This is a genomic window from Campylobacter canadensis (genome assembly GCF_013177655.1).
Classification (GTDB): domain Bacteria; phylum Campylobacterota; class Campylobacteria; order Campylobacterales; family Campylobacteraceae; genus Campylobacter_E; species Campylobacter_E canadensis.
Genome location: NZ_CP035946.1, coordinates 1,384,117 through 1,441,787 on the forward strand (window position 1 = coordinate 1,384,117; position 57,671 = coordinate 1,441,787).

The following is a 57,671-nucleotide window of genomic DNA, read 5'->3' on the forward strand; positions in this document are numbered from 1 at the left end:
CATATTAAAACTTTCGCAAAGCTCACAAACACAAAGTTTTTTATGCAAGTGCAAAAATGCTAATAACTGTAATCTTACTTCATCATTAATCGCTGCTGTGTAATTTAATAATTCTTTCATAACATTCCTTAAAATGATTTTTATTAATATTAACAATTTTGCCAAAATTAATATTAACAATACAAACTAAGCTAGCAAAAGAGCCAAGCCAAAACAAAGTAATGCTAACTCCAAAGTAAATTTAAAGAAATTTAAAAGAGATATTAAAATGCTTGTTAAAGCTGCATTAAAATGTAGTTTTTATTTTAGCGATAAATAAAATCCTACTAAAAATAATAAAGGTTTAAATAATTAAAACTATTAAAATATAATTATTTATGATATTTTTTCCTTAAAAATAGTTATCATAATTAGTAAAAATACAAGCATTGTAAATCTATCAAAACTAATAAAAATGCTTATAAAAAGCAATAAAAATACGCATAAAATTGTTAGCATTAGCACAGCTTAGCTTAACCATAGCAACGCAAAGTGTAAGCTCAAGCAACACTACTGCAGCTAAAAATTCATAATAATTTTTAAAATTATAAATATACTTAAAAACAAAATTGCTACTAAGTGTATCAAAAATGCCTTAAAAAGCTAATTCGCAAAGCAAGTTAATATAAATTTTTGGATTTTAAAACTATGTATAAGATTTATAAAATCAATTTTAAAAAATAACCATTATCAAAAGTAAAATTAATATTACACAAGTTATTTTTGCCTATGAAAATAATTTTAAATAATTATCAAAATTAGGCAAATATAGCCAATAAAACGCCAATTATCATACATATAATCAATCAAAGTTTAAGTTTTTTTTAAAAATTAATATTATTTTTTCATCTATATTTTTAAAATTTATTAATTTTTATTTATAAATTGTTTTAATAAATTCTTTTTCAATATAAGCACTTGGCTTAGGATTTAAAACATATCTTACAATATTATGCTTTAAATTAAAATATTTTATACTACACCCAATAGTTATCAAATAATCAATATCAGCAAGATTATCAATTAGCTTTGATTTTTCTTTATATATTTAAATTTACTTTTTAAATATTTAATAGCCTTTAAAAAGTTCTATATGTAAATAAAAAGTAAAATTACTTAATAAAAAAAATAAAGTAAAATTCCAAAAATATTTGCCATAGCAAGAACGCTAAGTATAAATATAATCATCATACGAGTTTTAAACATTGATTTTAAAAGTATAAGTTCTGGTAAAGAACATCCACCACCAGCAATCAAAAAGCTAAAAACCACTCCTAAAGGAAAACCTGCGTTCATAAGACTAATTCCAAGCGGAATAACAAAATCCGTTCTAACATAAAGCAAAATTCCAAACAAACTTGCAAGGAATATTCCATAAATTCCAAGATTTGCTAAATTATTTGATAATAAATCTTGTGGAATAAAATTATGAAAAAATGCCCCAATAAGCATTCCAAAAAATATATATTTAAATATCTTTTTATAAGATAACAAGGCTTTATAAAAACACTCTTTAAATTTTAATTTTGCTTTGCACTTGCATTTACTTTCTTGTTTTATTAATAAAAAATCATCTTTAATTAATAAATCTGCAGCTAAAAAAGATAATACAAATGAAACAATAAAAACAAAAATAACAATAAATGTAACATAAAATATAGTTATTTTTAAGCCAAAAGCAGCTAAAAGCATTGTAAATATCATAGGATTTATAAGTGGTGATGTAAGCAAATATGCAAAGCTTATCCCATGATTTATACCATTTTTTAAAAGTGAATTAAAAAGAGGTATAGTTGAGCAAGAACAAAAAGGAGTTAAGGCTCCTATGAATATTGCTTTAAAATATGAAGTAAGATTATTGCTTAAATATTTATTTATATTAAAACTATTATTTACATAAGTCATCACGCTATTAATAAGTAAAAATAGTACTGTTATTTCACACATTAAAAATATAAATTCATAAAATGTAGCTAATAAATTAAAAGATATTTCATTCATAATATTTCCTTTTTTCGTAATAGTATAGATATTTTGTAAATATCAAGTTATCTTGATATGTAAAAAAGTATTAATTTTTTTATAAATACTATTTCTAAACTAAATTATCAAAAATACTAATGAGTTAAAATACATAAAAATAGAATTTATCTGCGTAAGCAAATAAATTCTAAAAAGTTTTATAAGCTTCTATATCCAAAAGAATGTATAGCAGAAGTTACTGCAACACCAACTAAGAAAATAAAAATTAATTTTAAAATCACAGCAACTACTATAACTACCCCTATTGCTATTAAAATATTTACAATTTTTCTAGCTCTTAACTTAGATACAGGCATTAATTCATATTTTGTAAAAAATTCTTTTAGCAAATAAAATCTATAAGTAGCCGCAGCAATTATTGATATAATAAAATAACTTATAGCATAATCAAATTAAATATTGCAAAAAATATTACGGCTTTAAAGCACATTGACCTAAGTGTATAAAACAACTAAATAATAATGCAGGAAAACAAAAATCACTAAATCTAAACGAATATCTTGCAATGTTTGATTTAGCATCATTTGTATAATATTTTGCAGCCTCGCATAATTCATTAATAATTACTGCATTCTCTAGCTCACCAAAACAATCAGCTAATTTTTCTCTTAATTTATCTTCATTTTTTATTAATTCTTTAGCATTATCGCTAATCATGAACTCAATCATTTTTTACTCCTTATTCTAAAACTAATAATATTTTATGATAGTTATCTCTTTGCACTGCTTTATATACAAAAAATAAATCTATTAATACATAAATACCAAGTCCCCATAAAATAAAAACACCTATAAAAATAAAAGCCGTAACAAATCCAATAATTAAAAGAGCTAATTTTAAAAAGCCAAGAAAATAGCTACCTTGATAAAATCTATCCACACCAAAACCACCAAAGAAAAAGCCTAAAATAACAGCTACTATCGGGTTTTTAAATGGATTAAAACTTCTTAAAAAGTTAACAATAACTCTATAAAAATTGCTTTTTTTGACCCGCAATATAGAGGTATTTTAGATAAAATGAATTATGGTAACGAAGGTAAAAATCGTGGCAAAATGCGTTCGTTATTACCACAAATGGATGAAAAAACCATAAGTAATTTTATCAAGGAACAAAAAGAGTGTTGGTTAATAGCGGATATTTATTTTTATGGGTAGATAAATTTCAACTAGCTGAAGGTTTAAACACTTGGTTTAGCGATAAAATGTATATAATAGATTTTATTACTTGGAATAAACAAAAAATAGGTATGGGGATAAAACAAGGCACAAAAGTGAATATTTAATAATAATTCAAAAATATCCTAAAAAAGCTAAAAGTACTTGGGCTTTACATAATATTCCTGATGTTTGGGATGAAAAACTAGCAAAAAAAATACATACACATGAAAAACCATTAGAATTACAAAAACAACTAATTTTAGCTACAACTAATGAAAACGATATAGTTTTAGACCCAGCAGCAGGGAGCTTTTCGGTAATGAAAGCGTGTTTTGAGTGTAATAGAAATTTTTTAGGATGTGATTTAATTTATAAAGAAGTGGATGAGTAAAATTATTAATGCTAAAGGTAGAATTAATAGTAACTCAGGATATACAAGAGTTATAGGTAATGAAGAATTAGGAAGGCTATTATCAAGGGTGCAAAGCACTATTATTTCCAATGAAAGCAAGCTTGAAAGAATGCTTATAGCTAGAAGCAAGTGCATTAAAGATATAGATGAATTTATACAAAACGCTACAGAAAATAAAATTAATAATGGAACATATTTGTGTTTAAAAAAAACTTTTAAAAAATCTAAAAAATATAGCAAAAAAATAGAACCTGATATGATGATTTTTATAGTACAAGAAAATAGGGTTTGCAAAATTATAGAATTAAAAGATGGTGATGCTTTTGATACTAAAAAATCAGCTAAAGAAAAATCTTGAAAAATTTTCTATGCTTTTTGGGGTTAAAATTCCTTTTGTAACCAAATATTATATTTGCAGTTTTAATCCAAACGACAAAGAAAAATCAAATTAGGATTTAAAGGTGTTTTTGATTTAGAAAATATAATGACAGGTAAAGAACTATGTGAAATTTTAAGTATAAACTATGATGAAATATTAAACATTCGCAAAAAAGATGCTAAAGAAAATTTAGAATATTTTATAGACGAACTAATAAAAATTAAAGAAATTAAGAAAATAATAAAAAGTAAAATCTGAAAAAACAAAAAACCTATGCTAAAAAATAACATAGGTTTATAAATTAAAATGTGTAGCGTAATGTAGCGTTTAGTTCGTAATCTTGTTTAAATGATGTGCCAAAGCTTCTTTCAAGACCTAGGTTTAATCTTAAGTTTTCATTAAAGCTATAAGCTGTTTGAATACTTGCAAAGCCGTGATTGTTTTTTGAAAGTTTTATGCTTGAATTAGCACTAATTCCTGCAATTAAATCTCCAATATGTAAATTAGCCTTGTTATTATGCAAATTAACAACCGCTCCAAGCCCTGCTCTAAAAATAAAGCTATCTAAATTAAGTCCATAATAAACTTGTGGTTTTACAACAAATGGTACATATTTATTAACACTTATTATTGTGCCTTTATACTTATCTTCATATTTGCCAACATAGCCTGTAATAAATTCTAAACTAGGCTCAATGTAAGAGCTTGTAAAAATATCAAATCTATATCCAGCTTCCATAGAAAGCAAGAAAGAATTTTGCTTTTTAAAACTATGTTCTTTTTGTGAATAAGATGTGTTTAAGTATTTTAATACCGTATCAGCAAAATATCCATCATTGTTAATATAGCTAAAATAAGCTCCTATGCTATAAGCCTTTGTATCAGTAAGTGAATTAATCTTATCAAAGCCAATTAATGCTCCGCTTAAAAGTTCTGCGTTTGATAAATCGTTTTTTTTATCTATACCAATTTGGGTTGAGTAATAATTAAAATGATTGTTATTTCCGCTGTATCTACCTCCATAAGTTCTTAGCCATACACCAGTTTGAGCGCCCATTGCTCTAACTTCACCTAAACGCTTATTCATATTATTAAGTTGCACATTAATTGAGCTTGTAGCGTTTTTACTAATATCATCTATTTTTGCTTGTAAGCTTTCTGTTGCTATTTTGTTAGCTAGGTTTTTTGCCTGAGCTTTATCTTCTTCGCTAAGATTGCTTGAGCTTGCTACTAATGTAATTAGCTCTGTTGCAGCTTTTGAATTGTCGTTATAAAATTCTCCTAAAGAGTTCTTAATTTCTTCTTTTTTAGCTAAGCCTTCTTTGGTTTCGTTTTTTATTTTATCTAAGATAGTTGCGATTTCATCTTTTCTTTTTTCAATTTCTTTGTTTAGTGCGTCTATGTTTTGGCTTTTGTTATCTAATTCTGATTTTGCTTGTTCTATCTTGCTTTGAGCGTCTTTTAATTCTAGTTCTTTTGCTTGTAGTTCTTTTTTAAGCTTTTCGTTATTTGCGTCGGTTGATGTTAGTTGCTCTTGTAAAATTTTTTTCCAAAATTCTGCATCATCAATATTTTTTTTATTAGCACTAATGTCATTTTCAAAGCTCTTATTTTCATCCATTAATTTATTTATAGCACTAATTCCATTTTGATAAAATTGCAAAGCTTCATCTTGTATCTTTTCTTTAGTTTTAATATCTTCACGCTTTAATTGATATTGAATATTAAGCTCTTTTATTTGCTTTTGCAATTCATCTTTTTGCTTAGTTAATTCAGTTTTTTTAACATCTTCTAAATTTTTATCAAGTTCATTTAAAATATTGTTATATTTATCTATACAATCATTTTTTTGCTTATAATAAGGTTCAAGCTCTCTTACTGCTGTTTCATATTCTTTTTTGGCATTTTCATATGCCTTTAAATTTTCATCTTTTGCTTTTGTAAATGCTGATATTGAAGATTCGTTAGCTTTTATTGTATTTTGTAAGTCTTGATTTTTTTTAGTTAAAGCCTTAATTGTCATATCAAAATTTTGATTTTTACTATTAAGTTCTTTTAATTTATATTCTAAAGAAGAAATATTATGTTGTAACTTTTCATACTCATTATTTATATTTTGTTTATTTTTAATAGCATTTTTATAAAATAAATTTGCTTTTTCATAATTTTCTACGATATTTAATTTTTTACTTGATAAATCACTAATTTGCTTTTGTAATTCTTGTTTTTGTGTAAGAAAATCTTTTAAATTCTGTATGTTTTCACTAGCAAAAACATTTGCATTACAAAGTGCAATAGCACACAATGATGAAAGAAAATATTTTTTCAAATTAAACTCCTTTTAAAATTTCAAAGTATATTTTAACTTGTTATAAATAAAAAAAAGTTACTTAATTTATTATAAAAATAACATTAAGTTAATATTAATTCTTTTAGTTTTTTAGCAAATATCTGTGCATAAAATTCATCAAAATACATAGCAGGTTCAATGCATTCAATCTCATTTACATAATAAAGTTTTGATAAAAATATATCTACCCTAGCATAAAAACACTGCGTGCTAAACTCACTTAGCGCCTTTTTTGCAATATTAATAAGCTCACTATCTGGTTTATAATCTTTTATAACAACGCCATAATTTGCATTGGCTCTGAAATCGTTATTTTTAACTCTTTGTTTAGCATAAAAAAACTCATTTTGAATAAAAAATAAACACAACTCGCTATCATGCTTGATAAAAGGTTGGATTAAAGCTTTATTTTTATAATCATTAATATTAATTTTTTCTTTATCTTTATGTACCGCAAAACCACTCTGCCCTACTAATGGTTTTATAATTTGCCCCTTGCTTATTTCATAAGTGTCTGTTATCTTGCTAGGTACTGCATTGCTAATATTTAATAAATAATCTTTTTTTGAATTTTTTCTAACGATGTTTGAATCATTAATTAATGTTATCTTTTTTTCATCACATTCATTTAAAAATTCTAAGAAATAATCATATTTTAAAGAATAATCCCAAACCCCTAACATTAAAGCATATTTACTCTTTATTTCTTGCTTATCCCAAACTACATAAGTGCTTTTAATATTTAATTTTTCTAAATGTTTTTTTAATAAATTAAGCGATATTGAACCATCTTTATATTCATTGCTAACTAAAATACTAATCATTACAAGGCCTTAAAACTTGAATAAAAGCTGTATCATCTTCATCATAAATTATTCTTGCATCAATTTTATAAATCTTTTTTAATAATTCTTTATTTAATATGTCTTTTGCATTGCCTTGAGCTATTATACTTTTATCGTGTAAAACTATTAATTCATCGCAAAATAACGTTGCTAAATTTAAATCATGTAAAATTACAATGCTAATTAAATTCTTTGATTTTACTTGTTTTTTTAGCTCACTAAGCAACAAAGACTGAAAATGCAAATCAAGCGCACTAACAGGCTCATCAAGCATTAATAACTCTGGTTCTTTTGCTAAAACTTGAGCAAAGGCTATCATTTGTTTTTGCCCACCACTTAGCATATTTATTTGCATATTTGCTAAATGTTCTATGTTTAAATCTCTCATAATTTTTAAAGCAAACTCCAAATCGCTATCCTTTAAAACTATACCTAAATCTTTTAATTTAGCTAAAAGCACAACTTCAATAGCACTAAAGCTAACATCGTTTAAACTTTGTTGTACCATAAAAGCAATTTTATCCTTATAATTTTTATCAGTATGCAAAGTATTATTTAATGTAATTTTTGCACTTGAATTTATATTTTGATAAATTGCTTCTAAAATTGTACTTTTACCTGCACCGTTTGCGCCAATTAAGGCATAAATCTTACCTTTTTCTAAACTTAAACTAACATTATTTATAATTTGTTTACTACCTCTTTTTACAGATAAATTTTCAATTAAAAGCATTTTTTTTCCTATAAACAATAAAAAAGAAAAAAGGAACTCCAATAAAAGAAGTAACTATTCCGATTGGAAATAAAGCACCTGGAATTAAAATTTTTGATATTACTGAAGAAAGCGATAAAAATAAAGCCCCTGTTAATAAAGAAGCTAACATAAAAAATCTTTGGTCTTCTCCAACAATCATTCTTGCGATATGCGGCGCAACCAAGCCAATAAAACCAATAACACCAACAAAAGAAATAGCCGTTGCGCTCATAATAGAAATTATTAAAAGCACCCTAAATCTTAATGCACTTAAATTTACCCCTAAGGCTTGTGCTCTTTGTTCTCCTAACCTAAAGGCACTTAATCTCCAACTATCCTTTAATAAAAATATAAAGCAAATAAAAGTTATAACAAATACTATAATTACATTATACCATTTACTCTTATTTAAAGAACCAAATAACCAAAATAAAATTTGTTGAGATACTTCAGGAGAGCTTAAATATTGCACTAAGGATAACAGTGATTGAAATAAAAACAATAAAGAAATTCCTACTAAAACTAGCATTGAACTATCAAAACGCCTTGATTTTGCAAATAAAAATAAAACAGATGAGCAAAGCATTGTCATAACAAAAGCACCTATTGGAACTGCAAAATAAATAGAAATTCCAGCTACTCCAAAAGCAATAACAAGTGATGCGCCAAAACCAGCTGCAGCAGCTAATCCTAATGTGTATGGACTTGCCATTGGATTGTTTAAAATAGTTTGTATTAAAGCTCCACCCAAACCCAAACTAGCACCAACAACCAAAGCCATAATAGCCTGTGGCAATCTTAATGAATGAGTGATGATATAATCAAGTTCATCAACTTCTATTGATGAAAAAATAGGCTGAAACAAAGCCTTTGCTACGCTAATTGGACTTATCATTGATGGTCCTGTAGCTATATCACACAAAAATGAAATAAAACATAGAATACAAAAAAACAACAATAGCAGTGCTTTTTTCTTTTGCACTGCTTTATAATCTAATAAATACTTATTCATTTTCAATATACTTGAAAGGCAAATGTTCCAGTAGGAACTACAGGTAGATATTTTTTGTGAAAGTCAATATAGGTTTTAACAGGGTCAATATCTCTAAATAAATCAGGATATAACGCCTTAGCTATAAATTCTACCATAGCAGCATCAGCTAAAGTTCTGCTTGCACCTTGATAAATACCATAAACTCTATTATTTTTCACAGCATTTATAAACTTATATCCATCTCTATTTAAATATGCTTTTAATCTTTTATTTGCCTCGTCTTTGTCAATTCCAATACCCATAACCATTGCATCTTTGTTTTTCTTTAGTTCAGTTTCTCTACCTGCAATTATGATAACATCAGGATTACTAGTGATAACTTGTTCATTAGAAATAGGTAACCATTTTTCAACATAAGGTAAAGCAATATTATCTCCTTGCGCTAAATCAATTAAAGAACCCCACATATCTTTACCGAAGGTGTTTCCTTGCTCTTGTGGTCCAACATTACCAAATTCTATATAAATTTTAGGTTTTTTAACATTTGCAGCCTTAATGCGTTTTTCTACATTCTCAACCGTACTTACATAAAAATTAATTAATTCTTTTGCTCTTTTTTCTTCGCCTGTAATAAGACCTAAAAGTTCAGTACTTTTTACATGTCTTTGCACGCTTTCTCTATTATAATCTAATACAACTATAGGAATTTTAGCCTTTGTTATTACATCTAATTCATCTTTTATTATTTCATACTGCCAAGCTGCTAAAATAAGCAAATCAGGCTTTAATGATAAAACCTTTTCAACAGAAAATGTACTAAGTTCGACCTCTCCAACATCAGCTAATTTATCAAGTTGTGGCAAAGCTTTTAAATATAAATCCCAGCTTGTTGGTGTCCAATCTGTCCATACTTCTTTAGAAAAACCTACAACATTATCAAGGCTTTTTACCCCACCAACTGCTAAATAATCAGTATAATAAAAACCTAAAACAATTCTTTTAGCAGGTAAATTTAATGTTACCTTTCTATCTAAAACATCTGTTACTTCAATACTTTTAGCAAATAAATTTATACTAAAAATACAACATAAAGCTATAATAAAATTACGCATTTTTTCCCCTTATTTGAATTTTAAAGTAATAACAATTATAATTATTTTTAGTAAATAATTATAAGAATAATTATTAGTTTTATAATTTTTTATTTTTGTTAGTTTTATATTATTTTTTATAGATATTTTTAAATAAAAATAATGATTATTTTGCTTTATTTTAAATTTTTTATGTATAAATATTTAATATATTATAAAAATTAATTTTTCTTGCTTTTTAGATTTTATAATTTAATTGCTTAAAGTTATTTTTATTTTTACTTCTTTTAATTACAAAAACTTTTATTAATATAGATTTAGCAATATAATTAATGATTGTAAAAATAACATATATATGTTTTTATTTTTAATTTTACATAAAATTAAAATTTTATCTAATTAAAGAGCTTTTTTATAAAGTTATAATATTTTAAGTAAAAATATAAAATAAATAAAAAACTTATATAAACATAATATAACTTTAGTTTTTATAAAAATCAGCACCTTTTGTATTTACTCTAAATTATTTTTTAAATCTAATTATAAAATTATTAGAATATTTTTTAAAAATATGCTTTATAAATCATAAACAATAGTTATTAAATAAATATTTAGATGAAAGAATATATAAAACGCTCTTAAAATTTAAAAATAAACTATAATTAAAAATAATTACTTTTTACTTTATTTTCTTTAAAACATTGCTGTTTAATAATAACTTGCATTTATTTGTTTTATAAAATGCCATTAAATAATCACTGCAAAGTAAGTATAAACTTGACTTCAAAAAATTTTATAGCTCATATAATTCTTATAATTAGCATATTTTAAATTTACTTATTCTTTAATAGTGGTTTTTGCGCTAATATACGATGAGTTAAAGCTAAAATTTACTACATTGCTTAAAAACACCTATAATATTTATTTAAATACTTAGCTTTTAAATCTTTTGAACGCTTATTAAAATTTCGTATGTTAATATAGCTAATTTAGCGTATGCACAATTTAAAAATAAAGTGCAAAATTATAAATAAATATTACTAAAACTAACAATACATAAACTTTAATAATCAATAATCTAGCTTTTATTTAATAATAATTATTTTTATACATAAAAATAAGAAAATAAAATTTCTAAATACAATATTTTCTAGCAAAATTATACTTTAATAATTTTTATAAAATATGCTTAAAATTACTTAAATATAAACTATCCACACCCAGCTAAAACTAATAAAAAATGCTTTTAATTTATAAACTAATTTCTAAATTAAATTAAAAATAAATTATTGTATTGTTAAAAAATTGTTATAAAAATACTTATTTTTTTAAGTATTAATATTTAAAAGTTATTTTAGTGGCTAAAAAGCCACTAAACAATTTATTCAAAAAGCTTTCTTGCTTAAGCTTTGATAAAAATAAACATATGCTTATTTAGAATTATTAAATGCAAATTAATTAACATTTAAATTAGTATTATTATCTTTAAATTCAAATTCTATACTTTTTGCTCCAAAACCCTTAGCAATAGCCATTAATGTATCTTCTGCACTTTTGTGAATTTTACTTTCTAGGTTTTTAATTAGTGTTAAGGATAGCTCTTTTACCTCTTCTTTTGCTTCTTTAATTAATTTATTTTTTTGTTCTTCACTAAAAGAAAAGCCTGTATTATTAATTAAATCAGGAAGCAAAAAAGGTAATAATTTTGCATTTTTTTCATCATAAAATTGCATATCTATTATGCTATGTTTATATTTACACTCTGGCATAATTATCTTATAATGCCCATCATCTAGCTCAATTATTTTAAAATTCTTATCTCTTAAATCATATAAAAAACTAATTTCAAATTCAAAAATTAAAGCAATTTGCCTTTTGCTAAGCGACCAGCCTAAAATACTTTCCCAAACTCCGTTAAAAGTACTATCTTTTTTAGTAACAATTTCCTTACTAAAAACTTGAAAAACACTTAATTCACCAATGGATTTCATTTGATAAATATCGTTTACTATTTTTGTTTTTTCTTCTGTTTTTGTCTTTGCAAAAAATAATTTTATACTTATAATTACTAAAATAACTAAGATTAAAATAAGTAAAATACTTTCCAAACCAACTCCTTAATTAATGCTATTGATAACCTTTAAAATATATGATTTTGATTTAGCTAATTTTATTAAATCATCTTCATTTAAATTTAAGCTAATTTTTCTATCTATACCATCTTTGCCTAGCAAATAAGTGTATGAATAGGCTAGATTTTCTTCTACAACACTTAATGGAAAAATCTTTTTTTCATCATTTTTTATACAAGATATTATACGTAATATCGTACTAGATATACCGTATTCTGTTTTATTTTTTACTTTAAAAATATCAGCACCACGAGTAATTACTTCTTTTTCAATAGCTAAATAATCATATTCTAAATTATTATCTATAAAAAAATCTTTTATATTCTTATTTAAAATAGTGCTTATACTTTGTGCAAAAAACATTGTATCTCCGTGCTCTGCAAGCATATAAGCATTGATATTATTAGCACTTATATTAAGTTTTAAAGAAAGAATTGCTCTTAGTCTTTGAGTATCAAGACTTGTTCCTGTTCCAAAAATCTTTTTAGGATTTAATTTGCTTAACTTTTGCGCATAAAAAACAATACTATCATTTGGATTAGTTGCTATTAAAATTATACCTTTAAAATTGCTTAATTTAGGGCAAATTTCTTTGCAAATATCATAATTTGCTCTAAGCTCATCAACCCTATTTGCACAAATTAAAGCGCTAAATGCAAATAATATTAAATCGCATTCAAGCATAGCGCTAACATCATCTACTACATTTATTTTTACATCAAAAATAGCATCTTCAAGGTCAATTTTTTGAGCATTAGCTAAATCTTTATTTACATCATAAAAAAACAAAGAATTTGCAATCTTCTTACTAGCTAACAAAAATGCACTAGCACTACCAACTGCACCAAGCCCTATTATGCCTATTTTCATTTTAATAATTTCTCAAACAATTCAACACTATCAAGTTGCTCCCAAGGATATGTTTTAACACCTACTTGACCAAGTGCAGCTACTTGTGCGTATGAAAAACCAGCTTTTTGTGGTTCATCAAGGCTAAATTTTTGCTTAATCCACTTTGGTGTTAGAGCAAAATGTTTTTCAACAAAATCGCTTAATTCATCATCGCTAATTTTAGTATTAGTTCCCATACAATCAACATTAATACTAGTTGGCTTTGCAATTCCTATAGCGTAGCTTAATTGCACTATACATTTTTTAGCTAATTTTGCTGCTACTATGTTCTTTGCAATATATCTTGCAGCATAAAGCCCACTTCTATCAACCTTAGTATAATCTTTACTTGATTGCGCTCCACCACCAATAGGAGAATACCCACCAAAACTATCAACAATTAATTTTCTACCAGTTAAACCACTATCATGCAAACTTGAGTGATTTACATATCTACCTGTTGGATTAATATAAATAATGCAGTCTTTTTCATTAAACAATTCTTTAGGCAAAGAACAGTCTTTAATTAAACTCATAATCTTAGCCCTAACCTCTTCTAAACTAAGGCTTTCAACACTAGGAGCTGAAACTACTATGGTATGAATTTTTTGCGCTTTGCATTCTTCATAATTTTGTTTAGTGCCGTAATCAATTGTAACTTGAGTTTTAATATCAACACCAAATTCATTAGGATTATTTAAAGCATATTCATAAACCTTATTACAAATTATTCTTGCATAAGTAATTGCAGCTGGCATATATTCACTAGCTTCACAACTAGCAAAACCAAACATAATCCCTTGGTCTCCTGCTCCTATTTCTCCATCTTCTTTATCAACACCTTGATTAATATCATTACTTTGCTTATTTAATAAAACCTGAACTTTTATATCATCAGGATGCAAACACTGTTCTTTGCTAAAACCATTTTTACCGTTATAACCAATCTTTGCTAAAGTTTTTTTCACTAATTCTTCGTATTCTTTAAAACTAACATCTAAATTAGATTTAATTTCTCCACCAATAATTACATTTTTTCCAGCAACAAAAACTTCTGATGCTACTCTTGCATTTTTATCGTAATTAATATGCAAATCAACTATGCTATCAGCAATAATATCAGCACATTTATCAGGGTGTCCTGCACTTACAATTTCGCTTGTAAATAAATACATAATAAAAATCCTTTTTTTTAATTTTTCAAATTGTATTTAAAAAAATTAATATTTTGTAAGGTAATTTTGTTATATTTTTGCTTTTTAGGAGTTAAAATGTCATTATTAAGTAGTCTTATCAAACGCTATAAAAGCACAAATTTAATGCTGCAAATTTTTGTAGGAATAATCTTAGGTATCTTGGTTGGAATTTTTTTAAAAGACTTAGTTAATTATACTTCTTTGCTTGGAGTAATCTTTGTTGGTGCGCTAAAGGCTGTTGCACCGATTTTAGTCTTTGTTCTAGTTTTATGCGCTATTAGCACTAGGGTTTATGGAGATGGCTCAAAAAGAATTAAAAATGTAATTATTTTATATTTAATAGGTACTTTTTTAGCTTCTGTTAGTGCTGTTGTAGCTTCATTTTTATTTCCAACAACCTTAAGTGGTATTAACGCTCAAGATTCAGTTAGCCTAGCAGCTCCATCTAGTATTGCTGCTGTATTTTCTGATTTATTATTTAAAATGATTGATAATCCTATAAATGCACTAGCAACTGGTAATTATATTGGTATTTTAACTTGGTCAATTGCTTTAGGACTTGCTTTAAAAAATAGTTCAAATTCAATAAAAGAAGTGATAAGCGAAGTAAATGATGGTACTATTCAAATAGTTAGATTTATAGTAAAATTAGCCCCATTTGGAATTTTTGGTCTTGTTAGCCAGAGTGTAAAAGAAGCAGGAATTAACGCTATGCAATCTTATTTACATTTACTTGCTGTTTTAGTTTTTACTATGCTTTTTGTAGCCTTTGTTTTAAATGCTTTAATTGTATTTTTACTAACTAAAAAAAATCCATATCCACTAATATTTATTTGTATTAGGCATTCAGCTTTATATGCTTTTTTTACAAGAAGTTCAGCTGCAAATATTCCTGTAAATATGGCTTTATGCGCAAAGTTAAATGTAAATAAAGACCTTTTTTCAATAGCAATTCCGCTCGGAGCAAATATAAATATGGCAGGAGCAGCAGTTACAATAGCTATTTTAGCGCTAAGCACTGCTCATACTTTAGGAATTAATATAAGTTTTACTCAAGCATTAATTTTAAGCTTCATAGCAGCACTTGGAGCTTGTGGGGCTAGCGGGGTTGCTGGTGGTTCGCTTTTACTTGTACCTTTGGCTTGTTCTTTATTTGGAATAAGCGATGCAATCTCATTAAAAGTAGTTGCAATTGGTTTTATAATTGGAGTTATTCAAGATAGCATAGAAACTGCGCTTAATAGCTCAACTGATGTACTTTTTACAGCAATTTGTTCTGATACAAAATTAAATTTAGATTTTAAAAAGGATTAATAATGAATTGGGATTTAACATTAATTTATAAAGATGATACACATTTAAACAACAGTCTAAACGAGCTTTCAAAACAAATAAATAACTTTGTAGTAAAATATGAAAACAAATTAAAAAATGTAAATAATATTGATGAAGCTTTAGATGAATTAGACGATATTTATAATAAAATAAGCACTGCAAATGCTTATGCTTATTTAAAATTTGCACAAAATAATCAAAACGGTGGATTTTTACAAAAAATAAGTGAAAAATGCACTGAACTTGCATCAAAAATAGTATTTTTTGAATTAGAATTTTGCAGTCTTGATAATGCAGAAAAATTAGCAAGTAAGAGTAAATATTCTTATATGCTTAGCAATTGGCTAATTAATAAAAAATATCTTTTAGAAAAACAAGCTCAAAGTGTATTTATGAAAATGCAAAATAATAGCGCTAATGCTTTTAGTCGTTTTTTTGATGAATTTTTGGCTGATATTGAGTTTAAATTTGATAATAAAACTATAAGCGAAGAAGAGCTTTTAAGTAAATTATACAACCCTGATAGAAAAATAAGAAAAAAGGCTGCTGATGCTTTTAGTAAAGGTTTAAAAAACAATATTAAACCACTTTTATTTACCTTTAATATGATTAAAAATATTCATAAAACTGAATGTGAAATTAAAGGCTACGAACACCCGCTTAAAGCAAGAAATATAAGCAATGAAATTAGTGACGAGAGTGTAAATTCTTTAATTAAAACTTGTGAAAATAATTTTAATTTAGTACATAAATTTTATAAGAAAAAAGCAAAACTTTTAAATATAAAACAATTAAAAGATTATGATAGATACGCTCCACTTAATCTTAATTCAAAAAATGATTGGGATTTTGAAAAATCTTGTAAATTAGTAAGAAAAAGTTTTAACGAATTTAACCCTAAATTTGCTTTAATAATGGATGAAGCTTTAAAAAATAAAGCAATAGATGTTTATCCTGCAAAGCAAAAAAGAGGTGGTGCTTTTTCTTATGGTATTAAACCTCAACCTTATGTTATGCTAAATCACACCTCAAATAGAAGAGATGCTTTTACTTTAGCGCACGAACTTGGGCATTTAATACATCAAAAATTAGCAGGAGATAATCAAGCATTTTTTTACTCAGACACCCCACTTACAACGGCTGAAACTGCTAGTGTTTTTGCTGAAATGCTATTTTTTGACAGTATAAAAAAAGATTTAAATAAAGAAGATAAACAAGCCTTACTAGCTTCAAAAATTGAAGATATCTTTGCAACCTTATTTAGGCAAATTAATTTTACAACCTTTGAAATAGCACTACATAATCACGAAGGAGAATTAAGCCTAGAGCAAATTCAAACAATATGGATGCAAGAAAGTAAAAAAATGTTTGCAAATAGCGTTATGTTAAGAGATGATTATAAGTATTGGTTTTCTTATATTCCGCATTTTATACATTCTCCGTTTTATTGCTATGCTTATTCTTATGCACAGCTTTTAGTCTTAGCACTTTTTGGACTTTATAAAAGTAATAAGTGTGAAAATTTTGTGCAGATTTATGAAAAATTTTTAAGTCTTGGTTCAAGTAAAAGTCCTAGTGATTTGGTTGCAATGTTTGGACTTAATTTAGATGATGAAAGTTTTTGGCAACTTGGTATGAATGAAGTTAAAAAATTAGTTGATGAATTTTGCGATGAGTGATTTTTTAAATAGATTAAATAAAGAGCAAAAAAAGGCAGCTGAGCATATTGATGGTGCTTTACTTATTTTAGCTGGGGCTGGAACTGGCAAAACTCAAACTATGATTTCTAGAATTGTGTATTTAATTACACAAGTAGGAATTAGCGCTGAAAGTATTTTAAGTCTAACTTTTACAAATAAGGCTGCAGCTTCTATGCAAAATAGAGCTGTATCTATGCTAAAAGAAGAAAATTATGAAGGTATGATGCCAACTTTAAGCACCTTTCATAGTTTTGGAGTATGGTTTTTAAATGAATATAGTGAATATTTAAAAGATTACAGAGATGTAAATTATCAAATAATAGAACCAAACCAAAAAAAAGAAATCATAGAACATTTAGTAAAATTAAATATGCAATCTTCTTTGCAAAATAAAAGTAAAGAAGATATAAAAGAAGAAAAGCAAAAAATAAATGACTTCTTAAAAAGCTGCATAGCCTATATTGAGCAATGTAAAAGTGCATTAATTTACGATGAAAATTCTTTAGAGCATAAATATTATTTACTTTATGAAAATGAACTAAAAATAAGAAATTATATTGATTTTGATGATTTAATCATCTTACCATACTTAATTTTAAAAAATAATCCAAAGTTAGCAAAAGAAGTATCATTAAGGTTTAATTATATTTGCGTTGATGAGTATCAAGATACTAATTTAGCGCAATTAAAACTTTTAAAAATGCTTTGTGTTGCTCATCAAAATATAGTTGTAGTTGGAGATGATGACCAAAGCATTTACTCTTTTCGTTATGCAAGGGTAGAAAATATTTTAGAATTTCAAAAAGATTTTAAAAATGCAAAAATTATTAAATTAGAGCAAAATTATAGAAGCACACAAAATATTTTAGATACAGCAAACAATCTAATTTCTCATAATAAAAATAGATATGGAAAAACTCTTTTTACTGATAATGACAGAGGTTTAGAAATTGAATTTTTGCATACTTACAATTCCGTATGTGATGAAATAAAAAGATTATTAAAAAACAATGTTGATTATGAAGAAATTTGCATTTTGTACCGTGCAAACTATGCATCAAATAATATAGAACCAAGACTTATTGATAAAAAAATTGCTTATAAAGTTATAGGAACATTACCTTTTTTTCAAAAAGCTGAAATTAAAATAGTAATTAATTATTTAAGATTTTTAATAAATAACGATGATGATATTTTATTTAAAAAAATAATTAACACCCCTAAAAGAGGTTTTGGTGATAAAAAAATTGAATTATTAGAAAAATATGCAAAAGAACATAATATATCACTTTTTGCAGCACTTAAAGAAAATCAAAATATAATAAAAAATTCAAATAGCATTAGCGAATTTATTGATATTTTTAATATTAAAGAGCAAGACCAAAATATTATTTTTCAACAAAAAATTAAAAATCTTGCAATTGAAAATATGTATGATAATCCTGTAAATAGAGCTGAAAATATTACTACATTTTTTAATATGCTATACAAAGAATGCTCAAGAAGTTATGACAAAATAAAACTAATTGAATTTTTAAATAATATTTCTTTACAAGAAAAAATTATAGAAGAAAAGCAAAGTGCAATTAATCTTATGAGTATTCATGCGAGTAAGGGTTTAGAATTTGATTATGTATTTTTAATTGATTGTGAAAATACAAAAATGCCACCTATTTATGCTGATAATTCTGAAGAAGAGCGTCGCTTAGCCTATGTTGCAATAACAAGAGCAAAAAAGAAATTTTATTGCCAATACGATGAAGGCAATCCAAGTATTTATATTCAACAAATGAGAATAAACACTAAAGCAAAAATTACTAAAAATAGTAGTTTTAATGTTGGAGATAGGGTTTTTCATAAAATTTTTCAAAATGGAATAGTGATTAAAAGCAGTGAAGATAAAAGCTTGGTAGATTTTGATGGTATGTTAAAAAATATCTCAAATTCTTTCTTGAAATTAGCAGAAAATGATGAAATTTACGAGTATGATGATATTAAAATAGATTATTCTGATATTTAAAAAAGTTAAAAATTATCTTTTTTAGGCTAATATTTAAAAATTATTTAATTAAAAGGAGAAAAAATGAAAAATGTAGCTATTTTTTATGCTTCAAAAGGTGGAGTTACAAAGGATTTTGCAGAAAAAATCGCAAGTAAAATAAATGCTGATGTTATTAATATAAAAGATGTTGAAGTAAAGGCTTTAGAAGATTATAAAAATGTAATTTTAATGAGTTCAAGTTATTTTTTTGGTGCTTTATGTGAAGACTGGGGTTCAAAGGTAAAATTACTACATACTGTTGATTTTACAAATAAAAATGTAGCTTTAGTTGCTGTTGGTTCTTGCGAACGCCACGCTGATAGTTTTTGCTCTGGAGTAGCTGATTTTTATGATAAATTAGCAAATAGCGGTGCAAGATTTATTGGCTTTGTAAATGCAAAAGATTACAATTACACTTTCTCAAGATTACAATTTGGAAATTATCTAAGAGCGCTTTGCCTAGATAAAGCAGATGCAGATAAAAATGATGAAAGAATTAATAAGTGGGTAGAAAATATTAAACATTTCTTAGCATAATGGAATGCTTTTTGCTTATAACCTCTTTAAAGTTATTTGGAGGTTATAATGCAAATTATTCAAACACTACAATCAATTAGCATAAATACTCAAGATTTATCGTGTTTTAACGAGATTAAAACGATAATGAATAAAAATTTTTCTCAAAATATTGGCAAGAAAGCAAAACTTTTATCTTTTTATGTAGAAAACGAAATTCCACAAAGAAAATACTTTTTAAAATTCTTATCTATTTTAAATAAAAAATACAATAATGAAAAACTTGTAAATATTAGCACTTCATATTATAAGACTTTTAAACTCACGCTAAATAGTATAAATCCGCTATCTATTATATTACACTGCAAATTAGATTTTAATAAAAAACAAATTATTTTAAATTTTGATAACTTAGATAAAATTTTAATAACATACTTAAAAAATTATTTCAAAGAACATTCAGTTATTACAATTAACAATCAATTTATAATTACTTATAAAGATGACAATACTCTAACGCTACTTGATAATTTATGCTCTTGCAATGAACATTTAAATTATTGTATAAATTTTTCTTTAAGCGAGCTAGCGTATTTGCAATTTAAAAAAGAAATAAAAAGTATTCTTAAAAAAGATAACAGATTTTTAAATATTTGCCAGCTTTTAGAAGAGCATTTTAAAACTTTAGGTGTTGAAGTTGGAGTATCATTTGATGAAGTTAGAAACAAGTATTTAAAATTATCTAAAATGTATCATCCTGATTTTCATAGCGAAAAAAGCGAACAAGTAAAAGAAATTTTAAGACAAAAATTTCAAGCAATTAACTACGCTTACGAATGTTTAAAGCCTTTATACAAAAATGCTAGTTAATTTTTATTAAACACAAAATTATTATTTTTTGCTAGAATTAAATTTTTTAATCAAGGAGTAAATATGACAAAAGAAGAAATTAAAGAACTAATAGATATATTTTCAGCTGCAAGTATAGGCAAAATTCAAATCAAACAAGGAGAATTTGAAATAAGCCTAGAAAAGCAAGGAGCAATAGTAGAAAATCCTATTTTAGCTTGCCCTCCACCACCAGCACCAACTCCAATAAATATTAATGTTGCTAATGATAGCAATAAGCCAAGTTCAAAACACGAAAATACATTAACATCTCCAATGGTAGGAACTTTTTATGAAGCTCCAAGTCCAGGTGCAGCACCTTTTGCAAAAGTTGGACAAACACTTAAAAAAGGTGATACTATTTGCATAGTAGAAGCGATGAAAATTATGAATGAAATTGAAGCTGAATATGATTGCAAAATTATTTCTCGTTTAGTTGATAATGGGCAGCCTGTTGAATTTGGAACTGATTTATTTGTAGTAGAGAAATTATAATGAAAGAAATAAAAAGAATTTTAATTGCAAATCGTGGTGAAATAGCATTAAGAGCTATTAGAACCATCAAAGAAATGGGTAAAGAAGCAATATGTGTTTATTCAATCGCCGATAAAGAAGCATTATATTTAAAATACTGTGATGCTAGTATTTGTATTGGTGGTGCTAAATCAAGTGAAAGTTATTTAAATATTCCTGCAATTATTAGCGCTGCTGAATTAAGCGGAGCTGATGCTATTTTTCCTGGATATGGTTTTTTAAGCGAAAATCAAAATTTTGTTGAAATTTGTGAAAAGCATAATATTAAATTCATAGGTCCAAGCGTTGAAGCTATGAATATTATGAGTAATAAAAGTAAAGCAAAACAAGTTATGCAAAGAGCAGGAGTACCTGTAATTCCTGGTAGCGATGGTGCTATAAAAGACTTAGAAAGTGCAAAGAAATTAGCAGAAGAAATAGGTTTTCCTGTTATTTTAAAAGCTGCAGCAGGTGGCGGTGGTCGTGGAATGCGTGTTGTAGAAAAATCTAGCGATTTAGAAAAGGCTTATTGGTCAGCTGAAAGCGAGGCTTTAAGTGCTTTTGGTGATGGTACTATGTATATGGAAAAATATATTAAAAACCCACGCCATATTGAAGTGCAAATAATTGGTGATAGTTTTGGTAATGTAATTCATATTGGTGAAAGAGACTGCTCATTACAAAGACGCCATCAAAAATTAATTGAAGAAAGCCCTGCAATTATATTAGAGCAAAGCACAAGAGAAAAACTGCACAACACCGCAATAAAAGCTGCAAAAGCAATCGGCTATGAAGGTGCTGGAACTTTTGAATTTTTACTTGATGATAAACAAAATTTTTATTTTATTGAGATGAATACAAGATTACAAGTTGAACACTGCGTTAGCGAAATGTGCAGCGGAGAAGATATTATTAAGCATATGATAAATGTAGCTCAAGGTTTAGCTCTTCCAAAACAAGAAGAAATTAATTTTAAAGGTCACTCAATTGAATGCCGTATCACAGCAGAAGACCCAAAAACATTTACTCCAAGCCCTGGTACAATTAGCAAATATGCAGCTCCAGCTGGTGCAAATACAAGAATGGAAAGCCATATGTATCAAGGTTATGCTGTTCCGCCTTTTTATGATTCAATGATAGGAAAATTAGTAGTTTGGGCGCCAAGTAGACAAGAAGCAATAATTAGAATGAAAAGAGCCTTGAATGAACTAATTATAGGTGGAATTAAAAGTACAAGAGATTTTCATCTTTCAATGATGGACAACCCTGATTTTATCAATAATAATTTTGATACAAATTATCTAAGCAGAAAGTAATTCTTTCTGCTAGCAAAAAGGAGTTTTATATGAAGAAATTTTTATTATTATTCCTTTGTGCTTTTGCTTTTTCTTATGATTTTGAAAAAGAAAAGTTGTTTATTTTATCTAATGAAATTCGTGGTTCTTCACTTGAATGCGATGGAAATGAATATGCTTTTTACTACGAACAATACATCAATTCTTTAAATCAAGATTACAATAATCCTAAATTAAAAGAAATTAAAAATTATGATAAATATTTAGAATATTTTAAATATTGGGCATTTCAAAGCTTTGATAATTATAAACAATATGAAAGATTTAATTCTTATGCAAAAGAATTTTGTAAAATAAACAAAAAACACTTTGATGATTTAAAAGCAAATTGCGATATCTTTGTTCAAAGATTTGGTAAAAGAGCCTTTGGTGATATTACAAAATTTATTAAATTAGATGATATTTATGAAGAATTTTTAAAACTTGATAGTGCTAATAGTATTGCTTATTTAAACTCCCTTTCTTTAAAAAATTATGAATTAGATTTTTTACTAAAAATATCTTTATTAAGCAAAAAAGATTTAAGTGTAATTAGCTTTTTGCTAAATAAAGGAGTTGATGTTAATTTAGGTTATGAAAGTGCTATTTTTTATGCACTTGATTATTATGAAGCACTAGAATTGTTATTAGAAAATAAAGCTTTAGTTGATTATACAAACGCATTTGGAAAAAGTGCTATTTTTTATGCTGTTGAAGAAAACAACATACAAGCAATTAAAATTTTATTAAAACATAAGGCTAATGTTAATTTAAGTCTTTACGATAATGAAGATAAAATTAAAACAAATTTACCTTATTACATAGGTTTATGCTCATACACCCATCCATCAAAAACCCTTTTTATTCAAGCTGCATCTTTTGCTAATACAGATGTTTTAAAATTATTAATTGATGCTGGGGTTGATATAAATGCAACTGATAGCGATGGTTTTAACGCTCTTGATTATGCTAATTTTTATAATCAAGTAGAAAATATTGAATTTTTAAAAAAATTAGGTTTAAAGGAGAATGAATGAAAACAGCTTTTATAACAGGTGCTAGTAGTGGCTTTGGTAAAGCTATTGCTCAAAAATTATTAGAAAATAATTATAAATGCGTTTTACTTGCTAGAAGAAAAGAAAAACTAGAAGAATTTAAGAAAAATTTTAACAATCAAGTTCATATAATCGCTTGTGATGTTAGAGATAAAAATACTTTATTTAAAGAAATTAACGCCCTACCATTAGAATTTAAAAAAATTGATGTTTTAGTAAATTCTGCTGGTTTAGCTCTTGGTGCAAATGAATTTCATAAAATGAGTATTGAAGATATGGAAACTATGGTAGATACAAATATAAAAGGACTTTTATATGTGAGTAAAGCTGTGCTAGAAATTATGACTAACGATGCTTATATTTTCAATTTTGGTTCAGTTGCTGCTAATTATCCTTATTTTGGGGCTAATGTTTATGCAGGTACAAAGGCCTTTGTAGGACAATTTTCACTAGCATTAAGAAATGATTTAAGGCATACAAACATTAAAGTTTGCGATGTTGCACCAGGCTTATGCAAAACAGAATTTAGCATAGTGCGTTTTAAAGGGGATATAAATGCAGCAAATAAAGTTTATGAAAACACAAAATATTTAAGCGCAGAAGATATCGCTGAAGCTGTATTTTCAATACTTTCACTAAATTCGTATGTAAATATAAATCGTATTGAATTAATGCCACAAACTCAAACTTGGAGCGGTTTTCATATTGTAAAGGACGAAGAATGAAATATCTACAAATAACAGGAGAACAAGAACTAAAAGGCAGCGTTAAAATAAGTGGAGCAAAAAATGCTACTTTGCCTATTTTAGCTGCTTGCTTACTAATAAAAGGAAAGGTTACTTTAACTAATATCCCACTAGTTTCAGATATTTACACTATGATTGAATTACTTAGTAATCTAGGAGCAAAATGCTTGATTGATGAACATAGCGTTTGTATTGATTCAAGCAATATAACAAGCACAAAAGCCTTATATGAAATTGTAAGTAAAATGAGAGCAAGTATCTTAGTGCTTGGTCCGTTATTAAGTAGATTTAACGAGTGTGAAGTTTCGTTGCCTGGCGGATGTGCAATTGGTCAAAGACCTATTGATTTACATTTAAAAGCACTTGCAAAATTAGGAGCAAAAATAGAATTAAAAGAAGGTTATGTAAAAGCAAGTGGTAAATTAAAAGCAGCAAATATTACTTTTGACAAAATCACAGTAGGTGGCACAGAAAATGCAATTTTAGCAGCTGTTTATGCAGAAGGTGTTACAATTATTAATAATGCAGCAATGGAGCCTGAAATAATAAATTTATGTGAGTTTTTAGAACTCGCAGGAGTAAAAATAGAAGGCATAGGAAGTAAATGTTTAAAAATACATGGAGTAAAAGAACTAAAAAGTGATTTTACATGCAAAATCATTCCTGATAGAATCGAAGCAGGTACATATTTATGCGCTGGTGCTATTACGAATTCTGAAATCACAATCACAAATGTTAATCCAAACCACCTATTAGCTGTAATTGATAAATTAAATGAACTTGGCGTTATGCTTGATGTGCAAGAAGATAAAATAAGCACAAAAAAATACAAAAAATTAAACTCGTGCAATATTCAAACAAGTGAATATCCAGGTTTTCCAACCGATATGCAAGCACAATTTATGGCTTTGTGTTTATGTGCAAGTAGCGATTGTATTATTGATGAAAGATTATTTGAAAATAGATTTATGCATGTTGCAGAATTGCAAAGAATGGGAGCAAATATTAGCTTAAACAACCATCTTGCAATTGTGAAACCATCAAAATTAAGTGCAGCTCAAGTTATGGCTACTGATTTAAGGGCATCTTCGGCCTTAGTTTTAGCAGCCCTAGCAGCAAAAGGCACTAGTAAAATTAGTAGAATTTATCATTTACAAAGAGGCTATGAAGACTTATGTTTAAAGCTGCAATCTTTAGGTGCAAAAATAAGTTTAAAGGATGAAAATGACGATAAATGATAGCTTTAAAGCGATTAATGATATTACTTTTACAAGTCAAATTGAAGAAGTTTTTATAAAAGATGCACAAAATAGAGTTTGTGCTTTTGATATAAAAGCGCAAAGAAATTCTCCGCTTTTTACAAACAGTGCGATGGACGGCTATGCTTTAAATATAAATGATGATATTAAAAATTTAAAAATTGCATATAGTATTTTTGCTGGTGATTTTAAAGAATATGAGCTTAAAAAAGGAGAATGTGCAAAAATTATGACAGGAGCAAAACTTCCTAAAAATGCGAACGCTGTTGTAATGAAAGAATATGCAAATATAAATGAAAATATTTTTAATACAGATATTAATGTAAAGCAAAATGACAATATAAGATTTGTAGGCGAAGAATACAAAGAAAACGAACTTTTAATTTCAAAAAACACTCTTTTAAACAAGGCGCATATTATGTTACTTGCTTCAAATGGCTATCATAAAATTAAATGTTATAAAAAAATAAATGTAGCTATTTTTGCAAGCGGAGATGAATTAGCTGAAAGTTATTTTAGTGGAGATTATATTTACAATAGCAATTCTTACGCTCTTTTTAACCCTTATTCAAATAGCCACTATTTAGGAATTTTAAAAGATGATTATGATTATGTTTTTAACGCACTTAGTGGAGCTAGTAAAAATTATGATTTAATAATCACTTGTGCTGCTGCTAGTGTTGGAGATGCAGATTATGTAAAAAAAGCACTTAGCAAACTTGGCTATGAAGATATTTTTAGCAAGGTTTTAATAAAACCAGCAGGACCAATAGCTCTTTATAAAAATAAAGAAAATAATTTTGTTTTAACCTTACCAGGCAATCCTATGTCTTGTTATGTTGGAGCTATGCTTTATTTAAAAAAACTTCTTTTAAAAATGCAAAATTGCAGCTATCAAGCACAAAGCTATAAAGCAAAAATTTCTTGTGATATTGAGCTTAAGAATAATAAAGAAAATATAATTTTTGGTACTTATAAAGACAGTGTGTTTTATCCATTTAATAATGGTAAATTCTCAAGTGCACAAATAACTCCACTAACAAATCATACACATTTTATTAGACTAAATGGTTCTATTAAAAAAGATGAATTGATTGAATGTTATGAAAATAATTTATAGTATTTTAGCCTTATGCCTTAGCTTAAATGCAGCTAGTTTAAAAGAGCAATTAGCTAAAAGCTTTTTAGCTCAAAAAATAAATCTTAATATTGTATCAATTCAAATAAAGCCAGAAAATGATGATAATTGCATTTTAAGCTCGGCAGTTAAGCTAAATACTCAAGGTATTTTTAGAGCAATTTGCAATAATCAAAACAAACAATTTTCATACACTTTAAATGCAACTAGCAAGGTGCTTATTTTAAAAAGAAATATTGCAAAAGATGAAGCAATTAGCCTTAGTGATGTTTTACAAAAAAACATAGCCTTTAAACAAGCACCAAACGATGCTTTAAGTATGCTAGATGAAAATTCTTATGCAAAATCCTTTCTTAAAGCAAATACTATATTAACTCAAAATAAATTAAAACCTAATTATGTAATAAACAAAGAAGATAGCGTTGTAGGCATTATTGATGATGGAAATTTAAGTGTTTTTATTGATTTAACAGCACTGCAAAACGGTGTAAAAGGACAAAGAATTCGTCTTAAAAATAGCGATGGAAAAGTAATTTATGGAGAGATTTTAAATAACAAACAGGTGTTGATTAGATGAGAATTTTAATTTGTATTAGCGGTGCTAGTGGAGCAAAATTAGCTTTAAAATTAGCAAAATTTTTAAATAAAGAACATAAGGTTTATGTTGTGTTTTCTAAAGGTGCAAAGCTTGTTTTAAAACACGAAGAAGGTTTAAATATAAAAAAATATTTAAAAAAACATAAAATAACTTATTTTAAAGATAGTAATTTAGCAGCAAGTGTTTCAAGTGGTTCATTTTTAATTGATTGTGCTTTTTTTTATGCTAGTTGTGATTTTTTAGCTAATGTGCTTTACGGTAGAACAAATACATTAATTACAAGAGCCTTTAATGTAAATCTTAAAGAAAATAGAAAAATAATAATCGCTCCAAGAGAAAGTCCATTCTCAAGCATAATGTTAAAAAATTTAAAAAAATTAAACTCTTTAGGTTGTATAATAGCACCTGCTTTAATTAGCACTTACTCAAAAAGCAAACAAAGTGATTTTATAATTGGAAAGTGGTGCGATTTAATAGGTATAAAGCATAATTTATTTAAAAGATGGGAAGGCAAATGAAAAAAGCAATTTATCCAGGCACATTTGACCCTATTACAAACGGGCATTTAGATGTAATAAAAAGAGCTTTAGGTATTTTTGATGAACTAATAATAGCAGTTGCAAAAAGTGATAAAAAAAATCCTTATTATGATTTACAAACAAGACTTTCTTTGGTAAAAAAAGCCACAAAGGGTTTAAATGTAAAGGTACTTGATTTTTCTTGCTTATTAGTTGATTTTGCAAAAAAACAAGAAGTTTATACAATTATAAGGGGGCTTCGTGCGGTAAGTGATTTTGAATATGAACTACAAATGCACTACGCAAACGCATCTTTAAATAAAAAAATTGAAACCATTTATTTAATGCCTAGCTTAGAAAATGCTTTTATTTCAAGCTCCATTGTAAGAAGCATAAAAGCACATAACGGAGATATAAGCAATCTTATTCCAAAAGAAATTTTAAAGGATATTATGTGAGTTATATTGTTTTTGAAGGTGCTGATTTTGTTGGCAAGAGTACACAAATTGAACTTTTAAAAAAAGATTACAAAAACGCAATTTTCGTAAATGAGCCAGGTTTTACCGAGTTAGGAAAAAGTTTAAGAAAGTTAATTTTAAATGAAAATATGAGCGATGATTGTAGGAATTTTTTATTTTTAGCTGATAGAGCGCAACTTTTTTCTAGTCTTGATTTTAATAAAATTATTATTTCTGATAGGTCTTTTATATCGCACTTAGCTTATGCTAGTAAAAAAGATTATGATTTATTACTACAATGCAATTTAAAAGTAATGAAAAATGTGTTGCCAAGTGCAGTTATTTATTTATACTTAGAAAAAGAAGAATTTCTTAAAAGAATGAAAAATCGCAATCTTGATGAAATTGAAAAAAAGGGTGTAGAATATTTTTTAAAAGTACAAAAAAATTATGAGCGTGTTTTAGAAAAATTAAACCTAAATATGATAAAAATAAATGCAAGTGAAGATATTTTAAATATTAATAAAAAAATAAAGGATTTTATAAATGATAAATGCAATTAAGGGAATGAATGATTTATTAGATGATGATGCAAGAATTTATGAATTAGTAATTAATACATCAAGCAAGGTAGCTAAAAATTATGGGTATTCATACATTCAAATTCCACATCTTGAACAAAGTGCTTTATTTAAAAGAAGTGTTGGAGAAAGCAGCGATATTGTTGGCAAAGAAATGTATGAATTTAATGATAAAAGTGGAGATAGTGTTTGTCTTAGACCTGAAGGAACTGCAGGGGTTGTAAGAGCCTTTATTGAAAAGAAAATGGATAAAGCAAACAGTGTAAAAAGATGGTTTTATCACGGTTCAATGTTTAGATATGAAAAACCTCAGCGTGGAAGATACAGAGAATTTCATCAATTTGGAATTGAGTGCTTTAACATAGCTAGCGTTTATGAAGATGCAAGTGTGATAATGATTTTAAAAGATATTTTTGATGAATTAGACATTAAATATACCTTAAAAATAAATTCTTTAGGAACACCAGAAACATTAAATAATTATAGAGCAAAATTAAGAGAATTTTGCGCTGATTTAAATTTATGCGAAGACTGCAAAAGAAGATTTAATACAAATATAATAAGAGTGCTTGATTGCAAAAATGATTCTTGCCAAAACGCCTTAAAAAATGCTCCGAATTTAAGCGAGTTTTTAGATGAAGAATGTAAAAAAGATTTTGCAAAATTGCAAGAGCTTTTAAAAGAAAATAATGTTAGCTTTGTTATTGATGAAAGATTGGTTCGTGGGCTTGATTATTATTCTAAGAGTGCATTTGAATTTATAAGTGATGAAATAGGTGCAAAAGCAGCCATTGCTGGTGGTGGCAGATATGATTATTTGGTTGAATATTTAGGCGGAGCAAAATCATACGGAGTTGGCTTTGCAATGGGCGTTGAAAGAGTTATGGATATATTAAAATCTAAGCAAAATATTTTAAAAAAAGAAAATAAAATTTATTTTTGCGTTTTAGATGAAAAATATTTAAATTATGCTTTTAAAATTGCTTCAATGCTAAGAAAAGAAAATAAAAATGTAATTTTAAACTATGAAGCTAAAAAAATGCAAAAACATCTAAATAATGCACTAAAGCAAGATTATAATTATTTTTTAGCATTAGGCGAAGATGAAATGAAAGAAAATAAAATTTTATTTAAAGACTTAGCAAAACAAGAACAAAAAATTATTTTAATTGATGAATTAAAGGAACTTTTATGAACAATTATGGCATTGATATTTGGGGCGATGATAACTTCATAATCAAAGATGGAAAAGTATGTTTAAAATATGGTTGCGAACCTGCTATTATTGATATTGTAAATACCTTGCAAGATGATGGCTACAAAGGTCCATTAATCTTAAGATTTAAGCATTTAATTAAAAAGCAAATAGAGCAAATTTATAAAAGTTTTAACAAAGCTATTAAAGAATTTGAATATGAAGGTAGCTTTAATGCCGTTTATCCTTTAAAGGTAAATCAATATCCAGGTTTTGTAAAAAACTTAGTTAAATTAGGTAAAAATCTAAATTACGGGCTTGAAGCTGGTTCTAAAGCTGAATTGCTTTTAGCTATGGCATACAATAATGAAAATAGTCCTATTACCGTAAATGGTTTTAAAGATAAAGAATTAATCACAATGGGTTTTATTGCTGCTGAAATGGGGCATAAGATTACCCTTACTATTGAAGGTATTAATGAACTTGAGATGATTATAAAAACCGCTAAAGAAAGATTTAAAGTAAAACCAAATATAGGTCTTAGAGTAAGATTACACTCTTTAGGCAGCGGAATTTGGGCTAAAAGCGGTGGCATAAATTCAAAATTTGGACTAAATTCAACCGAATTAATTGAAGCTGTAGGCTTATTAAAAGAAAATGATTTGCTTGATTGCTTTACTATGATTCACTTTCACATAGGTTCTCAAATTCATGAAATTCATCCTTTAAAAAAGGCTTTAAGCGAAGCTGGAAATATCTATGTAGAGCTTAGAAAAATGGGTGCAAATAGTTTAAAAAATATAAATTTAGGTGGTGGTTTGGCAATTGAATATTCTCAATTTGAAAAATCACCACAAAGAAACTATACTTTAAGCGAATACGCAAATGATATTGTCTTTATTTTAAAGACAATTGCAGGTCAAAAAAATGAAAAAGAACCTAATATTTACATTGAAAGTGGTCGCTTTGTTAGTGCAAATCACGCTGTATTGATTGCTCCTGTTTTAGAATTATTTTCTCAAGAGTATTCAGAAAGCAAACTTAAATTAAAGGACAAAAATCCACAATTAATAGATGAATTATGCGACTTATATAAAAACATAAAACCAGCAAATGCAGTAGAATATATGCACGATAGCTGCGACCATTTAGATAGCGTTTTAACTCTTTTTGATTTAGGTTATGTAGATTTACAAGACCGCTCAAATGCTGAAATTTTAGTACATTTAATAGGTAAAAAAGCAATTTCTATGCTAAGTGCAAAGCACTTATTAAGAACTCAAAAAGAAGTACAAGAAAGATATTTAGTAAATTTTTCTATGTTTCAATCATTGCCTGATTTTTGGGGTTTAGGGCAAGAATTTCCAATAATGCCACTTGATAGACTTGATAAAAATCCGACTCAAAGTGCTAGTATTTGGGATATTACTTGCGACAGTGATGGTGAAATTTCTTTTGATGCAAATAAAAGACCTTTATTTTTACACGATGTTGATGTAGAAAAAGAAGACTACTTTTTAGGATTTTTCTTAGTAGGTGCTTATCAAGAAGTGCTTGGAATGAAACATAATTTATTTACACATCCAACGCAAATTTGCATTGATGTAAATGAAAAAGGTTATGAAATTGAAAGTATTATTGAAAGCCAATCAATAAGAGATATTTTAGAAGATTTAGACTATGATGTAAGAGAAATTGATGAAATTTTAAAAGAAAGAATTGAAAATTCAAAATTAATTGATGATAGAAGCAAAAAACAAATTCTAGGAGAATTGTTTATTTTTATCCACGATAATGGATATTTAAAAAATATTTAAAGGAGTTAAGATGTATTCAAAACAATTATTAAATATGGAAGAATCAATAACATTAGCAATCACTGCTAAAGCAAAAGAACTAAAAGCACAAGGAAAAGATGTACTTTCTTTTAGCGCTGGAGAACCTGATTTTGATACACCTAAAAAGGTAAAAGATGCAGCTATTAAAGCTATTAACGATGGTTGCTCAAAATACACTCCTGTTGCAGGTACAAATGAAGTTTTAAAAGCGGTTTGCTATAAACTAAAACAAGATAATAACCTAGATTATTCTATAAATGAAGTAATCACAGGCACAGGCGCTAAACAAAATCTATTTAATACTATTAGTGCTTTAATAAATAAAGATGATGAAGTGTTAATCTTAGCGCCTTATTGGGTTTCTTATCCTGAAATTGCAAAATATATTGGTGCAAAGGTAAAATATGTGTATCCAAGCAATGGTTTAAAGGTAAGTGCAAGTGATATTCAAAAAGAACTTAGCTCTAAAACAAAACTTTTAATTTTAAACAATCCAAACAATCCTAGCGGAGAAGTTTATACTAAAGATGAATTAACGCAAATTGCAAAAATACTTGAAGGTACAAATGTTTTTGTAATAAGCGATGAAATGTATGAAAAGCTAATTTACGATGAAGAATTTTGTGCTTTTGCAAGTTTAAGCGAAGATGCTTTAAAAAGAACAATAACAATAAATGGTTTAAGTAAATGTGCTGCTATGCCTGGTTGGCGTTTTGGTTACAGTGCTAGTAAAGATGCAAAATTAAATAAACTTATGAAAAACTTGCAAGGTCAATGCACTAGCAACATTTGCTCAATCACTCAAGCTGCTGCTATTCCTGCTTTAATGGGTGAGATTGATGAAGATATTTTTAAAATGAAGGAAGAATTTAAAAAACGCAGAGATTATGCTTTTAAGGCAATTAATGAAATAAAAGGATTAGCAATTCATTCTCTACCAAAAGGTGCATTTTATTTATTTGTTGATTGTAGCAAAATAAGCAATGATGATGTTTTGTTTTGTGAAAAATTATTAGAAGAAAAATTAGTAGCTTGTGTGCCTGGAAGCGGCTTTGGTATGAAAGGATATTTTAGAATGTCTTATGCTACAAATATGCAAAATATCCAAGAAGGCATAGCTAGAATAAAGGAATTTTGTGAAAGCAATTAGTATTTTAAGCGGTGGGTTAGACAGTTGCGTTAGCACTGCAGTTGCAATTAATGAAGGCTATGAAGTTATAGCTCTTCATTTTAATTATTTTCAAAGAACGCAAACAAGGGAAGAAAAAGCATTTAATGATATTTGTGATTTTTATAAATTACAAAGATTTTGTCTTGATATGGATTTTTTTAAAACAATTGGCGGCTCTAGTCTTACAGATAGTACTATAGATATTCCAAAAGATGAGATTTCAACAAGCACACCAAGCACTTATGTACCTTTTAGAAACGGAGTATTTTATTCCATTGCCGCTTCTTTAGCGCAAAGATTTGATGCTGATGCTATTTTTACTGGTTTAGTTTATGAAGATGCAAGTGCCTACCCTGATACAAGCCCTGATTTTGTAAATAAAACTCAAGATTTTATACAGAGTGCAAGTGCTAAAAAAATAGTTTTAAAAACACCGCTAATCCAACTAAGAAAAAAAGATATTGTATTATTAGCACAAAAATTAAATGCACCTATTCATCTTAGTTATTCTTGCTATGAAAGCAATGAGCTTGCTTGTGGTAGATGTGAAAGCTGCCTATTAAGACTAAAGGGTTTTAAAGAAGCTGGTGTAAAAGATTTACTTTCTTATCAAATCCCTACTAACTAAAGCAAGTAGGGATTTACTTAACCTATCACTCACTTAAAAAAACTTTACCTAGCTAATACAATTTTTCTTAATTGCATTGTAAAATTGTTTTAGTTATTTGTAGGTAAAATAAGGACTTTATAATTTTTTACTATGTAATAATTTTATTATATCTTTTAGCCTTCTATAATAAAACAAAAAACATCTTTATTTTTAAATAATACATTTAATTTAATAAAAAAACTAAATTACTTGGTGGAAGAAAATCAGAAGTAGCCATGAAACTTTATGGCTTTTAAGCTTGTTGGTGGAATATTTGCACCAACTATTTAATTCTTTTGTATTTTTCACAACTGTATTCATATCCATTGTCGCAAGCTATTTTATAGTATTTTAAGGCTTGTTTTTTATCTTTTTTATCTTTAGTATCAATATATTTAATATTGTAATGATTGCCCACAAACAAACAAAAATCTTTGTCAATTTCACAAGCCTTTAATTTATATTCGTAAGATTTTTCTTTGTTATCTTGTATAAATTTATTTGGTGGATAGCCTTCATCATAGTAATTTGCTACCATATGACAAGAATATGCGTTTTTAAGCTCATCACAACCTTTAAAAGCTACTTCTAAACTCTCTTTTAAACTTAAATAGCCATCTTTATCATAATTACGAGTATCTAAATAATTCTCACAAGATTTAGCATTGTTTTCTTTGATACATTCATCATAAAGTTTTATTTGTTCTTCATTTAGCGTTGGCTCTACATCATAAATCCCCACTGCACTGCAAGTTAAAGCTAATACATATAATGTCAATAACTTTTTCATAAACTCTCCTTTATTTAATTTTTAATAATAGCAAAAATTAACTGTTTTACCTTTAAGCAAAGCAAATTCTTAACACATATTCTTATTTTTTCATAATTATGTATTTATAAAAGTATTTTGTAAATAGCTTTATCATAGCAACAAACAAAAAGCAGTTTAAAGAAAAAAGAGCGTGTGCTTGATAATGTAAAAAATTAATTAGCAAAAGTGAAGCTTTAAGGCTTTAGAATATTTTTTAAAAAAAACAAATTTTTATATTTTTTTAAGCAAATATATATATAATTTGTTCTTTTATTTTGTGCCTAGGTAGCTCAGCTGGTTAGAGCGCTGGTCTCATAAGCCGGAGGTCGGGAGTTCAAGTCTCCCCCGAGGCACCATTTTATTTTATTATTTTTATTTCATCTGCAAAAGAAATTTTTCCTTCATTTACATCAAAAGAAAAATCACTTGAAAGTATTAGTATTGTTGAGCCCATTAAAAATCTTCCTAACATTTGACCTTTTTGTAAATACACATTATCGTATTCTTTTAAAAAATCAGCTCCGTTTGGCATATTTGTTTTTATACTTGTATCAAAATCAAATTCCATCTTGCCAACATTAACCGCACCTACAAAAACCATATAAAATTTACTTTTACCATCACTTAAACATTCTAAAACAACTCTTTCATTGCGAGAATATAAATTTTCGTGCAAAGAAAGTGCTTTTAAATTTACACTAAAAAGCTCAGCGCAAAAATATCTAGCACTTAAAATTTGCATATTGCAAGGTGAATGATAATTGTGATAATCTTTTGGACTAAGATAAATATTTAAAAAATTCATTTGCTTATTAGGTTTAAAGCCAAGTAATTCAATAATATCATACTCTTTATTCTTTATACTAAAAGCCTTAAAATCACTGCTTACACCATAGCTTAAAATACAGCCATCACAAGGGCTAATAAACTCAGAACTAGGCAACTTCCTTTCTTTAACTAATCTTCTTGTAAAAAGTTCTAAAAGGCTTTTATATTCTTTATAATCTTTAAAATCACTTAAATCAATATTAAAATAATTTACATAACATTTATTTATAAAATGTTGTAAAAAACTAGGATATTCTTTCTTAACTATATTTCCAAAAATTCTTGATATTTTCTTTCTCATTCTTTTTCCAAATTAATAATTGCAATTTCGCTAGGTGCTAAAAACCTAACGCTAGGACCCCAAAAGCCCGCCCCACTACTAACATATAATTTTGTTTTCTTACCTATTTCATAAAGTCCATATAAAAAACCTTGTTGTAAATAAACTAAAATACTAAAAGGAAAAATCTGCCCTGCGTGTGTATGACCACTTAAGATTAAGTCAAATTTTTCTAAATTAAATTCCTTTGCTATTCTTGGCTGATGTGCTAATAAAATATTATATTTATTTGAATCAAATTTTTGATAAATGTTTGTAAAGCTTGGTGCTTTATTATATTTTGCTCCTCTTAAATCATTCAAGCCACTAATTACAACATCTTTAAAATTCACACTGTCATTTTGCAATATTTGTAATTTTGTCTTGCTTAATTGCTCTATAATTTCATCTGCATTATGATAATATTCGTGATTTCCTGTTACATAAAACACAGGTGCATTAAAAGAATTTAACTCATCTAAATAATCAATTTCTTTAATATTAGTATCAATTAAATCGCCAACAATAGCAACACAATCAACATTTTGTTCATTAATTTCTTGAATAATTTTTACTAAAAAATTCTTGTGAACATTTTTACCTAAGTGTAAATCAGTAATTAAGGCTATTTTTAAATTTGTGTTAGCTTTAATTGTTATTTTATTAATTGGTGGAGTTCTTAAAGCATTAAAAACTCCTTTAAAAAAGCAAGATGCAGCAATTAATAAAAAACCTACATCAAAAATAAATTTAAGACTTTTTCTTCTACCTTCATTAAAACTATTACATTTTATAAAACCTGAAAAAATAGAATAAAAAATACCTATTAAAAAGAAAAAAAACGAAAAAGCAAGAATTAAAGATAATATTAAATAAACATCATCATATAAAAAATCGCTTCTCATTAAAAACAAAAACAAAACATTTAAAATAAAACAAAGAAAGAAAAAAACCCTAAGAATTTTTTTATGTCTTGTAAAGATTGCTGATAAAAAAAACTTATAAATATAAAAATTTGCAACAAAACTAGCCACGCAAAAAGCAATAGCAAAAATAAGATGGTTTGACATTTTTAGCCTTCGTATAAAGATTTTAAATAATTCATATCTTTAATAATAACTTGCTTATTATTAATTTCAATAATATCATCGTTTTTTAATTTTGCTAACAACCTTGAAAAGGTTTCAGGAGCCATATTTATAAAAGAAGCAAGTTGATTATGCTTAATACTAGCAAACAATTCACTTTGCTCGCAAAGTAATTTAGCTAATTTTGCTTCAGCACTTAAAATCATTTCATTATGCACAAAATCAGACATATAAATTAATTTTTGAGATAAAGCACTAAGTAAAGTTAATACAAAAGAAGTCTTATTTAAAAATCTATCTTTTAAGCTTTGAAAATGTATTTTAATCACAGATGAAGTGCTTAAAAATTTCGCACTTGCAGGAAAGGCGATATTAGCATAATTTGCAAGTTCAGCCACGAAATTCATAGCATTAAATCTATGTAAAACAATCTCAACACCCTTTGAATTTACCTTGTAAATTTTTAAATTTCCCTTAATTAAAAGATGCAAATATTCACTATTTTCACCTTCATAAAATAAAATTTCATCTTTTTCATAAGTTCTTAAAATACAAATTTTTGATAATTCTTCTAATTCTTCTTCACTAAAATCTTTAAAAAAAGAAATTTTTTTTAATACTTCCTTCATTTTTTACCTTATTAAAATACAATGATTACATAAAAATTTCATAATAGCAAGGATTTATAAATGTTTAGATTCGCACCATCGCCAACAGGTGATATGCATATTGGCAATTTAAGAGTAGCTCTTATTAATTTTGTAAGTGCAAAAAAAGAAAATAAGCAATTCATTCTAAGAATAGAAGACACAGATACAGCAAGAAATATTGAAGGTAAAGAAGAAGATATTAAAAAAATATTAACTTTATTTGGAATAAGTTGGGATGCTTATTATATTCAAAGCAATAATTTACACATTCACAGACAATTAGCAAACCAGCTTTTAAAAGAAAAAAAAGCCTTTAAATGCTATTGCACTGAAGAACAATTGCAAAAAAAGAAAGAAGAAGCAAAAAACAATAATCAAGCTTATAGATACGATGGAACTTGTGAAAATAAGCAAGAAGAAAATAAACCTTATGTAATAAGACTTAAAAAGCCTAGTACAAGCATTAGTTTTACTGATGAAATAAAAGGGCAACTAAGCTTTCAAGCAAATGATATTGATAGTTTTGTAATTTTAAGACAGGATTTAACTCCAACATATAATTTTGCTTGTACAATAGATGATATGAGTGAGGCTATTAGCTTTATAATAAGAGGAGAAGACCACACTAGCAATACTCCAAAACAACTTCATATAAGAAATAGTTTAAATTATAATGAAGAAATAAAATTTGCCCATCTTCCAATAATTTTAAACGAAGAAGGCAAAAAAATTAGTAAAAGAGAAGCTCATTCTAGTGTTCAATGGCTTTTAGATAATGGTTATTTACCTAGCGCTATTGCTAATTACTTGCTTTCTTTAGGAAATAAATGCCCTAAAGAAATATTTACTTTACAAGAGGCAATTAGCTTTTTTGATGTAAAAAATATTTCTAAATCTCCAGCTAAATTTGATATTGATAGATTAAAATTTATAAATAGAGAACATATAAAAATGCTTGATGATGAACTTTTAGTAAAAATTCTTTTTAAAGATGAGTTTTTAGCTAATTTTACCAATTATAAAAATCTTGCAAAATTAGCAAAATTATACACTCAAGAAGCTGATACCTTAATAGAATTAAGTGCAAAATTAGCACCTATTTTTCTACCAAAAAATATAATTTTTAAAGAAAATGAAGATTTTTTAAACCCTGCATTAAAAATTGAAGAAGCAATGCTTAAGGCTGATACTTTACCACTTAATTATGATGAATTTAAAAAAGATTTTTCTTGCGGATTAAAAGGAAAAGAATTATTTATGTCTTTAAGATTATTATTAAGCGCTAGTGCTCACGGACCTGAACTTAATTTGTTATATGAAGCAATTGCACCTATTTTTAAAGATATTGTAAGGTTAAGGCAAAATGTTTAGCATTGTAATTTTTATTTTTAATATATTAATTTATGCTTTAAACATATATCAATATATGATTATTGCTTATTGTTTGCTTAGTTTTATTCCAATTAGAACAAGTAATGAATTTGTTTATAAAATAATTTATATTTTACACAAAACAGTTCGCCCTGCTTTTGAGCTTGTTCAAATGATAATTCCTAGAAGATTTTTAGTAATAGGAATGGTTGATTTAAGCCCTATTTTGATTTTTCTTGGAATTTATTTTATAAAAATTGGACTTTATTATTTAGTTAAAATAATTTTAATTTAGGATGGATGATGAAAAAAATATTAATGCTTTTATTTTGTAGTTTTTGCTTTGCTTATACTTTTAATGAGCTTAAAAAAGAGCCAAATTCTTTAGCCAAAGATTATTTTTTATATAAATTATTGCTTAATGATGAGTTAAAAGATGTAGATTTAGCTAGTTTAAAATCTCAAATTTTTAGATTTTCTGGTGTTTTACAAAAAGAAATAAACCAAAGATATAAGACAAAGGAAGAAATTAATGATACTTGTCTTACTTATACTCAAGCTAATATAAATCAAGCCGATATAAAATGCCAAATAAAAAGATTATCAAATATAAATTTTTCTAAAAAAATTGATAATATTAATCTAAAAAAATACGCAGATGTTTTAAAAAATGAAAAATTATCAAAATTATTAATTGTTTTAGCTCAAAAAGACCCAATTAAATATTGTATAGAAAATGGCTATGGAGATATTTTATTAAAATTAGTTTATGAAGGAAATTATAAATTAAATGATGTAAAAATAGGACCAAAAACAAAAAGCTCTATGCTAAATAGCCCTTATGCTTATAAATTTTTAAATTCTGCAATGGTAAATGATGAATATAAATTAATAAGAGAAAAACTAGCTTCCGTAAAAAAAGATGATGCTAAAGAAGATTTAGCCTTTGCTTTAGGCTTAAATTCTTTAATGCATAATTATAAAACTCAAGCAAGAGTATTTTTTCTTCAAGCAGCAAATACTTATAAATATAAAAGACCAAGAGATAATGCTTTATTTTTTGCATACTTAGCAAGTAAAAATAAAAAAGATAAAAATAAAATTTTAAAGCAATTAGCAAATAGTGATGATTTAAATATTTATAGTCTTTTAGCAAAGCAAATGACTAATACAAAATTGCCTGAAATAATCACACCTAAGCCAAATAAAAAATTAGATTACAATATAAGCGATGCTTTATTGCAGGTAAAATTTATAAATTCACTGCAAAATGCAAGCAAAGAAGAATTGATAAAAATGCAAGAAAAATTTAATACTATAAATACCCAAGGACAGTATCTTGCAATTAGCAATAAATTAAGTAATTATAAAGACAATATCTATCCACTTGCGTTTTATGATTTATTAAAAGATTATCCTATAAAAAGACAGGCTTTAATCTTATCAATAGCAATGCAAGAAAGTAGATTTTTGCCTGCTAGCGTTAGCGTTTCTTATGCTTTGGGTATGATGCAATTTATGCCCTTTGTAGCAAAACATACTGCTAAGGTTGATTTTAATGATAATAATTTTGATGAACTAAATATGTTTAAGCCTGAAATCGCTTATAAATTTGCTAATGCTCACTTAAATTTACTTGAAAAAAGTCTAAGTCATCCTGTATTTATCGCATACGCATACAACGGCGGCTTAGGCTTTACAAAAAGAATGTTAAATAAAGAATATATGTTTAGTAAAAAATCAAAATTCAAAGAATACGAACCATTTTTATCAATGGAATTAGTACCTTATTTAGAAAGTAGATTATATGCTAAAAAAGTACTAGCAAATTACTTTATTTATCTAACTATTTTAGGTGATAATCCAAAGATTTCGGACTTTTTTGAAAATTTATATAAAGAGGATTGTCTAATTCAAAAATAGTAATTTTTACCCTACTTTTATCGCTTTTAATGCTTTTAATCAAATAACTTTCTTGATAGTCATTAAAATATGGTAAAAGTAAGGCATACTTGCTTTTGCTTTCAATTTTATTTGCAAAATAAAGTTTATCATCAATATAAAGCTTTTTTAAATTACTAATGCCACTAATTGCATATAAATCCATATTATCTTCTTCTCCGATATAACTTAGCAGCACTCCTGCACTAATTAATTTAGTCTTAATAACTATTTCATTTTTATCAAGATTACTAGACGAACAAGAAACAAAAATTAAACAAAATAATAAAATAAATACCTTTTTCATAAACTCTCTTTTGTTAATATATTAAAAGTAATTTTAAATAAAAAGGTTAATAATGAAAAAAGCATACGCATTTACAGGTCCGTCAAATTCAGGTAAAACAACCTTAATTTGTAAGATATCTGAATATTTACAAAGCTTAAATCTAAAAGTAGCAATAATAAAACACGACCCAAAAGATAAAGCAATATTTGATATAAACACAAAAGATAGTTATAAATTTTATAGCACTGGCGCAAGTGTTGCAGTAATTAGCCCAAAAAGAACTACTTTTTTTCATAATGAAAGCTTAGAATTTGATGAGATTTTAAAAAGATTTGATGCTGATATTATATTAGTTGAGGGTTTAAAAACTCTACCATTGCCAAGACTTTGTGTGTTTTGCAAAGAAGTTGATGAAAGCTATTTAGAATTTTCAGATGCGATTGCAACTTATTCAAAAAAAGATTATAAAATCACTCATTTTAATCTTGATGATATAAAAGCAATCAGCGAATTTATAATAACTAATGCTAAGGAGATTTAATGCAAGAAATCATAAAAGCTATACAAAGTAGCGTTATTAAAATTAAACAAAGCTTTGAAAATGCAGATACTGATTATACAGAGCTAAGTAACGCAAGTGGAGATTTACAATTAAAACAAGATGTTTTAAGCGATATGATAATTACAAATGAACTAAGCAAAGTTGGTTCAATTAAAGCAATAATTAGCGAAGAAAAGCAAGATCCATATTTTTTATACGATGATGCAAAGTACATAGTTGCTTACGACCCACTTGATGGAAGTTCGTTATTTGATGTTAATTTTGCTATTGGTTCAATATTTGCAATTTATGAAGAAACAGCAGAGCCAAAAAATTTAAAAGCAGCACTTTATGCTATTTATGGTCCAAACACCCAGCTAGTTATTTGTCTTCAAGACCCAAAATTATATATTTTACAAAACAACGAGTTTAATTTTGTAAAAGATTTAAAACTAGATTCAAATGCAAAAATCAATGCAACAGGCGGCACCCAAAAAGATTATTACAAAGAACATAAAAATATGATTGAAGCAATTTTTAACGATGGCTATCGTTTAAGATACAGTGGTGCAATGGTTAGCGATTTGCATCAAATTTTATTAAAAGGTGGTGGAATTTTTTCTTATCCTAGCAAAGAAAAACTTAGTTTAAATGATGGTAAAAGCGCTAAATTAAGAGCTTTATTTGAAGTTTTTCCTTTTGCTTATATTTTTGAAAAAGCAGGTGGATTTTCTAGTGATGGGATTAAAGGCTCAAAAGGTTATGAAAGTTTGCTTAACCTAAAATTTAGCACAATTCATGCTAGCACACCTTGCTATCTTGGCTCAATGAAGGAAAAAAGGTTCTTAGATGAACACTTATAAACAAAGATTACTTGAAGCAAAGCAAAGGCTTCAAGCTTGTCAAAAAGAAACACAAAATACCCTTAGCTGTATTAATTGTGAAAAAATTTTTGATTGCAAAATTAGAGATGACTTTGTAAATGCAACTTATGAGAGTATGTCAGAAGGTAAATCTCAAGACTTTAATTTTTAAGGAATATTATGAAAACTTATATTACAACTCCAATTTACTATGTAAATGATAAAGCTCATATAGGGCATGCTTATACAACAATAATAGCAGATACTTACGCTAGATTTAAAAGATTACAAAATGATGAAGTTTTTTTTCTAACAGGCACAGACGAGCATGGGCAAAAAATTCAAGAAAGTGCGAAAAAAAATAACACAAGTCCAAAAGAATACGCAGATAAAATAAGCAATGAATTTAAACAATTATGGAAAAACTTAGAAATTAGCAATGATTATTTTATTAGAACTACAGATGAAAAACACAAAGAATGTGTTAAAAAAATATTTTTAAAAATGTATGAAAAAGGGGATATTTATAAAAGCGAATATGAAGGGCATTACTGTGTTTCTTGTGAAAGTTTTTACACAAAAACTCAACTATTAGAAAACAATAAATGCCCAGATTGCAAAAAAGACACAAGAATTTTAAAAGAAGAAAGCTATTTTTTTAGATTAAGCAAATATGAAAAAGATTTATTAAATTGGTATAAGCAAAACCCAAATTCAATCTTTCCTACTAGTAAAAAAAATGAAGTAATAGCCTTTGTAGAACAAGGTTTAAAAGATTTATCAATTAGTAGAACTAGTTTTGATTGGGGTATAAAAGTACCTTTAAATGATGATAAAGAACATGTAATTTATGTTTGGCTTGATGCTTTAAGCAATTATTTAAGCGCTTTAGGTTATTTAGAAAATGAAGAAAAAATGCCTTTTTGGCAAAATGCAATTCATTTTGTAGGAAAAGATATTTTAAAATTCCACGCTATTTACTGGCCTGCATTTTTAATGAGCCTTGATTTGCCTTTACCAAAATGTGTTGCAGCACACGGGTGGTGGCTGATTAATGGAGAAAAAATGAGCAAAAGTATTGGCAATGTGATTAATCCGCTTGATATTGTAAATGAATTTAGCAATGATGCTTTAAGATATTATTTATTATCTTATATGCCTTTTGGAAATGATGGGGATTATTCAAAACACTTAATGGTTGAAAAAATTAATTCTGAATTGGTAAATGAATTTGGAAATTTAGTAAGTAGAACAATCTCAATGGCAAAAAAATATTTTAATCTAAAACTTAGCTTTAAAGACAAAATTTATGAAGAAGAAAAAGAAGCAAAAGAATTTTTTAATTTAAGCATTAAAGCAATTGAAGAATTAAAATTTAATGATTACTTAAGCAATATTTTTAAGGCTTTAAAGATTGCAAATTCTATGATTTCAAAATACGAACCTTGGGCATTAATTAAAACAAATCAAAATGAAGTAGAAAGCTTGTTAATTAGTATTTTAAACATAATTAAAAATGCTTGTATATTACTAAGCCCTGTTTTAATAAATAGCACAAATAAACTAGCTAAGGCCTTAAATATTGAAATAAAATATGATTTATTAAACACCTTTATTAAAGAATTTAGTCTAAACGAATGCGAACATTTATTTTCAAGAGTAGAATTAAAAGAGGAAAAAATGCTAGAAGAAAAAACACAAAAACAAGAAGAAAAAGCACAAAATGACCATATTACAATTGATGATTTTGCAAAAATCAAAATGCAAATTGCTCAAGTAATTAGCTGCGAAAATGTTGAAGGAAGTGAAAAATTATTAAAATTTGAACTTGATTTAGGTAATGAAAAAAGACAGGTTTTAAGCGGTATTGCTAAAAATTATAATCCTAAAGATTTAGTAGGAAAACAAATAGTATTATTAAGTAATCTTAAAGCAAGAACCATCTTTAAACATCTAAGCGAAGGTATGATTTTAAGTGCTAAAAATCAAGATGAAAGCTTGGTTTTATTAAGCCCATTAACACCTTGCGATAATGGAAGTATAATAGGCTGATGGATATTGAGAATTTAAAAAACTTATTACAAGCTAAGTATCTACATAAATCCAGTCTAAGCAAAATTAACTTTTTTTGCACAGAGCTTAAAAAAGATATGAAGGCTTGTGCTTTTTTTGCTTATGATAAAAAACAAGCAAGTATTGCAGCATTGCAAGGCGCTTATGTAATCATTGTACAAGAAGAAATAAAAATTGATGATTTTGATATTAGCTATTTACTTGTAGATGATTTAGACAAAGCACTTTTTAGACTTGCAAGAATGCTTTTTATAGAAAAAAAATTGGTTTTGTTAAATGAAATTGATTTTATTTGCGCTAAAAGACTAAGGCTAAACACCTTAAGCTTAGATATAAAAAAAGATGTTTTAAATAATGAAGAAATAGTTTTTTGTAATAATTTAGAATATTTAAATAAGCTTGGTGCAAATATTGTTTATGCAAAGAATGTTAATTATAAGCAAATAAAAAATTCTAGCTTTTTTTATCAGGATTTAATGCTAGATGATAAATTTTTCCAAAATATTTTCGTACCACAAATTTTTACACAAAGCTTTGCAAATTTAAACGCTTTAACTAATATTAACATTAAGGATTTAGAGCTTTTAGACTTTGTATTTTTAAATGATTTTAATCAAAGTACTAATTTTGGACAAGCAAGAAGAGTGATTATTTTTGAAGAAGAGCAAATAGTATATGAAGAACTTCAAAAAGCTTTAAAAAATGTGTTTTTGTGTGATGATTTTAAAAATATTTTAGAAAATAATTTTAATATTTGTCTTTGCAAAAATAAAAAAAATAATTTTTTAGATTTTCTTAACACACTGAATGTAGAAAATAAAGATGGAGGTTTATGGTGATTGCTTATGTTTTATCTTATTTATTTTCTTTTTTAATGCTTTATTATATAAGCACACTTTTACAATGGAATAATTATAAAATTAAAAGAGTTATTTTTAATTTTCATAAACCAAAATGGCATTTTTACTTTCTAATTGCACCTTTTTTACTTTATGTCTTTTCTTTTAAAATGCACATTGCTATTTCTATATTAATTTTTATAGCTTATTTTATATGTATTTTTTTATGGGCTAGATTTCTTGATAAAAAACTTGTTTTTACAAAAAGAATTCAAAGATTATTTGCCCTAAACGCATTTTTAGCTCTAATTTTTTCTTATTTACATTATGTAAATAATTTTGATGCGCATATCTTAGATTATTTATTATTAAGCCTTATTTTATCTTATATGATTGAAAAATTTTTAAATATTTATTATTACAATAAGGCAAAAAATAAAATACAATCTTTAAAAGATTGCAAGGTTGTTTTAATTACAGCAAGTTATGGAAAAACAAGCATTAAACATTATTTAGCACAAATTTTATCTAAAAAATATATAGTTCATTATGCAAAAGGTAGCATTAATACAACTCTTGGTTTGTGTAGCGATATTAACAATAATCTTAAAGATGATACACAAATTTTAATAATTGAAGCAGGAGCTAGAAAAAAAGGAGATATCTTAGAAATAAGCAATCTCGTACAGCCACATTTTGTAATAATAGGTCAAATAGGCATAGCGCATTTAGAATTTTTTAAAAGCAAAGAAAATATACTTGAATGTAAAAAAGAATGCCTTCAAAGTACAAGATTAGAGTATAAAATATGCCATTCAAGTGCTAATGAAGAATGTGCTTATGATTTAGAAGTAAGCGATATTAAATCAAGCCTTGAAGCTTTAAGTTTTAAGATGAATAACACTCAATATACAGCTAATTTACTTGGTGAATTTAACGCATACAATCTTGCAGCTTGTATAAAATTAGCTTTAAAACTTGATTTTAGTAATGAAGAATTGCAAAATATTATAAAAAATATTCAAGCAACAGAACATAGATTGCAAATAATTACAAAAACACCTAAATTTATAATAGATGATGGGTACAATGGTAATTATGATGGAATGTCTCAAAGCTATCATTTAGTTTCAAGTTACAATAAGGGTAAAAAAATTCTAGTTAGTCCTGGAATAATAGAAGTAAATGAAGATATCAATATTGAGCTTTGTAAAATAATCAATCAGTGTTTTGATTTTGCAATAATAACTGGGTCTTTAAATGCTAAAATTTTTGAAGAAAATCTTACAATAGATAAAATAATTTTAAAAAATAAAGATGAACTGCAAAATACCTTAGCAAAATATACAAAGGAAAATGATTTAATTTTATTTTCTAATGATGCACCAAAATTTATATAAACTTATTTTAATCTTAAAAAAGATTAAAATAAGACTAAACCCACTTAGAATCTAATTCTTTTACACATTTGCAAATATAATAAACCTCATCATCGCTTAAATCTGCTCTAATTGGTAATGATAAAATCTGTTGATAATTGCTTAAAGCATTAGGAAAATCTGTAATTTTTAAATTATATTTTTGCTTATAATAACTTAAAAAATTAATAGGAATATAATTAATTGCTGTATTTATATTCATTTCTTTTAATCTTCTTGCAAAATTATCTCTATTTTTATCAACTTTTATTATATATCTTGAATAAATATGCTCTTTGCTATCAATAGGCAAATGAATATGCTTTAAATTAGATAATTCATCATTATAAATTTTAGCTATTTGTCTGCGTCTTTTGATTTCTTCTTTATATTTTTGAATTTTTATAAAGGCAAGTGCTGCACAAATAGAAGACATTTTGTATTCATATCCAATATCTACAATATCGTAAAAATAACCCAAATTCCCATCTTTACCCCAAGCATTTTCTATAATTGCATTATTATTTAGAAGTTCTGCTCTTTTATAAACACTATCATCATTAATTACTAAAAAACCACCAGAAAATAATGGATTTTTACTAACTGCATTAAAAGCATAAGAAGAAATAAAATCATTTTCCCCTATTAATTTATTTTTATATTCAATACCTAAAGAAAAACCACAATCATTGATAATTTTAATATTATAAAAATCACAAAGCTCTTTTATTTCATCAATACAAGAAGCTAAACCTGCTGAATGATTTAAAATAATTGCTTTTAATTTTTTGTGCTTTTTAAATTCTAAAGTTTTTTTCAAATAAGATAAATCTATATTAAAATCACTTGTATTTACATCTAAAAATATAGGTTCTGCATCAAAATATCTAATACTTTGTGCAACATTAGGAAAAGAATTTACACTACATAAAATTTTATCACCACGCTTTAAATCAATAGCGCTTAAAGCAAGGTGGTGAGCTGCTGTGTGATTATTTGTTAAGACAATATTTTTACATTTAAACATATCTTGCAAATAACTTGTTAAAATACTTATATTGTCTTTGTCCAAATAAGATATTAAACTTTCCTTGTCCTCTTTTGATAGAGTATTGACAAAATTAGATATTTCTTTCATATTTTTACCTTTTAAAGATTTTTATCCCCTCTTGTTTAAACTTATTTTTCTCAATACGATTTAGTAATGATGAATAAACAGGTTCTATTTTAGTATTATTTTGAAAATTTTGCAAAAAATTATCTATTTGCTCATAGGTAAAACCAATTTCGCTTTCATCATCTTGCCCTTCAAATAAATCAGCACTCGGTTTTTTGTTAATTATTTGCTTAGGAATTCCTAAAAAATCAGCAAAAGCAAATAATTCGCTTTTGTAAAACTGTGCTAGTACATTAAAAGCACAAGCTAAATCACCGTAAATAGTGCCATATCCTAGCATTAACTCACTTTTATTAGATGTTCCTGCTACTAAAAGATTATGTTTTGCAGAATAATCATATAACAATGTCATTCTAATCCTAGCTGCAAAATTACCAATTTGAATTTTATCGCTTGTTTTACTTGCTTTTATAAAAGAGTCTAAAATATCTTGAATATCAATTACTGAGTATTTTACATCTAACATTTTTGCTAAGTTGAGTGCATCATCATAATTTTTTGGGTTAGAAAATTTAGTTGGCATTATTAAAGCGTGTGCTTGTTTGTTGCTATTTGCTAATAAAGTTAGCACAATAGCACTATCTAAACCGCCGCTAAGCCCAACGACAGCTCCATTAAAATTTTGTATTTGCTGATTAATAAATGTAATCATATCCTTTTTTATTTTTTCATAATTCATTTTTTTTCCTACTTATAATTTGGCTCTAAAAAAGCATCTTCAACAAGCTGATTTATAACTAAAGCAGCAACAGGTAAAGCAGTTTGTGCTGCATAATAACCTTTTTTATCTTTATTTGGAGATATTACCAAAACACCTATTGTATAACGATGGTTTAAATCATTTGCAAAGCCAAAAAAATTAGCGTTATGATCTTTAGTGTAAGCTCCATTTATATTTACTCTTGCTGTTCCTGTTTTGCCACCTACATTAATACCAATTGGCCAAAATTTTTCTAATGATTTTTGATTTGCAGTTTTAATTAAAATTCTATTCATTTGCTTTGCAATTTCTAGCGGTAAAACTTCTTTTTTATAAGAATTATCTAATTCATTATAAACACCATTAATAGAATATGCTTTTGCAAGTTTAGGAATTTTATAAGTTCCATAATTATTAAAAACATTATAAGCTGCTAAAAGTTGAATAAAGGTGCTTGAAAAACCATAGCCATAAGCCATAGTGTTTTTTTCAACATCATAAGTTTTATTGGCTGCTTTTATAAAACCTGCTTTTTCATACGGTAAATCAATGCCTGTTTTTTCGCCAATATTAAACTCTTTATAACCATCAATTAACTCACTTACACTTTCTTTATTGCTAATTTGCACCATTCCTATATTTGATGAATATACAATTATATCTTCAGCTATCATTGAATCCATAGGATGGGTATCGGTTATTGTAAATCTATCTAATTTATATCTACCACCATAGGTTTTTACTAATTCATAAGGTGTAATTCTTTTTAATTTTAATAAATTAGCAAAGGCAATTGGCTTAATAACCGAGCCTGGCTCATAGCTAAATTCCACAGCAGAAGAATTTAAATACGATAAATCACTTTTTCTATTATAAGGGTCGTATCTTTTACTAGTAGCAAGAGCTAAAATACTTGCATCATCACTATTTAATACACCTATTATTACTTCTTTTGAATCATATTCTTTATTTGCAATACTTGCTATTCTCTCAAATGCTTTTTGTAATTTTAGATTTATATTTAAATATAATTTACAACCATCAATTCTACTTGATAAAAAACTATTTTTATTAATTACAATATTTTTTCCAATTCCTTTTATTCCACTTATTTTATAATCACTTTGCGCTCTTAAACAATCATCATAATACTTTTCTAAACCTTTTTTAGGAATATTAGCAAAGATATTATTTTGCAAATCAAGCTGTGAATAACCTAAGATAGGTGTTAGTGTATCGTATTTTAAAAATTCTCTATCTTCTTTATGCTCAACTATACTAAGCCCTCTTGTTTCTATTTTTTTATTTTTATTTTCAAAGGCTTTGAAGATATTAGAATAATTTATTTTTTGTGCTAATTCTTGCAAATAAGAAGCAGCTTTTTCATCAATATCTTTACTTAAAACAAAATTAGCCTGATTACGCTTTTTTGCTTTTAAAATATTTTCTTTTATTTTTTTAATTTCACTATCATCAATAAAAGCATAAATTCCAAATAATTTTAAAAAATAATCAAGTTTATCAAAATCTAAACTTCTTAAATCAATTTCAGCTCTAAAAGTCTTTTTACTAGTTACTAGGGTATAGCCATCAGAGCTAATAATATCTCCTCTAATGGCTCTAATCCTTTCTCCTTTTTCTAAATTAAAACTATTTGAATGAGAATACCTAGAAAAAATAGCTAGGATTAATAAAAAAAAGCTAAATGTAATAGCTAAAAAACAGCTAACTGCAACTCTTTTGCTATCAAACATTTAAATTTGAGTTCTACTTATCTCTTTATAAGCATTAATTGCTTTATTTCTTACTTCAAGCATAAATTTCATTGAAGTTTCAGCCTTGTTGATTGCTATTGCAGCTTGGTGTAAATCTTTTACCCTACCTGTTGCAATATCACTCATTGCAGCATCGCTTTTAATTTGCTCTTCATTTAATTCTTTAAGCTCACTATTAAGCATATCCATAAAGCTTTTTGAATCTTCTTCATTATTTGCTTGCTTATTAGTATTTTGCGGTAATTCTAATTTTTGCCCAAATAAAGAATTTAATCTAATATCGTTCATTTTTTACCTCTTATCTTAATAAATCAATCGCACTTTGTGCAATAGTTTTTGTACTATTAAAAGCCGCAACATTTGCTTGATAAGCCCTAGTTGCTTCAATTAAATTGCTCATTTCAATTACAGGATTTATGTTAGGATATGAAACATACCCAGCAGCATTTGCATCAGGATGATTAGGCTCGTATTTTAATATAAAATCCTTTTCATCTCTTACAACTTTATCTACTACAACCCCCATCACAGCAGGATTTGCTTTAGGAAAATTAACTGGGTCATCAAGTGGATTTTCATATTCAAAAAAAGTATTATCTTTTACAATTTCATTGTTTAATACTTCATTAAAATTAATTGCTTTAAAAACCACATCTTGTCTGCGATACGGTCCGCCTTCTGCAGTTCTTGTAGTATTTGCATTAGCTATATTTGAGCTAATTAAATTCATTCTAAATCTTTGTGCGCTTAAGCCATAACCATTAATATCAAAATCACTTAAAAATGCCATTTTTTATCCTTAATTTAATTTAGAGCTATTTTCAATAATGCTTCTTACCAACTCGCTTTGCTTTTTTAAAACACTATCTAGTGCACTAACCATAATAGCATTTTTGCTAAGCTCACTCGTTTCTACATCTAAATCAACTGTATTAGCATCATTTCTTTGTAAATGCCCATCTCTAGCAAAAATCGTTCCTGTTTTACTTAAGTCGCTATCAAATGGTAGTTGATGAGCCTTGTTAGTAAGTGCTAGTTGATTATTCATACCGATACCAAAATGTTTTTCATTTGTTGCCGCAATCATCGGTGCTTCTTGTTTTTTATAAAGTAAATTTGCCTTTTGTTCTAGCATAGTTTCAAAATCAATATCTCTTGCCTTATAATAAGGTGTATCAATATTTGCAATATTTGAACTAATTAGCTTTTGCCTTAAATCTCTACCTGCTAAGGCACTTACTATTAAAGGTTTTGATTTATAAAATTCCATCTTTGCTCCTTTACTAACAAAAAACTATAAGCAATTTTTATTCCTATTTTCCTAAACAAAAATTTGAAAACATTGCATCAAATAAATCATCGCTATTAGTATTTTTACCAAAAATATTTAACACATTTAAAGCTTGATTTAAATAAAAAGCACAAAGTTCTAATTCTAAAAATACATCACAAGCATTAAAAATAGCTTTTGAAGCATCGTTAAAAGCCTGAATTAAACTAGAACTAGTTAAGATAAGTTCATTATCAACTGAAGAATTTAAAAAATTATTTAAGGCATTTAATAACTCATCAATATCTTTATTTTTAGCACTAATTTTTACAGCTTCTAAGCTATTTAAAATATTTAAATCGCACTTATTTAGCACATAAATACAATCTTTTTGTGTATTTTTTATATATTTAATCAATTCTTCTTCTTCTGCGAGAAGTTTTCTTGAAGCATCACTTAAAAATATAATTAAATCGGCCTTATTAATGCTTTCATAGCTTTTATCTACTCCAATTTTTTCTATTTCATCATTGCTATTTCTAATACCTGCAGTATCTATTAATTTTAATAAATGTCCATTATAGTTAATAAGCTCTTCAATACTATCTCTTGTGGTTCCTGCTATATCACTAACGATTGCTCGGTTTGAATTTAATATAGCATTTAGCAAAGAGCTTTTTCCTGCATTTGGCAAACCAATTATTGCAAGTGTGTAACCTTCAATTAAGGCTTTTTTCTTTTGGCTTTGCTCTGCTATTTTTTCTAATTTTTTTGCATTATCAAAAAGCATATTTTTAGCATTTTCTAAAATATCACTCGGTAAATCATCATCAGCATAATCAATTGCAGTCTCAATAAAAGCTAATGTTTTTATAATTTCATCTTGAGTTTGCATTATAATTTGCTTAAACGCTCCATCTATATTTTTGCTAATTATCTTTCTTGCATTATTACTTTTTGCATTAATTAATTCATTTATTAAAATAGCCTTTTCTAAACTCATTTTATTATTTAGACACGCTCTTTTGCTAAATTCTCCTGGCTTTGCTGCTTTAACTCCAATAGAATATAAATAAAATAATAAACTTTGCGCATTTACAATTCCACCATGAATATGAAATTCTACAACATCTTCCCCTGTAAAAGAAAAAGGAGCTTTAAAATAAATTACTATAGCTTCATCAAAAAATTCATTATTGATAAATAATTTTAAAAAATGTGCATATCTAGGTTTTTTATTTAATTTATCTTTGTCTTTATCTTTAAACAAATTTAAACTGTATTCTAAGGCTTGCTCTCCGCTTAATCTTATAATATTTATTGCACTATTTGCTCCAGCTGTTGCTAGAGCTGCTATTGTGCTCATTTATTATTCTCGTAAATCATAATATATTTTCCAGCAGAACTATCTTTTATCACTATATGTTTATTTGTTAAATCTTTTAATAAGGTAAAATAAGCAATATTTAATAAAGTTGGCTCTAGTGGTTTTGTATTTGCCCTTGAATAATCTTTTAGTTTATTTTTAACATCATTTAGGTGTTCGTTTAATTCTTTTATATGCTCGTTTAAATAATCTTGCACTAAAACTCTTGTATATAAATTATATTTAGTATTTACAAGATGACTTACTAAAATATCTAAATATTTATATTTATGCAAATCTTTACCTAAAAATAATTCATAATTATCACAAATAAATTCAACACTAATACTTTGTTTATTAATACTTTTAATCAAGATTTGCTTTACGCTAAAATAATCTTTTTTAAATGCTAGCTCTAAATCTTGTTGTATCTTTGCTAAGAGTTCTTCTGAAATATTATCTTTTTCTTTAAATTCAATAATTGCATCTTTTTTAAAAAAACCTAAAAAGCCCTTGCTAGGATTTTGAATAACTGTATATTCTAAATCAACTATAGAACATTTTGCTATTGAACTAGCCTTTATTAAAGCTAGTTCTAATGTTTTTTCACTTACTTGCATTACTCTTCTCTTTTTGTGCAAAAATTTTATTTATAAAATATTGTTGAGCTAAAGAAAAAGTATTATTTACACACCAATAAAGTGTAAGTCCAGCAGGGAAAGATATGAAAAAGATTACAAATATTAATGGTAAAAATTTCATAATTTTTGCCTGTGTTGGGTCTTGTATATTCATAGGAGTTATAACTTGCTGTAAAAACATAGTAAGTCCCATATAAATAGGTAAAATATAAAAAGGATCATGTAATGCAAGGTCGTTAATCCATAAAGCCCAAGGAGCTGCTTTTAACTCAATAGCATTTAACAAAACCCTATAAATAGCAAAAAAGATTGGAATTTGAATTAATATCGGCAAACAACCTCCAAGAGGATTTGCTTTATGCTCTTTATATAAATTCATAATGTGCATTTGCATTTTTTGCGGTTCACCCTTATATTTTTCTTGAATTTCTTTCATTTTCGGTGCAAGAATTTTTAATTTTTGCATTGAAACCATACTTTTATATGTTAAAGGAAATAGTATTATTCTTATAATTATTGTTAAAATTACAATAGCCCATCCCCAATTGCCTACAAAATTGTAAATACTATTTAAAAATGCAAACATAGGTTTAGCTATAAAAGTAAACCAACCATATTCAACAACATTACTTAAACGCTTATCAGCTCCATCTAAAATCTTATGTTCTTTTGGTCCGATATAGGCATAAAAATGTGCATTGTTTGTAGCAATAATTCTTCCTTGAGTAAGATTACTTGTGCTATTTGTTAAAACGACTTTAAAATCTTGGTTAAAATTATAAAATAAAGTAGTGTAATATCTATCAGAAAAAGCAGCTATTTGCGCATTAGAAATAACAACTTCATCAGCTTTTTTTATGCTGTCATCTTCATAATCGTCTTTTGTTTCATCGCTTTTATAAATCATCGCACCATGAACTGTTAAAGAATCTGCTAAAATATTTGGTCTTAAACCTGGAGTGATTACAAATTTATGTTCTTTATCATCGCTTATTTTAAGCTTTACTTCATAAAAACCATTATCTTTAAAATTAATTATTTTTTCAAGTATAACACCATTAAGATTTTTGCTTAAAACAATATCTTCATTTGTATTAAATTCTTGTTTTTGTACGCTAAATGCTTGTGAATTGTATAATTTTTGAAAATCTTCATCATAAAATTGCATACTAAGTGGTAAAAGCTCATCATTTACTAAATTAATAGCTTCATTATTTTCATTTTTAAATCTATTATCTTCTAGTAAAAAACTACTAATTTCACCATTTTCATTAATACTTGCACTAAAATGCTCATTTTTAACACTAGCAATAATTTTACTAGTTTTCTTACTTTCTTTATTTGGTAATAAAGCATCTTTAGTAACTTTAGTGCTTTGTTCGTTTAAAGTACTATTTTGTTCTTGTTGCACTGGTTGCGGAACTAAATAACCATAAACACTAAAAAACAATAAGGCTAATATAACTGCAATAATAACTCTTACTTGTTGAGACATATTATCAAACATCTTTATCCTTTAAATATAATTTTAATTATAAAATATTTTTCATTTTTGTAAGGAACAAATAAAAATTTTAACTTATCTAATTTGTTTTGACCCTTTAAAAACAATAAAGTATTATTTTTTTTGATTTTTCTTATAGCATAATTAAAACCACCATCATTTAATTGGTTACATTTTAAAATTCTAAAAACACTATTATATAAGGCAATGAAAAAAGAATTGTATTTAAATTGCTCTAAGGCATATTGAGAACAAGTAGGATAAAATCTACAACAAGCTGGTTTTAAAGGACTTAAAAAAGTTCTATAAAAATTAATTAATATTATTGCTTGTTTTTTCAATTTTATCTTCCTTTATCGCTCCAAGTTTTTTAAGGCTCCATTTTATATTTTTCTCTAATTCGCAAAAACTAAGCTCAAAAAGTTCTTTTTTTATTATAAAAACATATTCTCCGCTTTCAAGTTGTTCGTATAATCTTAAAAAAATTGCTTTTATTAGCCTTCTAGCCTTATTTCTATACACTGCGCAGCCTACTTTTTTACTTGCAATAACTGCGTATGTTTTACTTTGCTTCTTGTCATAATATACAACACAAGCTTTATTAAACCACTTTTGGTTTTGTTTATAAATTCTATTAAACTCTTTTTGAGAATTTATACTAGAAAATTCTTTTAAACTGCTAATCTTCTTCTACCTTTTGCTCTTCTTGCGCTTAAAACTTTGCGTCCATTTTTAGTCTTCATTCTTGCACGAAATCCGTGAGTTCTTTTTCTTGGTGTGTTATGTGGTTGATATGTTCTTTTTGGCATATTTATTCCTTTAAAAAAAATTAAAGCTTATATTATAACACAGAAAAGATTAAAATATTTTTAACTTAATTTAATAAAATAAAAAAATGAAAAGAGAATTATTTTACAAAAAAGCCTTTAATCAACATTTTTTAAAAAGCAATTTAAATTATAATAATTTATACAATTTAAAACAAATAAATCAGTGTAAATTATGTATTTTGCATAAAAGCAAAAAAGCAAATTACATTTTAGCAAATACAAAAACTAAGATTTTTATTATTACTAAAAAACAATTAGCAGCTAAAGAAATTTTATTTTTAGAAAAATATTTAGAAAAAGTAAATATAAAAAAAGAAGAAATTTTTATAAGTCCTATTACAAAATGTGATTTTAGTAATGATAAAGAAAATATTATTAAATGCCTTCCTTATACCATAAATGAACTTATTTATTTTGATATTAAAAAAGTTTTGCTTTTAGATAAAGATTTATTAGAATATTTTAATTTAAGTAAAAAAAATTTTTGCTGTAAAAATATATTATTTTTAAATGGTAAAATAATTGAAGTTATAACTAGTTTTAGTATTGAATATTTACAAAAAAATCCTAATAAAATTGAGATTTTTGAACAAAGTTTAAAATTACTAATGGAGAAAGAATGAAAAAAATTTTATTATCTAGTATGCTTTGCGCTAGCCTTTTTGCACAAAAAACAGTATTAATGCAAACTCCACCTGCTGATGTAAAATATGTAAATTTAGAATTAAATTTATGTAATGATATGTGTTTAAAACAATTACTTTATGATGGTTTGTATATAAGTTATTTAGCAAGATTTAATTCGCAAGACGATGAGCTTGAGAAAATATATAATTTATTATTAAATGGTAAAGATTATATTCAACTACCAAAACAAAGCAAATTAGATGATATAAAAATAGCTATTTTAATACCTGAAAAAATTATAAAATCTTATGCAAATAGCATAATTTCTCCAAGTACAGCTTATTTATTAAATACTCAAGCTAATGTGCATTTAAATGTTTTTTATACAGGAGATGAAAATCCACAAAAAATTGCAGAAATTCTCCCTGCTTTATCAAAATATAATTTAATTATAACAGGCTTTCAAAATGAAGGTATTAATTATTTATCGCAAAACATAAATAATGTTAAAATATTTAATCCTTTAGCTAAAAAAGAAAATTTCCCTAATATAGGAATTAATGTATATTTTGGAAGTATAAGCTATGATGAACAAATAGCAAGTTTATTAAATTATGCTAATGAAAATATTGTTATATTTAAAGACCAAAGTTTATTAAGTTCAAGCTTAAGCAATATGATAAATGAACAAGCTTATGTAAAATCAACCTATGTGGTAAATCAAAATAACTCCAATATAAACGCTTTGGTAAAAGATAATATTAAATTAAATAATGCGAGTATATTCTTTAATCTACCGCTTATTAAAACAACGCTAATTGCAACGCAAATTCGTGCAAATGAGCTTAGCCCTAAAATATATTTAAGTACTCAGATTAATTACTCTCCTAGCTTTTTAAGTTTGACGCAGGAAAATGAAAGAAATATGTTTT

Annotated in this window: 65 protein-coding genes and 1 tRNA gene (2 of these 66 only partly in view); 35 read left to right on the plus strand and 31 right to left on the minus strand. The window is 26.3% G+C overall.

Annotated features, from left to right (window positions below; all coding sequences use genetic code 11):
• From CCANL266_RS06585 to CCANL266_RS06605, 6 genes are all read right to left on the minus strand, one after another.
• Positions 1-120: the 5' end (the start) of an ArsR/SmtB family transcription factor gene (locus CCANL266_RS06585; protein ID WP_172233111.1), read on the minus strand. It extends 189 nt beyond the left edge of the window; 120 of the gene's 309 nt are visible here — the first part of the coding sequence; its start codon is at positions 118-120; the stop codon falls past the left edge of the window.
• A gap of 255 nt (positions 121-375) precedes the next feature.
• A complete protein-coding gene (locus CCANL266_RS09690; RefSeq protein ID WP_263449585.1) occupies positions 376-498 on the minus strand; it encodes a hypothetical protein in 123 nt (40 codons plus the stop codon).
• A 657-nt stretch (positions 499-1,155) separates the two neighbouring features.
• The gene (locus CCANL266_RS06590; protein WP_224316117.1) at positions 1,156-2,040 is read right to left on the minus strand and encodes a permease; all 885 of its coding nucleotides are present in this window, start codon (positions 2,038-2,040) and stop codon (positions 1,156-1,158) included.
• A 179-nt stretch (positions 2,041-2,219) separates the two neighbouring features.
• Positions 2,220-2,411: a hypothetical protein gene (locus tag CCANL266_RS06595; RefSeq protein WP_172233114.1), complete on the minus strand. Its 192-nt coding sequence runs from the start codon at positions 2,409-2,411 to the stop codon at positions 2,220-2,222.
• A gap of 82 nt (positions 2,412-2,493) precedes the next feature.
• Positions 2,494-2,751, minus strand: coding sequence for a hypothetical protein (locus CCANL266_RS06600; protein ID WP_172233117.1), 258 nt, complete (start codon positions 2,749-2,751; stop codon positions 2,494-2,496).
• Between the two features lie 10 nt (positions 2,752-2,761).
• The gene (locus CCANL266_RS06605) at positions 2,762-3,079 is read right to left on the minus strand and encodes an NINE protein (protein WP_172233120.1); all 318 of its coding nucleotides are present in this window, start codon (positions 3,077-3,079) and stop codon (positions 2,762-2,764) included.
• A 122-nt stretch (positions 3,080-3,201) separates the two neighbouring features.
• Between CCANL266_RS06605 and CCANL266_RS09595 the strand changes: the two genes are divergently transcribed.
• The 4 genes from CCANL266_RS09595 (at position 3,202) to CCANL266_RS09610 (ending at position 4,290) form a co-directional block, all read left to right on the plus strand.
• Positions 3,202-3,366, plus strand: coding sequence for a hypothetical protein (locus CCANL266_RS09595; protein ID WP_224316113.1), 165 nt, complete (start codon positions 3,202-3,204; stop codon positions 3,364-3,366).
• Between the two features lie 5 nt (positions 3,367-3,371).
• Positions 3,372-3,632 carry a DNA methyltransferase gene (locus CCANL266_RS09600; protein ID WP_224323819.1) on the plus strand — a complete coding sequence of 87 codons (261 nt, stop codon included), beginning with the start codon at positions 3,372-3,374 and terminating at the stop codon, positions 3,630-3,632.
• Positions 3,625-4,011, plus strand: coding sequence for a hypothetical protein (locus CCANL266_RS09605; RefSeq protein ID WP_224316111.1), 387 nt, complete (start codon positions 3,625-3,627; stop codon positions 4,009-4,011). The genes CCANL266_RS09600 and CCANL266_RS09605 overlap by 8 nt, the downstream gene beginning before the upstream one ends.
• 126 nt (positions 4,012-4,137) lie before the next feature.
• Complete coding sequence (locus CCANL266_RS09610) at positions 4,138-4,290, plus strand: hypothetical protein (RefSeq protein ID WP_224316109.1); 153 nt, start codon at positions 4,138-4,140, stop codon at positions 4,288-4,290.
• A 43-nt stretch (positions 4,291-4,333) separates the two neighbouring features.
• Here the strand turns inward: CCANL266_RS09610 and CCANL266_RS06620 are convergent, their stop codons facing one another.
• The 8 genes from CCANL266_RS06620 to metK form a co-directional block, all read right to left on the minus strand.
• Complete coding sequence (locus tag CCANL266_RS06620; protein WP_172233123.1) at positions 4,334-6,361, minus strand: autotransporter outer membrane beta-barrel domain-containing protein; 2,028 nt, start codon at positions 6,359-6,361, stop codon at positions 4,334-4,336.
• Between the two features lie 83 nt (positions 6,362-6,444).
• A complete protein-coding gene (locus CCANL266_RS06625) occupies positions 6,445-7,206 on the minus strand; it encodes an ATP-grasp domain-containing protein (RefSeq protein WP_172233126.1) in 762 nt (253 codons plus the stop codon).
• On the minus strand, positions 7,199-7,960 hold the full coding sequence (locus tag CCANL266_RS06630; RefSeq protein WP_172233129.1) for an ABC transporter ATP-binding protein: 762 nt from the start codon (positions 7,958-7,960) through the stop codon (positions 7,199-7,201). Before CCANL266_RS06630 ends, CCANL266_RS06625 begins: the two co-directional genes overlap by 8 nt.
• Positions 7,947-8,993 carry a FecCD family ABC transporter permease gene (locus CCANL266_RS06635; protein ID WP_172233132.1) on the minus strand — a complete coding sequence of 349 codons (1,047 nt, stop codon included), beginning with the start codon at positions 8,991-8,993 and terminating at the stop codon, positions 7,947-7,949. Before CCANL266_RS06635 ends, CCANL266_RS06630 begins: the two co-directional genes overlap by 14 nt.
• A gap of 2 nt (positions 8,994-8,995) precedes the next feature.
• Positions 8,996-10,087 carry an ABC transporter substrate-binding protein gene (locus tag CCANL266_RS06640; protein ID WP_172233135.1) on the minus strand — a complete coding sequence of 364 codons (1,092 nt, stop codon included), beginning with the start codon at positions 10,085-10,087 and terminating at the stop codon, positions 8,996-8,998.
• A 1,433-nt stretch (positions 10,088-11,520) separates the two neighbouring features.
• Positions 11,521-12,174, minus strand: coding sequence for a DUF4230 domain-containing protein (locus CCANL266_RS06645; RefSeq protein ID WP_172233138.1), 654 nt, complete (start codon positions 12,172-12,174; stop codon positions 11,521-11,523).
• 9 nt (positions 12,175-12,183) lie between these two features.
• Complete coding sequence (locus CCANL266_RS06650; RefSeq protein ID WP_172233141.1) at positions 12,184-13,068, minus strand: lactate/malate family dehydrogenase; 885 nt, start codon at positions 13,066-13,068, stop codon at positions 12,184-12,186.
• Complete coding sequence (gene metK / locus CCANL266_RS06655) at positions 13,065-14,264, minus strand: methionine adenosyltransferase (protein ID WP_172233144.1); 1,200 nt, start codon at positions 14,262-14,264, stop codon at positions 13,065-13,067. The genes CCANL266_RS06650 and metK overlap by 4 nt, the downstream gene beginning before the upstream one ends.
• Before the next feature lie 96 nt (positions 14,265-14,360).
• Between metK and sstT the strand changes: the two genes are divergently transcribed.
• The 19 genes from sstT (at position 14,361) to queC (ending at position 33,797) form a co-directional block, all read left to right on the plus strand.
• Entirely contained in the window at positions 14,361-15,599 is a 1,239-nt protein-coding gene (gene sstT, locus CCANL266_RS06660) for a serine/threonine transporter SstT (RefSeq protein WP_172233147.1), read from the plus strand.
• Positions 15,599-17,299 (plus strand): M3 family oligoendopeptidase, encoded by a 1,701-nt coding sequence (locus CCANL266_RS06665; RefSeq protein ID WP_172234421.1) that lies wholly within the window; start codon positions 15,599-15,601, stop codon positions 17,297-17,299. The genes sstT and CCANL266_RS06665 overlap by 1 nt, the downstream gene beginning before the upstream one ends.
• Positions 17,292-19,340: an ATP-dependent helicase gene (locus CCANL266_RS06670; RefSeq protein ID WP_172233150.1), complete on the plus strand. Its 2,049-nt coding sequence runs from the start codon at positions 17,292-17,294 to the stop codon at positions 19,338-19,340. Before CCANL266_RS06665 ends, CCANL266_RS06670 begins: the two co-directional genes overlap by 8 nt.
• A 63-nt stretch (positions 19,341-19,403) precedes the next feature.
• Complete coding sequence (locus CCANL266_RS06675) at positions 19,404-19,898, plus strand: flavodoxin domain-containing protein (protein ID WP_172233153.1); 495 nt, start codon at positions 19,404-19,406, stop codon at positions 19,896-19,898.
• Positions 19,899-19,946: 48 nt separating this feature from the next.
• Positions 19,947-20,747, plus strand: coding sequence for a J domain-containing protein (locus tag CCANL266_RS06680; RefSeq protein ID WP_172233156.1), 801 nt, complete (start codon positions 19,947-19,949; stop codon positions 20,745-20,747).
• Positions 20,748-20,810: 63 nt separating this feature from the next.
• Positions 20,811-21,260, plus strand: a complete 450-nt coding sequence (gene accB / locus CCANL266_RS06685; protein WP_172233159.1) for an acetyl-CoA carboxylase biotin carboxyl carrier protein — start codon at positions 20,811-20,813, stop codon at positions 21,258-21,260.
• The gene (locus tag CCANL266_RS06690) at positions 21,260-22,594 is read left to right on the plus strand and encodes an acetyl-CoA carboxylase biotin carboxylase subunit (RefSeq protein ID WP_172233162.1); all 1,335 of its coding nucleotides are present in this window, start codon (positions 21,260-21,262) and stop codon (positions 22,592-22,594) included. The genes accB and CCANL266_RS06690 overlap by 1 nt, the downstream gene beginning before the upstream one ends.
• A gap of 29 nt (positions 22,595-22,623) precedes the next feature.
• Positions 22,624-23,649, plus strand: coding sequence for an ankyrin repeat domain-containing protein (locus CCANL266_RS06695; RefSeq protein ID WP_172233165.1), 1,026 nt, complete (start codon positions 22,624-22,626; stop codon positions 23,647-23,649).
• A complete protein-coding gene (locus tag CCANL266_RS06700; RefSeq protein WP_172233168.1) occupies positions 23,646-24,392 on the plus strand; it encodes an SDR family NAD(P)-dependent oxidoreductase in 747 nt (248 codons plus the stop codon). The genes CCANL266_RS06695 and CCANL266_RS06700 overlap by 4 nt, the downstream gene beginning before the upstream one ends.
• Positions 24,389-25,651 carry a UDP-N-acetylglucosamine 1-carboxyvinyltransferase gene (murA, locus tag CCANL266_RS06705; RefSeq protein ID WP_172233171.1) on the plus strand — a complete coding sequence of 421 codons (1,263 nt, stop codon included), beginning with the start codon at positions 24,389-24,391 and terminating at the stop codon, positions 25,649-25,651. Before CCANL266_RS06700 ends, murA begins: the two co-directional genes overlap by 4 nt.
• On the plus strand, positions 25,638-26,792 hold the full coding sequence (locus CCANL266_RS06710; RefSeq protein WP_172233174.1) for a molybdopterin molybdotransferase MoeA: 1,155 nt from the start codon (positions 25,638-25,640) through the stop codon (positions 26,790-26,792). Before murA ends, CCANL266_RS06710 begins: the two co-directional genes overlap by 14 nt.
• A complete protein-coding gene (gene flgA / locus CCANL266_RS06715) occupies positions 26,776-27,387 on the plus strand; it encodes a flagellar basal body P-ring formation chaperone FlgA (protein ID WP_172233177.1) in 612 nt (203 codons plus the stop codon). The genes CCANL266_RS06710 and flgA overlap by 17 nt, the downstream gene beginning before the upstream one ends.
• On the plus strand, positions 27,384-27,926 hold the full coding sequence (locus CCANL266_RS06720) for a UbiX family flavin prenyltransferase (RefSeq protein WP_172233180.1): 543 nt from the start codon (positions 27,384-27,386) through the stop codon (positions 27,924-27,926). The genes flgA and CCANL266_RS06720 overlap by 4 nt, the downstream gene beginning before the upstream one ends.
• Positions 27,923-28,384, plus strand: a complete 462-nt coding sequence (coaD, locus tag CCANL266_RS06725) for a pantetheine-phosphate adenylyltransferase (protein ID WP_172233183.1) — start codon at positions 27,923-27,925, stop codon at positions 28,382-28,384. Before CCANL266_RS06720 ends, coaD begins: the two co-directional genes overlap by 4 nt.
• Positions 28,381-28,947, plus strand: coding sequence for a dTMP kinase (gene tmk, locus CCANL266_RS06730; protein WP_172233186.1), 567 nt, complete (start codon positions 28,381-28,383; stop codon positions 28,945-28,947). The genes coaD and tmk overlap by 4 nt, the downstream gene beginning before the upstream one ends.
• Positions 28,931-30,160 carry a histidine--tRNA ligase gene (hisS, locus tag CCANL266_RS06735; protein ID WP_172233189.1) on the plus strand — a complete coding sequence of 410 codons (1,230 nt, stop codon included), beginning with the start codon at positions 28,931-28,933 and terminating at the stop codon, positions 30,158-30,160. Before tmk ends, hisS begins: the two co-directional genes overlap by 17 nt.
• Positions 30,157-31,977 carry a biosynthetic arginine decarboxylase gene (gene speA / locus CCANL266_RS06740; protein WP_172233192.1) on the plus strand — a complete coding sequence of 607 codons (1,821 nt, stop codon included), beginning with the start codon at positions 30,157-30,159 and terminating at the stop codon, positions 31,975-31,977. Before hisS ends, speA begins: the two co-directional genes overlap by 4 nt.
• A 10-nt stretch (positions 31,978-31,987) precedes the next feature.
• Positions 31,988-33,148, plus strand: coding sequence for a pyridoxal phosphate-dependent aminotransferase (locus CCANL266_RS06745; protein ID WP_172233195.1), 1,161 nt, complete (start codon positions 31,988-31,990; stop codon positions 33,146-33,148).
• On the plus strand, positions 33,135-33,797 hold the full coding sequence (gene queC / locus CCANL266_RS06750) for a 7-cyano-7-deazaguanine synthase QueC (protein WP_172233198.1): 663 nt from the start codon (positions 33,135-33,137) through the stop codon (positions 33,795-33,797). Before CCANL266_RS06745 ends, queC begins: the two co-directional genes overlap by 14 nt.
• 304 nt (positions 33,798-34,101) lie before the next feature.
• Here queC and CCANL266_RS06755 read toward each other — a convergent pair whose 3' ends face one another.
• The gene (locus tag CCANL266_RS06755) at positions 34,102-34,608 is read right to left on the minus strand and encodes a sel1 repeat family protein (RefSeq protein ID WP_172233200.1); all 507 of its coding nucleotides are present in this window, start codon (positions 34,606-34,608) and stop codon (positions 34,102-34,104) included.
• A gap of 300 nt (positions 34,609-34,908) precedes the next feature.
• On the opposite strand from CCANL266_RS06755, the gene CCANL266_RS06760 reads away from it, so the two are divergent.
• Positions 34,909-34,985: transfer RNA gene (locus CCANL266_RS06760), tRNA-Met, on the plus strand.
• Positions 34,986-34,987: 2 nt separating this feature from the next.
• Here the strand turns inward: CCANL266_RS06760 and CCANL266_RS06765 are convergent.
• From CCANL266_RS06765 to CCANL266_RS06775, 3 genes are read right to left on the minus strand one after another with little or no spacing between them, the layout of a single operon-like run.
• On the minus strand, positions 34,988-35,758 hold the full coding sequence (locus CCANL266_RS06765; protein ID WP_172233202.1) for a phosphatidylserine decarboxylase: 771 nt from the start codon (positions 35,756-35,758) through the stop codon (positions 34,988-34,990).
• Positions 35,755-36,846, minus strand: a complete 1,092-nt coding sequence (locus CCANL266_RS06770) for a metallophosphoesterase (RefSeq protein ID WP_172233204.1) — start codon at positions 36,844-36,846, stop codon at positions 35,755-35,757. The genes CCANL266_RS06765 and CCANL266_RS06770 overlap by 4 nt, the downstream gene beginning before the upstream one ends.
• A gap of 2 nt (positions 36,847-36,848) precedes the next feature.
• Positions 36,849-37,493: a Crp/Fnr family transcriptional regulator gene (locus CCANL266_RS06775; protein WP_172233206.1), complete on the minus strand. Its 645-nt coding sequence runs from the start codon at positions 37,491-37,493 to the stop codon at positions 36,849-36,851.
• A 60-nt stretch (positions 37,494-37,553) separates the two neighbouring features.
• On the opposite strand from CCANL266_RS06775, the gene gltX reads away from it, so the two are divergent.
• The 3 genes from gltX to CCANL266_RS06790 are packed head-to-tail and all read left to right on the plus strand — an operon-like array spanning position 37,554 to position 40,808.
• Positions 37,554-38,885, plus strand: coding sequence for a glutamate--tRNA ligase (gene gltX, locus CCANL266_RS06780; RefSeq protein ID WP_172233208.1), 1,332 nt, complete (start codon positions 37,554-37,556; stop codon positions 38,883-38,885).
• Positions 38,878-39,180 (plus strand): YggT family protein, encoded by a 303-nt coding sequence (locus CCANL266_RS06785; protein WP_172233210.1) that lies wholly within the window; start codon positions 38,878-38,880, stop codon positions 39,178-39,180. The genes gltX and CCANL266_RS06785 overlap by 8 nt, the downstream gene beginning before the upstream one ends.
• A gap of 8 nt (positions 39,181-39,188) precedes the next feature.
• Positions 39,189-40,808: a transglycosylase SLT domain-containing protein gene (locus CCANL266_RS06790; protein WP_172233212.1), complete on the plus strand. Its 1,620-nt coding sequence runs from the start codon at positions 39,189-39,191 to the stop codon at positions 40,806-40,808.
• Here the strand turns inward: CCANL266_RS06790 and CCANL266_RS06795 are convergent.
• Positions 40,732-41,133, minus strand: a complete 402-nt coding sequence (locus CCANL266_RS06795) for a hypothetical protein (protein WP_172233214.1) — start codon at positions 41,131-41,133, stop codon at positions 40,732-40,734. The two genes, CCANL266_RS06790 and CCANL266_RS06795, sit on opposite strands and share 77 nt — an antisense overlap.
• Before the next feature lie 37 nt (positions 41,134-41,170).
• Between CCANL266_RS06795 and mobB the strand changes: the two genes are divergently transcribed.
• The 6 genes from mobB (at position 41,171) to CCANL266_RS06825 (ending at position 46,831) form a co-directional block, all read left to right on the plus strand.
• Positions 41,171-41,656: a molybdopterin-guanine dinucleotide biosynthesis protein B gene (gene mobB, locus CCANL266_RS06800; RefSeq protein WP_396021583.1), complete on the plus strand. Its 486-nt coding sequence runs from the start codon at positions 41,171-41,173 to the stop codon at positions 41,654-41,656.
• Positions 41,656-42,519, plus strand: a complete 864-nt coding sequence (locus CCANL266_RS06805; protein ID WP_172233218.1) for a class 1 fructose-bisphosphatase — start codon at positions 41,656-41,658, stop codon at positions 42,517-42,519. The genes mobB and CCANL266_RS06805 overlap by 1 nt, the downstream gene beginning before the upstream one ends.
• Positions 42,506-42,691 (plus strand): hypothetical protein, encoded by a 186-nt coding sequence (locus CCANL266_RS06810; RefSeq protein WP_172233221.1) that lies wholly within the window; start codon positions 42,506-42,508, stop codon positions 42,689-42,691. Before CCANL266_RS06805 ends, CCANL266_RS06810 begins: the two co-directional genes overlap by 14 nt.
• A gap of 8 nt (positions 42,692-42,699) precedes the next feature.
• Positions 42,700-44,571, plus strand: coding sequence for a methionine--tRNA ligase (gene metG, locus CCANL266_RS06815; RefSeq protein ID WP_172233224.1), 1,872 nt, complete (start codon positions 42,700-42,702; stop codon positions 44,569-44,571).
• 98 nt (positions 44,572-44,669) lie between these two features.
• A complete protein-coding gene (locus CCANL266_RS06820) occupies positions 44,670-45,431 on the plus strand; it encodes a hypothetical protein (protein ID WP_172233227.1) in 762 nt (253 codons plus the stop codon).
• Entirely contained in the window at positions 45,425-46,831 is a 1,407-nt protein-coding gene (locus tag CCANL266_RS06825; RefSeq protein ID WP_172233230.1) for a Mur ligase family protein, read from the plus strand. The genes CCANL266_RS06820 and CCANL266_RS06825 overlap by 7 nt, the downstream gene beginning before the upstream one ends.
• 34 nt (positions 46,832-46,865) lie before the next feature.
• On the opposite strand, the gene CCANL266_RS06830 is transcribed toward CCANL266_RS06825, so the two are convergent.
• The 12 genes from CCANL266_RS06830 to rpmH are packed head-to-tail and all read right to left on the minus strand — an operon-like array spanning position 46,866 to position 56,091.
• The gene (locus CCANL266_RS06830) at positions 46,866-47,987 is read right to left on the minus strand and encodes an aminotransferase class I/II-fold pyridoxal phosphate-dependent enzyme (RefSeq protein WP_172233233.1); all 1,122 of its coding nucleotides are present in this window, start codon (positions 47,985-47,987) and stop codon (positions 46,866-46,868) included.
• Positions 47,988-47,991: 4 nt separating this feature from the next.
• Positions 47,992-48,705, minus strand: a complete 714-nt coding sequence (locus tag CCANL266_RS06835; protein ID WP_172233236.1) for an NAD+ synthase — start codon at positions 48,703-48,705, stop codon at positions 47,992-47,994.
• An 8-nt stretch (positions 48,706-48,713) separates the two neighbouring features.
• Complete coding sequence (locus tag CCANL266_RS06840) at positions 48,714-50,480, minus strand: penicillin-binding transpeptidase domain-containing protein (protein WP_172233239.1); 1,767 nt, start codon at positions 50,478-50,480, stop codon at positions 48,714-48,716.
• Positions 50,481-50,789 carry a flagellar hook-basal body complex protein FliE gene (fliE, locus tag CCANL266_RS06845; protein WP_172233242.1) on the minus strand — a complete coding sequence of 103 codons (309 nt, stop codon included), beginning with the start codon at positions 50,787-50,789 and terminating at the stop codon, positions 50,481-50,483.
• Between the two features lie 10 nt (positions 50,790-50,799).
• Entirely contained in the window at positions 50,800-51,291 is a 492-nt protein-coding gene (gene flgC, locus CCANL266_RS06850) for a flagellar basal body rod protein FlgC (protein ID WP_172233245.1), read from the minus strand.
• 9 nt (positions 51,292-51,300) lie between these two features.
• Complete coding sequence (gene flgB, locus CCANL266_RS06855) at positions 51,301-51,771, minus strand: flagellar basal body rod protein FlgB (RefSeq protein ID WP_172233248.1); 471 nt, start codon at positions 51,769-51,771, stop codon at positions 51,301-51,303.
• Positions 51,772-51,814: 43 nt separating this feature from the next.
• Positions 51,815-53,137: a tRNA uridine-5-carboxymethylaminomethyl(34) synthesis GTPase MnmE gene (mnmE, locus tag CCANL266_RS06860; protein WP_172233251.1), complete on the minus strand. Its 1,323-nt coding sequence runs from the start codon at positions 53,135-53,137 to the stop codon at positions 51,815-51,817.
• On the minus strand, positions 53,134-53,757 hold the full coding sequence (locus CCANL266_RS06865) for a protein jag (RefSeq protein ID WP_172233254.1): 624 nt from the start codon (positions 53,755-53,757) through the stop codon (positions 53,134-53,136). The genes mnmE and CCANL266_RS06865 overlap by 4 nt, the downstream gene beginning before the upstream one ends.
• A complete protein-coding gene (gene yidC / locus CCANL266_RS06870) occupies positions 53,744-55,285 on the minus strand; it encodes a membrane protein insertase YidC (protein ID WP_172233257.1) in 1,542 nt (513 codons plus the stop codon). Before yidC ends, CCANL266_RS06865 begins: the two co-directional genes overlap by 14 nt.
• Positions 55,286-55,287: 2 nt before the next feature.
• Positions 55,288-55,623 carry a membrane protein insertion efficiency factor YidD gene (gene yidD, locus CCANL266_RS06875; protein ID WP_172233259.1) on the minus strand — a complete coding sequence of 112 codons (336 nt, stop codon included), beginning with the start codon at positions 55,621-55,623 and terminating at the stop codon, positions 55,288-55,290.
• Entirely contained in the window at positions 55,595-55,966 is a 372-nt protein-coding gene (rnpA, locus tag CCANL266_RS06880; RefSeq protein ID WP_224316018.1) for a ribonuclease P protein component, read from the minus strand. The genes yidD and rnpA overlap by 29 nt, the downstream gene beginning before the upstream one ends.
• Positions 55,954-56,091 (minus strand): 50S ribosomal protein L34, encoded by a 138-nt coding sequence (rpmH, locus tag CCANL266_RS06885; RefSeq protein ID WP_172233262.1) that lies wholly within the window; start codon positions 56,089-56,091, stop codon positions 55,954-55,956. The genes rnpA and rpmH overlap by 13 nt, the downstream gene beginning before the upstream one ends.
• 86 nt (positions 56,092-56,177) lie before the next feature.
• Between rpmH and CCANL266_RS06890 the strand changes: the two genes are divergently transcribed.
• Both CCANL266_RS06890 and CCANL266_RS06895 read left to right on the plus strand, forming a co-directional pair.
• A complete protein-coding gene (locus CCANL266_RS06890) occupies positions 56,178-56,735 on the plus strand; it encodes a uracil-DNA glycosylase family protein (RefSeq protein ID WP_172233264.1) in 558 nt (185 codons plus the stop codon).
• On the plus strand, positions 56,732-57,671 hold the 5' portion of the coding sequence (locus tag CCANL266_RS06895; protein WP_172233266.1) for a hypothetical protein. 239 nt of this gene lie beyond the right edge of the window; 940 of the gene's 1,179 nt are visible here — the first part of the coding sequence; it begins with the start codon at positions 56,732-56,734; the stop codon falls past the right edge of the window. Before CCANL266_RS06890 ends, CCANL266_RS06895 begins: the two co-directional genes overlap by 4 nt.

Excerpts from the sequence above, each read along its gene's own strand:
- CCANL266_RS06775 (WP_172233206.1), bottom strand. The coding sequence starts at position 37,493 with ATGAAGGAAGTATTAAAAAAAATTTCTTTTTTTAAAGATTTTAGTGAA.
- CCANL266_RS06770 (WP_172233204.1), bottom strand. The coding sequence starts at position 36,846 with ATGTCAAACCATCTTATTTTTGCTATTGCTTTTTGCGTGGCTAGTTTT.
- CCANL266_RS06680 (WP_172233156.1), top strand. The coding sequence starts at position 19,947 with ATGCAAATTATTCAAACACTACAATCAATTAGCATAAATACTCAAGAT.
- flgA (WP_172233177.1), top strand. The coding sequence starts at position 26,776 with ATGAAAATAATTTATAGTATTTTAGCCTTATGCCTTAGCTTAAATGCA.
- CCANL266_RS06830 (WP_172233233.1), bottom strand. The coding sequence starts at position 47,987 with ATGAAAGAAATATCTAATTTTGTCAATACTCTATCAAAAGAGGACAAG.
- CCANL266_RS06670 (WP_172233150.1), top strand. The coding sequence starts at position 17,292 with ATGAGTGATTTTTTAAATAGATTAAATAAAGAGCAAAAAAAGGCAGCT.
- flgB (WP_172233248.1), bottom strand. The coding sequence starts at position 51,771 with ATGGAATTTTATAAATCAAAACCTTTAATAGTAAGTGCCTTAGCAGGT.
- CCANL266_RS06810 (WP_172233221.1), top strand. The coding sequence starts at position 42,506 with ATGAACACTTATAAACAAAGATTACTTGAAGCAAAGCAAAGGCTTCAA.
- CCANL266_RS06720 (WP_172233180.1), top strand. The coding sequence starts at position 27,384 with ATGAGAATTTTAATTTGTATTAGCGGTGCTAGTGGAGCAAAATTAGCT.
- CCANL266_RS09610 (WP_224316109.1), top strand. The coding sequence starts at position 4,138 with ATGACAGGTAAAGAACTATGTGAAATTTTAAGTATAAACTATGATGAA.
- murA (WP_172233171.1), top strand. The coding sequence starts at position 24,389 with ATGAAATATCTACAAATAACAGGAGAACAAGAACTAAAAGGCAGCGTT.
- CCANL266_RS06835 (WP_172233236.1), bottom strand. The coding sequence starts at position 48,705 with ATGAATTATGAAAAAATAAAAAAGGATATGATTACATTTATTAATCAG.
- CCANL266_RS06650 (WP_172233141.1), bottom strand. The coding sequence starts at position 13,068 with ATGAAAATAGGCATAATAGGGCTTGGTGCAGTTGGTAGTGCTAGTGCA.
- mnmE (WP_172233251.1), bottom strand. The coding sequence starts at position 53,137 with ATGAGCACAATAGCAGCTCTAGCAACAGCTGGAGCAAATAGTGCAATA.
- CCANL266_RS06690 (WP_172233162.1), top strand. The coding sequence starts at position 21,260 with ATGAAAGAAATAAAAAGAATTTTAATTGCAAATCGTGGTGAAATAGCA.
- CCANL266_RS09605 (WP_224316111.1), top strand. The coding sequence starts at position 3,625 with ATGAGTAAAATTATTAATGCTAAAGGTAGAATTAATAGTAACTCAGGA.
- CCANL266_RS06890 (WP_172233264.1), top strand. The coding sequence starts at position 56,178 with ATGAAAAGAGAATTATTTTACAAAAAAGCCTTTAATCAACATTTTTTA.
- CCANL266_RS06710 (WP_172233174.1), top strand. The coding sequence starts at position 25,638 with ATGACGATAAATGATAGCTTTAAAGCGATTAATGATATTACTTTTACA.
- CCANL266_RS06635 (WP_172233132.1), bottom strand. The coding sequence starts at position 8,993 with ATGAATAAGTATTTATTAGATTATAAAGCAGTGCAAAAGAAAAAAGCA.
- metG (WP_172233224.1), top strand. The coding sequence starts at position 42,700 with ATGAAAACTTATATTACAACTCCAATTTACTATGTAAATGATAAAGCT.
- metK (WP_172233144.1), bottom strand. The coding sequence starts at position 14,264 with ATGTATTTATTTACAAGCGAAATTGTAAGTGCAGGACACCCTGATAAA.
- accB (WP_172233159.1), top strand. The coding sequence starts at position 20,811 with ATGACAAAAGAAGAAATTAAAGAACTAATAGATATATTTTCAGCTGCA.
- CCANL266_RS06785 (WP_172233210.1), top strand. The coding sequence starts at position 38,878 with ATGTTTAGCATTGTAATTTTTATTTTTAATATATTAATTTATGCTTTA.
- fliE (WP_172233242.1), bottom strand. The coding sequence starts at position 50,789 with ATGAACGATATTAGATTAAATTCTTTATTTGGGCAAAAATTAGAATTA.
- CCANL266_RS06745 (WP_172233195.1), top strand. The coding sequence starts at position 31,988 with ATGTATTCAAAACAATTATTAAATATGGAAGAATCAATAACATTAGCA.
- CCANL266_RS06840 (WP_172233239.1), bottom strand. The coding sequence starts at position 50,480 with ATGTTTGATAGCAAAAGAGTTGCAGTTAGCTGTTTTTTAGCTATTACA.
- CCANL266_RS06820 (WP_172233227.1), top strand. The coding sequence starts at position 44,670 with ATGAAGGCTTGTGCTTTTTTTGCTTATGATAAAAAACAAGCAAGTATT.
- CCANL266_RS09690 (WP_263449585.1), bottom strand. The coding sequence starts at position 498 with ATGCTAACAATTTTATGCGTATTTTTATTGCTTTTTATAAGCATTTTT.
- yidC (WP_172233257.1), bottom strand. The coding sequence starts at position 55,285 with ATGTTTGATAATATGTCTCAACAAGTAAGAGTTATTATTGCAGTTATA.
- CCANL266_RS06790 (WP_172233212.1), top strand. The coding sequence starts at position 39,189 with ATGAAAAAAATATTAATGCTTTTATTTTGTAGTTTTTGCTTTGCTTAT.
- CCANL266_RS06640 (WP_172233135.1), bottom strand. The coding sequence starts at position 10,087 with ATGCGTAATTTTATTATAGCTTTATGTTGTATTTTTAGTATAAATTTA.
- sstT (WP_172233147.1), top strand. The coding sequence starts at position 14,361 with ATGTCATTATTAAGTAGTCTTATCAAACGCTATAAAAGCACAAATTTA.
- CCANL266_RS06675 (WP_172233153.1), top strand. The coding sequence starts at position 19,404 with ATGAAAAATGTAGCTATTTTTTATGCTTCAAAAGGTGGAGTTACAAAG.
- gltX (WP_172233208.1), top strand. The coding sequence starts at position 37,554 with ATGTTTAGATTCGCACCATCGCCAACAGGTGATATGCATATTGGCAAT.
- CCANL266_RS06695 (WP_172233165.1), top strand. The coding sequence starts at position 22,624 with ATGAAGAAATTTTTATTATTATTCCTTTGTGCTTTTGCTTTTTCTTAT.
- speA (WP_172233192.1), top strand. The coding sequence starts at position 30,157 with ATGAACAATTATGGCATTGATATTTGGGGCGATGATAACTTCATAATC.
- CCANL266_RS06590 (WP_224316117.1), bottom strand. The coding sequence starts at position 2,040 with ATGAATGAAATATCTTTTAATTTATTAGCTACATTTTATGAATTTATA.
- CCANL266_RS06630 (WP_172233129.1), bottom strand. The coding sequence starts at position 7,960 with ATGCTTTTAATTGAAAATTTATCTGTAAAAAGAGGTAGTAAACAAATT.
- hisS (WP_172233189.1), top strand. The coding sequence starts at position 28,931 with ATGATAAATGCAATTAAGGGAATGAATGATTTATTAGATGATGATGCA.
- CCANL266_RS06865 (WP_172233254.1), bottom strand. The coding sequence starts at position 53,757 with ATGCAAGTAAGTGAAAAAACATTAGAACTAGCTTTAATAAAGGCTAGT.
- CCANL266_RS06825 (WP_172233230.1), top strand. The coding sequence starts at position 45,425 with ATGGTGATTGCTTATGTTTTATCTTATTTATTTTCTTTTTTAATGCTT.
- rpmH (WP_172233262.1), bottom strand. The coding sequence starts at position 56,091 with ATGCCAAAAAGAACATATCAACCACATAACACACCAAGAAAAAGAACT.
- CCANL266_RS06795 (WP_172233214.1), bottom strand. The coding sequence starts at position 41,133 with ATGAAAAAGGTATTTATTTTATTATTTTGTTTAATTTTTGTTTCTTGT.
- CCANL266_RS06755 (WP_172233200.1), bottom strand. The coding sequence starts at position 34,608 with ATGAAAAAGTTATTGACATTATATGTATTAGCTTTAACTTGCAGTGCA.
- CCANL266_RS06700 (WP_172233168.1), top strand. The coding sequence starts at position 23,646 with ATGAAAACAGCTTTTATAACAGGTGCTAGTAGTGGCTTTGGTAAAGCT.
- CCANL266_RS06765 (WP_172233202.1), bottom strand. The coding sequence starts at position 35,758 with ATGAGAAAGAAAATATCAAGAATTTTTGGAAATATAGTTAAGAAAGAA.
- flgC (WP_172233245.1), bottom strand. The coding sequence starts at position 51,291 with ATGGCATTTTTAAGTGATTTTGATATTAATGGTTATGGCTTAAGCGCA.
- CCANL266_RS06805 (WP_172233218.1), top strand. The coding sequence starts at position 41,656 with ATGCAAGAAATCATAAAAGCTATACAAAGTAGCGTTATTAAAATTAAA.
- coaD (WP_172233183.1), top strand. The coding sequence starts at position 27,923 with ATGAAAAAAGCAATTTATCCAGGCACATTTGACCCTATTACAAACGGG.
- CCANL266_RS06625 (WP_172233126.1), bottom strand. The coding sequence starts at position 7,206 with ATGATTAGTATTTTAGTTAGCAATGAATATAAAGATGGTTCAATATCG.
- CCANL266_RS06600 (WP_172233117.1), bottom strand. The coding sequence starts at position 2,751 with ATGATTGAGTTCATGATTAGCGATAATGCTAAAGAATTAATAAAAAAT.